The organism is Mesorhizobium sp. SEMIA396, from assembly GCF_024518615.1.
Classification (GTDB): Bacteria; Pseudomonadota; Alphaproteobacteria; order Rhizobiales; family Rhizobiaceae; genus Mesorhizobium.
Genome location: NZ_JANIFC010000003.1, coordinates 393,277 through 450,947, shown reverse-complemented (window position 1 = coordinate 450,947; position 57,671 = coordinate 393,277). Strand labels below are relative to the sequence as shown.

General features: G+C 63.8%; 48 protein-coding genes, 1 tRNA gene and 2 pseudogenes (2 of these 51 only partly in view). 31 read left to right on the top strand and 20 right to left on the bottom strand.

Going from position 1 to position 57,671, the window contains the following annotated elements:
• Both rsmI and NP503_RS11620 read left to right on the top strand, forming a co-directional pair.
• Positions 1-341 carry the 3' end of a 16S rRNA (cytidine(1402)-2'-O)-methyltransferase gene (gene rsmI / locus NP503_RS11625; protein ID WP_127269756.1) on the top strand. It extends 589 nt beyond the left edge of the window, so the window shows 341 of its 930 coding nt (coding positions 590-930); its start codon lies beyond the left edge, outside the window; the stop codon is at positions 339-341.
• Positions 334-711 (top strand): YraN family protein, encoded by a 378-nt coding sequence (locus NP503_RS11620; protein WP_127269758.1) that lies wholly within the window; start codon positions 334-336, stop codon positions 709-711. Before rsmI ends, NP503_RS11620 begins: the two co-directional genes overlap by 8 nt.
• Before the next feature lie 173 nt (positions 712-884).
• Here the strand turns inward: NP503_RS11620 and NP503_RS11615 are convergent, their stop codons facing one another.
• Complete coding sequence (locus NP503_RS11615; RefSeq protein ID WP_127269760.1) at positions 885-1,691, bottom strand: undecaprenyl-diphosphate phosphatase; 807 nt, start codon at positions 1,689-1,691, stop codon at positions 885-887.
• A gap of 160 nt (positions 1,692-1,851) precedes the next feature.
• Between NP503_RS11615 and NP503_RS11610 the strand changes: the two genes are divergently transcribed.
• The 11 genes and pseudogenes from NP503_RS11610 (at position 1,852) to NP503_RS11560 (ending at position 12,778) form a co-directional block, all read left to right on the top strand.
• On the top strand, positions 1,852-2,544 hold the full coding sequence (locus NP503_RS11610) for a glutathione S-transferase family protein (RefSeq protein WP_013528622.1): 693 nt from the start codon (positions 1,852-1,854) through the stop codon (positions 2,542-2,544).
• Positions 2,525-3,679, top strand: coding sequence for a tRNA epoxyqueuosine(34) reductase QueG (gene queG, locus NP503_RS11605; RefSeq protein WP_127269762.1), 1,155 nt, complete (start codon positions 2,525-2,527; stop codon positions 3,677-3,679). Before NP503_RS11610 ends, queG begins: the two co-directional genes overlap by 20 nt.
• The gene (locus tag NP503_RS11600; RefSeq protein ID WP_127269764.1) at positions 3,676-4,578 is read left to right on the top strand and encodes an SDR family oxidoreductase; all 903 of its coding nucleotides are present in this window, start codon (positions 3,676-3,678) and stop codon (positions 4,576-4,578) included. The genes queG and NP503_RS11600 overlap by 4 nt, the downstream gene beginning before the upstream one ends.
• Positions 4,579-4,643: 65 nt before the next feature.
• Positions 4,644-5,732, top strand: coding sequence for a penicillin-insensitive murein endopeptidase (gene mepA, locus NP503_RS11595; RefSeq protein ID WP_127269766.1), 1,089 nt, complete (start codon positions 4,644-4,646; stop codon positions 5,730-5,732).
• A 201-nt stretch (positions 5,733-5,933) separates the two neighbouring features.
• Positions 5,934-6,959 (top strand): glucokinase, encoded by a 1,026-nt coding sequence (locus NP503_RS11590; protein ID WP_127268267.1) that lies wholly within the window; start codon positions 5,934-5,936, stop codon positions 6,957-6,959.
• 137 nt (positions 6,960-7,096) lie between these two features.
• Positions 7,097-8,956 (top strand): ABC transporter ATP-binding protein, encoded by a 1,860-nt coding sequence (locus tag NP503_RS11585; protein WP_127268268.1) that lies wholly within the window; start codon positions 7,097-7,099, stop codon positions 8,954-8,956.
• Positions 8,953-9,774, top strand: coding sequence for a 4-hydroxy-tetrahydrodipicolinate reductase (dapB, locus tag NP503_RS11580; protein ID WP_127268269.1), 822 nt, complete (start codon positions 8,953-8,955; stop codon positions 9,772-9,774). Before NP503_RS11585 ends, dapB begins: the two co-directional genes overlap by 4 nt.
• A gap of 92 nt (positions 9,775-9,866) precedes the next feature.
• The gene (locus tag NP503_RS11575) at positions 9,867-10,487 is read left to right on the top strand and encodes a 2,3-bisphosphoglycerate-dependent phosphoglycerate mutase (protein ID WP_127268270.1); all 621 of its coding nucleotides are present in this window, start codon (positions 9,867-9,869) and stop codon (positions 10,485-10,487) included.
• A gap of 73 nt (positions 10,488-10,560) precedes the next feature.
• Positions 10,561-10,645 (top strand) — tRNA-Leu (locus NP503_RS11570).
• 149 nt (positions 10,646-10,794) lie between these two features.
• Positions 10,795-12,473 (top strand): annotated as a pseudogene (locus NP503_RS11565) (FAD-dependent oxidoreductase).
• Complete coding sequence (locus NP503_RS11560; protein ID WP_027040253.1) at positions 12,470-12,778, top strand: UBP-type zinc finger domain-containing protein; 309 nt, start codon at positions 12,470-12,472, stop codon at positions 12,776-12,778. Before NP503_RS11565 ends, NP503_RS11560 begins: the two are co-directional and overlap by 4 nt.
• A gap of 88 nt (positions 12,779-12,866) precedes the next feature.
• On the opposite strand, the gene NP503_RS11555 is transcribed toward NP503_RS11560, so the two are convergent.
• The 3 genes from NP503_RS11555 to NP503_RS11545 all read right to left on the bottom strand — a co-directional run bounded on the left by NP503_RS11555 (position 12,867) and on the right by NP503_RS11545 (position 15,634).
• Complete coding sequence (locus NP503_RS11555; RefSeq protein WP_127269768.1) at positions 12,867-13,241, bottom strand: YkvA family protein; 375 nt, start codon at positions 13,239-13,241, stop codon at positions 12,867-12,869.
• Positions 13,242-13,331: 90 nt separating this feature from the next.
• Positions 13,332-13,511, bottom strand: coding sequence for a hypothetical protein (locus NP503_RS11550; protein WP_023814179.1), 180 nt, complete (start codon positions 13,509-13,511; stop codon positions 13,332-13,334).
• Positions 13,512-13,639: 128 nt separating this feature from the next.
• Entirely contained in the window at positions 13,640-15,634 is a 1,995-nt protein-coding gene (locus NP503_RS11545; RefSeq protein ID WP_127269770.1) for a BTAD domain-containing putative transcriptional regulator, read from the bottom strand.
• Between the two features lie 254 nt (positions 15,635-15,888).
• Between NP503_RS11545 and cysK the strand changes: the two genes are divergently transcribed.
• The 7 genes from cysK to NP503_RS11510 all read left to right on the top strand — a co-directional run bounded on the left by cysK (position 15,889) and on the right by NP503_RS11510 (position 24,680).
• Complete coding sequence (gene cysK, locus NP503_RS11540; RefSeq protein ID WP_127268753.1) at positions 15,889-16,977, top strand: cysteine synthase A; 1,089 nt, start codon at positions 15,889-15,891, stop codon at positions 16,975-16,977.
• Between the two features lie 13 nt (positions 16,978-16,990).
• Positions 16,991-18,478, top strand: a complete 1,488-nt coding sequence (locus NP503_RS11535) for an aspartate aminotransferase family protein (protein ID WP_127268752.1) — start codon at positions 16,991-16,993, stop codon at positions 18,476-18,478.
• A 49-nt stretch (positions 18,479-18,527) separates the two neighbouring features.
• Positions 18,528-18,884 carry a hypothetical protein gene (locus NP503_RS11530; RefSeq protein ID WP_127268751.1) on the top strand — a complete coding sequence of 119 codons (357 nt, stop codon included), beginning with the start codon at positions 18,528-18,530 and terminating at the stop codon, positions 18,882-18,884.
• Positions 18,885-19,008: 124 nt separating this feature from the next.
• Positions 19,009-19,380: a hypothetical protein gene (locus tag NP503_RS11525; protein WP_027040247.1), complete on the top strand. Its 372-nt coding sequence runs from the start codon at positions 19,009-19,011 to the stop codon at positions 19,378-19,380.
• Between the two features lie 114 nt (positions 19,381-19,494).
• A complete protein-coding gene (locus NP503_RS11520; protein ID WP_127268750.1) occupies positions 19,495-20,121 on the top strand; it encodes a CDGSH iron-sulfur domain-containing protein in 627 nt (208 codons plus the stop codon).
• Between the two features lie 249 nt (positions 20,122-20,370).
• Positions 20,371-22,413, top strand: coding sequence for a hydantoinase/oxoprolinase family protein (locus NP503_RS11515; RefSeq protein WP_127269773.1), 2,043 nt, complete (start codon positions 20,371-20,373; stop codon positions 22,411-22,413).
• A gap of 98 nt (positions 22,414-22,511) precedes the next feature.
• On the top strand, positions 22,512-24,680 hold the full coding sequence (locus NP503_RS11510) for a malate synthase G (protein WP_127269223.1): 2,169 nt from the start codon (positions 22,512-22,514) through the stop codon (positions 24,678-24,680).
• A 59-nt stretch (positions 24,681-24,739) separates the two neighbouring features.
• Here NP503_RS11510 and NP503_RS11505 read toward each other — a convergent pair whose 3' ends face one another.
• The 6 genes and pseudogenes from NP503_RS11505 to gshB all read right to left on the bottom strand — a co-directional run bounded on the left by NP503_RS11505 (position 24,740) and on the right by gshB (position 32,467).
• On the bottom strand, positions 24,740-25,279 hold the full coding sequence (locus NP503_RS11505; protein WP_127269222.1) for a J domain-containing protein: 540 nt from the start codon (positions 25,277-25,279) through the stop codon (positions 24,740-24,742).
• A 270-nt stretch (positions 25,280-25,549) separates the two neighbouring features.
• On the bottom strand, positions 25,550-27,082 hold the full coding sequence (locus NP503_RS11500) for a YifB family Mg chelatase-like AAA ATPase (protein WP_127269776.1): 1,533 nt from the start codon (positions 27,080-27,082) through the stop codon (positions 25,550-25,552).
• 259 nt (positions 27,083-27,341) lie between these two features.
• Positions 27,342-27,524, bottom strand: coding sequence for a glutathione binding-like protein (locus NP503_RS11495; protein WP_127269651.1), 183 nt, complete (start codon positions 27,522-27,524; stop codon positions 27,342-27,344).
• 170 nt (positions 27,525-27,694) lie between these two features.
• Positions 27,695-30,985: an SIR2 family protein gene (locus NP503_RS11490; protein WP_127269649.1), complete on the bottom strand. Its 3,291-nt coding sequence runs from the start codon at positions 30,983-30,985 to the stop codon at positions 27,695-27,697.
• A 138-nt stretch (positions 30,986-31,123) separates the two neighbouring features.
• Positions 31,124-31,342: pseudogene (locus NP503_RS33285) on the bottom strand (ATP-binding protein); the annotation flags it as partial.
• A 183-nt stretch (positions 31,343-31,525) separates the two neighbouring features.
• Positions 31,526-32,467, bottom strand: a complete 942-nt coding sequence (gene gshB / locus NP503_RS11480) for a glutathione synthase (RefSeq protein ID WP_127266732.1) — start codon at positions 32,465-32,467, stop codon at positions 31,526-31,528.
• Positions 32,468-32,697: 230 nt separating this feature from the next.
• Here gshB and NP503_RS11475 point away from each other — a divergent pair, with 230 nt between their 5' ends.
• From NP503_RS11475 to NP503_RS11450, 6 genes are all read left to right on the top strand, one after another.
• Positions 32,698-34,047: a bifunctional diguanylate cyclase/phosphodiesterase gene (locus NP503_RS11475; protein WP_023814197.1), complete on the top strand. Its 1,350-nt coding sequence runs from the start codon at positions 32,698-32,700 to the stop codon at positions 34,045-34,047.
• 267 nt (positions 34,048-34,314) lie between these two features.
• On the top strand, positions 34,315-35,082 hold the full coding sequence (locus NP503_RS11470; protein WP_023814196.1) for an SDR family NAD(P)-dependent oxidoreductase: 768 nt from the start codon (positions 34,315-34,317) through the stop codon (positions 35,080-35,082).
• Positions 35,079-36,032 carry a 2-dehydro-3-deoxygalactonokinase gene (locus tag NP503_RS11465; protein WP_127266733.1) on the top strand — a complete coding sequence of 318 codons (954 nt, stop codon included), beginning with the start codon at positions 35,079-35,081 and terminating at the stop codon, positions 36,030-36,032. The genes NP503_RS11470 and NP503_RS11465 overlap by 4 nt, the downstream gene beginning before the upstream one ends.
• On the top strand, positions 36,029-36,670 hold the full coding sequence (locus tag NP503_RS11460) for a 2-dehydro-3-deoxy-6-phosphogalactonate aldolase (RefSeq protein ID WP_127266734.1): 642 nt from the start codon (positions 36,029-36,031) through the stop codon (positions 36,668-36,670). Before NP503_RS11465 ends, NP503_RS11460 begins: the two co-directional genes overlap by 4 nt.
• Complete coding sequence (locus NP503_RS11455) at positions 36,667-37,548, top strand: SMP-30/gluconolactonase/LRE family protein (protein WP_127266735.1); 882 nt, start codon at positions 36,667-36,669, stop codon at positions 37,546-37,548. The genes NP503_RS11460 and NP503_RS11455 overlap by 4 nt, the downstream gene beginning before the upstream one ends.
• 127 nt (positions 37,549-37,675) lie before the next feature.
• Positions 37,676-38,749, top strand: coding sequence for a D-alanine:D-lactate ligase-like protein (locus NP503_RS11450; RefSeq protein WP_127266736.1), 1,074 nt, complete (start codon positions 37,676-37,678; stop codon positions 38,747-38,749).
• 40 nt (positions 38,750-38,789) lie between these two features.
• Here NP503_RS11450 and NP503_RS11445 read toward each other — a convergent pair whose 3' ends face one another.
• The 9 genes from NP503_RS11445 to dnaK form a co-directional block, all read right to left on the bottom strand.
• Positions 38,790-39,203 carry a GFA family protein gene (locus NP503_RS11445; RefSeq protein ID WP_127266737.1) on the bottom strand — a complete coding sequence of 138 codons (414 nt, stop codon included), beginning with the start codon at positions 39,201-39,203 and terminating at the stop codon, positions 38,790-38,792.
• Between the two features lie 41 nt (positions 39,204-39,244).
• Positions 39,245-39,709: an SRPBCC family protein gene (locus NP503_RS11440; protein WP_127266738.1), complete on the bottom strand. Its 465-nt coding sequence runs from the start codon at positions 39,707-39,709 to the stop codon at positions 39,245-39,247.
• Positions 39,706-40,026, bottom strand: a complete 321-nt coding sequence (locus NP503_RS11435; RefSeq protein WP_127266739.1) for a helix-turn-helix transcriptional regulator — start codon at positions 40,024-40,026, stop codon at positions 39,706-39,708. Before NP503_RS11435 ends, NP503_RS11440 begins: the two co-directional genes overlap by 4 nt.
• A 258-nt stretch (positions 40,027-40,284) precedes the next feature.
• A complete protein-coding gene (locus NP503_RS11430) occupies positions 40,285-40,572 on the bottom strand; it encodes a DUF1330 domain-containing protein (protein ID WP_023762651.1) in 288 nt (95 codons plus the stop codon).
• A 32-nt stretch (positions 40,573-40,604) separates the two neighbouring features.
• Entirely contained in the window at positions 40,605-41,318 is a 714-nt protein-coding gene (gene pyrF, locus NP503_RS11425; RefSeq protein WP_164748777.1) for an orotidine-5'-phosphate decarboxylase, read from the bottom strand.
• Positions 41,315-41,911 (bottom strand): NADPH-dependent FMN reductase, encoded by a 597-nt coding sequence (locus tag NP503_RS11420; RefSeq protein WP_127266740.1) that lies wholly within the window; start codon positions 41,909-41,911, stop codon positions 41,315-41,317. The genes pyrF and NP503_RS11420 overlap by 4 nt, the downstream gene beginning before the upstream one ends.
• A gap of 288 nt (positions 41,912-42,199) precedes the next feature.
• Positions 42,200-42,805 (bottom strand): phospholipid N-methyltransferase PmtA, encoded by a 606-nt coding sequence (gene pmtA, locus NP503_RS11415; RefSeq protein ID WP_023810874.1) that lies wholly within the window; start codon positions 42,803-42,805, stop codon positions 42,200-42,202.
• Positions 42,806-42,972: 167 nt separating this feature from the next.
• Positions 42,973-44,103 carry a molecular chaperone DnaJ gene (dnaJ, locus tag NP503_RS11410; RefSeq protein WP_013528587.1) on the bottom strand — a complete coding sequence of 377 codons (1,131 nt, stop codon included), beginning with the start codon at positions 44,101-44,103 and terminating at the stop codon, positions 42,973-42,975.
• Positions 44,104-44,316: 213 nt separating this feature from the next.
• Entirely contained in the window at positions 44,317-46,233 is a 1,917-nt protein-coding gene (gene dnaK / locus NP503_RS11405) for a molecular chaperone DnaK (RefSeq protein WP_023810872.1), read from the bottom strand.
• A 213-nt stretch (positions 46,234-46,446) separates the two neighbouring features.
• Between dnaK and NP503_RS11400 the strand changes: the two genes are divergently transcribed.
• The 5 genes from NP503_RS11400 to NP503_RS11380 all read left to right on the top strand — a co-directional run bounded on the left by NP503_RS11400 (position 46,447) and on the right by NP503_RS11380 (position 56,288).
• The gene (locus NP503_RS11400) at positions 46,447-48,702 is read left to right on the top strand and encodes a hypothetical protein (protein ID WP_164748776.1); all 2,256 of its coding nucleotides are present in this window, start codon (positions 46,447-46,449) and stop codon (positions 48,700-48,702) included.
• 10 nt (positions 48,703-48,712) lie between these two features.
• The gene (locus tag NP503_RS11395) at positions 48,713-52,558 is read left to right on the top strand and encodes a hypothetical protein (protein ID WP_127271685.1); all 3,846 of its coding nucleotides are present in this window, start codon (positions 48,713-48,715) and stop codon (positions 52,556-52,558) included.
• A gap of 220 nt (positions 52,559-52,778) precedes the next feature.
• Positions 52,779-53,456 (top strand): ribulose-phosphate 3-epimerase, encoded by a 678-nt coding sequence (rpe, locus tag NP503_RS11390; protein WP_127271687.1) that lies wholly within the window; start codon positions 52,779-52,781, stop codon positions 53,454-53,456.
• A 401-nt stretch (positions 53,457-53,857) separates the two neighbouring features.
• Complete coding sequence (locus NP503_RS11385) at positions 53,858-54,598, top strand: GntR family transcriptional regulator (protein ID WP_127267930.1); 741 nt, start codon at positions 53,858-53,860, stop codon at positions 54,596-54,598.
• A gap of 175 nt (positions 54,599-54,773) precedes the next feature.
• Positions 54,774-56,288 carry a malonyl-CoA synthase gene (locus NP503_RS11380; protein WP_127267931.1) on the top strand — a complete coding sequence of 505 codons (1,515 nt, stop codon included), beginning with the start codon at positions 54,774-54,776 and terminating at the stop codon, positions 56,286-56,288.
• Positions 56,289-56,324: 36 nt separating this feature from the next.
• On the opposite strand, the gene NP503_RS11375 is transcribed toward NP503_RS11380, so the two are convergent.
• On the bottom strand, positions 56,325-57,671 hold the 3' portion of the coding sequence (locus NP503_RS11375) for an ABC transporter ATP-binding protein/permease (protein ID WP_127267932.1). It continues 693 nt past the right edge of the window; the window shows 1,347 of its 2,040 coding nt (coding positions 694-2,040); its start codon lies beyond the right edge, outside the window; the stop codon is at positions 56,325-56,327.

The following is a 57,671-nucleotide window of genomic DNA, read 5'->3' as shown; positions in this document are numbered from 1 at the left end:
CTGCCATGGTCGAAGCGCTCGGCGGCGAGCGCAAGGCCGCTATCGGCAGGGAATTGACCAAGACCTTCGAAGAGATGCGAACCGGCACGCTGCAGGCGCTGGTCGACCACTATGCTGCGGCCGATACGCCGAAGGGCGAAATCGTCGTCTGCGTCGGTCCGGCCGAGGCCAGGGTCGACGAGCCTGAAGACATCGACCGTCTGCTTCTGTCGCTTGCCGTCGAAATGCCGGCCTCCAAGGCGGCCGCGGAAGCCGCGAAGATGACCGGCGGCCAGAAACAGGCCCTCTATCGGCGGCTGCTTGACCTTAGGGAGACTTCTGGAGAAAGCGACAGTGGCTGAGCGCCCAAGCGTCAGCCGCCAAAAGGCCTATCGGCGCGGCCATCGCGGTGAATGGCTGGCGGCGGCAGCACTGATGATGAAGGGCTACAGAATCCTTGCGCGCCGCCACCGCACACGCTTCGGCGAGATCGACCTGATCGCGCGGCGCGGCGATCTGGTGCTGTTCGTCGAGGTCAAGGCGCGCCGCACGCTGATGGAAGCCATGGAGGCGATCGGTCACGAATCGGAACGTCGAATAGAAGGCGCGGCCGACATCTGGCTGTCGCGCCAAGCGGACTACGGCAGGCTGTCGATGCGCTTCGACATGGTCGCGGTGCTGCCCTGGCGCTGGCCGGTGCATGTCGAGAACGCGTTTTACGGGAGGAGTTGAGGGGCCACTTACGGGCGTTGCTCGCCCTTCGCTGGCTCCCTGCCCTTCGGGCGTTCAGTCCCTTCAAAAGGTCCACCGGACCTTTTGATCCGCCCGAAGGCGAACCGGGCCTTCACCGTTCGTCGTTCGGAAAGCCAAGCAATTGGCTTTCCGTCCGCTTCGCGGACCACTCCTCACCCCCAGATCATCAGCGCCATCAACCCGACACCGCCGACCACCAGCCGCCACCAGCCGAACAGCGCGTAGCCTTTGCGCGAGACATAATCGAGCAGGAAGCGTACGACGATGAGCGCCGTGACGAAGGCGGCGACGAAGCCGACGGCGATGATCGGCAGGTCGGCACTGCTCAGCACGTTGCGGTTCTTGAACAGGTCGAAGGCAAAGGCGCCGACCATGGTCGGGATCGCAAGGAAGAAGGAAAATTCAGCGGCAGCGCGCTTATCGACGCCCAAAAGCAGGGCGCCGACGATGGTCGAGCCCGAACGCGATGTACCGGGAATGAGCGACAGGCACTGGAAAAGCCCGATCTGCAGGTAAAGCCGGGTCGGGAAGCGCTCGACATCGCGGTAGACCGGCTTGAGGTTCATGCGGTCCACCGCCAGCAGCACGACGCCGCCGATGATCAGCATGATGCAGATCAGCCTCGGCGATTCGAACAGCACCGTCTTGATGAAATCATGCGCCAGCGCGCCGATGATCGCCGCCGGCAGGAAGGCGATCAGGATGCCGATGGCGAAATGCCGCGTCAGCCGGTCATGCGGCAGTTCGAGCAGCATCTTCCACAGGCGGCGGAAATAGACGCTGAGGATCGCCAGGATGGCGCCGAGCTGGATCAGGATCTCGAAGGCCTTGCCGGTCGAATGGAAGCCGAGGAAATGACCGGCAAGCAGAATATGGCCGGTCGACGACACCGGGATGAACTCGGTCAACCCCTCCAGCAGGCCGAGCAGCAGGGCTTCGACGATGGTCTGGCTTTCCATGGCTACCTCGGCATTGGCGTGACGGCTGACAGAAGGGCTTGCTTGTCATGGCGTTGAAGTCCCCCTATAGGTCGCAACACCCTGACGGCCCGCTAACCGGGCGGCCAAGACTTACCGGTGCGCCCTGCGATTCGCCAGTGCGCTTTATCATCGCGGAACCATGCTGACGCTTTTCCACCATCCCATGTTCGCCACCTGTCGCTTCGTCCGCCTCGCATTCGGCGAGTATGGCGAGGAGCTGGCTTTGATCGAGGAAAAGCCGTGGACCCGGCGCAAGGAGTTCCTGGCGCTGAACCCGGCCGGAACGCTGCCGATCCTGCTGGCCGAAGGCGACGTGCCGATCGTCGGCGCGACGGTGATTTCGGAATATCTCGATGAAACGCGCGGCGTGCTGAAGCGCGACAAGCGGCTGTTCGCCGAGGACCCGATGCAGCGCGCCGAAATCCGCCGGCTCATCGACTGGTATCTCAACAAGGCCGAAAGTGAAGTCACCCGCCATCTGGTGCGCGAGCGCGTGCTCAAGCCGGTCATGCCGGAAACGGCTGGCGGCGGCTCGCCCGATTCGGGCGCGATCCGTGCCGCGCGCGCCAACATCCGCCAGCACATGAAATACACCAACTGGCTGGCCGGCACCCGCCATTGGCTGGCCGGTTCGAGGGTCACCTATGCCGATCTCGCGGCCGCGGCGACGCTGTCGGTGCTCGACTATCTCGGCGAGATCGACTGGCGCGAGCACAGCGCTGCACGCGAATGGTACACGCGGGTCAAGTCGCGGCCCTCCTTCCGGCCGCTTTTGACCGACCGGGTGCGCGGCCTGTCACCGGTGTCGCATTATGCGGACCTCGACTTCTGACGCCGCAAAACTGCGCGCGCTGATCGACGCGGAGGCGCAGCGCGCCGGCTTCGATGCCGTTGCCGTCACCTCCCCCGATGCGATCCCGCTGGCGCCGGCGCGCCTGGCCGAATTCGTCGCCGATGGCTTTCATGGGTCGATGGACTGGATCGCCGAGACGCTTCAACGCCGCAGTGAACCAACAGCCCTCTGGCCGCAGGTGCGCTCGATCATCGTGCTGGCGATGAACTATGGCCCCGACCATGATCCGCGCGGGGTGCTGGCCAAGCGCGACTCCGGCGCGATCTCGGTCTATGCGCAAAACCGCGACTATCACGATGTGATGAAGGGGCGGCTGAAGGAGATCGCCGGCAAGATCGTGGCGCGCGCCGGGGGTGATGTGAAGGTATTCGTCGACACTGCGCCGGTGATGGAAAAGCCGCTGGCCGAGGCCGCCGGGCTCGGCTGGCAAGGCAAGCACACCAATCTGGTCAGCCGCGAGCACGGCTCCTGGCTGTTCCTCGGCACCATCTTCACCACCGCCGAACTCGTGCCCGACCGCGCCGAGATCGACCATTGCGGCTCCTGCCGCGCCTGCCTCGACGCGTGCCCGACCGATGCCTTTCCGGCGCCCTACCGGCTCGATGCGCGGCGCTGCATCTCCTATCTCACCATCGAGAACAAGGGGCCGATTCCGCACGAATTCCGCGAAAAGATCGGCAACCGCATCTATGGCTGCGACGATTGTCTTGCCGCCTGCCCGTGGAACAAATTCGCCCGGGCAGCTTCCGAAGCAAAACTCGTCGCGCGCGATGATTTGCGCGAGCCGCCGCTCGCCGACCTTTTGGGTCTCGATGACGCGGCCTTCCGCGCTTTCTTCTCCGGTTCGCCGATAAAACGCATCGGCCGCGACCGGTTCATCCGCAACGTGCTGATCGCCGCCGGCAATTCCGGCGATGCCTCTCTTGCCGACACTGTGCGCGCCTTGCTGGACGATGCCTCGCCGCTGGTCCGGGGCGCGGCAATATGGGCGCTGGCGCGGCTGGTGCCCGATGCCGAATATTCAGAACGGGCAGCCATCGGCCTGAAAACCGAAAGCGACGAAGCCGTGCGCGACGAATGGCGTCTGGCGCGGCCAACCAGGGCGAATGCATGAGCGAAAAGCAGATATTCATCTTCGGCGCCGGCTATTCCGGCGGGGCTTTTGCTCGGGCTAACAAAGGCGCCGCGACGATCTTCGGCACGACACGCTCGCCGGAAAAATTCGAGACGCTACGGCAGGCCGGTGTCGCGCCGCTTCTGTTCGACGGCGCGATGACCGGCGAAATCGGCGATGCATTGGGAAAAACAACGCATCTGCTGATTTCGGTCGCCCCGGAAGAGGCCGGCGATCCTGTGCTGAATGCCGCCCGCGCGGGAATCCTCACTCAAATGCCGGTGCTTGAATGGATCGGCTATCTCTCCACCGTCGGCGTCTACGGCAATTATGACGGCGCATGGGTCGATGAAACGGCGGAATGCCGGCCGGTGTCGAAGCGCTCGGTGATGCGGGTGGCCGCCGAACGAGACTGGCTGGAGCTGGGCCGCGAGATCGGCCGACCGGGGGCGATCCTGCGCCTGTCCGGCATTTACGGCCCCGGCCGCAACGCGCTGGTCAATCTGGAAAACGGCACTGCAAGGCGGCTGGTCAAGCCGGACCAGGTGTTCAACCGCATCCATTGCGACGACATTGCCGGCGCCCTGTGGCAGCTCATCGAAGGCAATACAGGCGGCATCTTCAACGTCACCGACGACCTGCCGGCGCCGCCGCAGGATGTCGTCGCCTATGCCGCTTCGCTAATGGGTATCGAACCGCCGCCCGAAATTCCCTTCGACGCCGCCCAACTTTCGCCCATGGCGCGGTCCTTCTATGGCGAGAACAAGCGTGTCGCCAACGCGGCGATCAAGGCGGCGGGTTATTCCCTGCGGTTTCCAGACTACCGCGCCGCCTTCGATCATATGTGGGCAAGCGGCGATTGGCGTGACGGCGAAGCGCGCAGCCCGATGAAGCGCTGACGATCGAAGCCGCGGGCGCGGCGTGCTATGATTCGGCCTTGGGATTGCGGTGGAGAACCGGGTTCATGAAGACAGCGATGAGGCTATCTCTAGGCAAAACGCCCCTGTTGGCCGCTGCGCTCGGCCTGCTTGCCGTGCTTGGCTCAGCCGTTCAGCCGGCGACCGCCGAGGAGCGGGCAAAAGACCTGTTCGGCGCCAAGAAACTGCCGGCCGCGACCGCGGCGCGGTCGATTGGCTTCTATTCCAAGGGCTGTTTTGCCGGCGGCGTCGCCATTCCCTTGGACGGTCCGACCTGGCAGGTGATGCGGCCGTCGCGCAACCGCCGCTGGGGCCATCCGGCGATGATCGCGGTAGTCGAGAAATTGTCGCGCGACGCAGCGGCCGATGGTTGGCCAGGCCTGCTGATCGGCGACATTTCGCAGCCGCGCGGCGGCCCGATGCTGACAGGACATGCCTCGCACCAGATCGGGCTCGACGCCGACATCTGGCTGACGCCGATGCCCAGCCGCCCGCTGTCGATGGCGCAGCGCGAATCGATGAGCGCCACCTTGATGGTCGATGAGAAGACCCATCTGGTGAAGGACGCGCTGTGGACGCCAGCGCACACAAGGCTTCTGAAGCGGGCGGCGAGCTACGGCCAGGTCGAGCGCATCCTGGTCAATCCGGGCATCAAGAAAAAGCTCTGCGACACCGTCAAGGGCGACCGCTTCTGGCTGCGCAAGGTCAGGCCGTTCTGGGGCCACGACTATCATTTCCACATGCGCATCGGCTGTCAGCCCGGATCGCCCGGCTGCAAGGCGCAGGAGGCGACGCCGGACGATGACGGTTGCGGCAAGCCGCTGGCCTGGTGGTTCACGCAGGAGCCCTGGCGCCCCAACAAGAACCCGGATGCGCCCAAGGCCCGCGACCTGATGACGATGGCGAACCTGCCGGGCGAATGCCGCGCGGTGCTCGACGCGCCGGGGCCGGACTCGGCCGAGGCGGCGACCTACCATGGCGGCGGCGTGCCGGTCGCGGCCGCCGCGCCCGAACCCGAAACGCCGTCATTGCCCGCCACCCCGGCCGCCGCCGGCTTGCCAAGCACGGTGAACGCCTTCACGGCGACGCCCGAGATCGGCGTGCCGCTGCCGCGACCGCGGCCGCCTGGAAACTGACGATCACGGCTTATAGCTTACAGCCTTATAGGCAGGCTCAATCGGTTCAGCGCCTCATTTTTGCGAAACCGTGGCGGTTTGGCCGCAGAGCCGGCCTCAGCGCGCCGCCGGGATCGAAAACCGTTTCCCTTTTCAAACCCATGCGCTAGTCAACGGAAGAACGGCCAGATGCCGTCGGGGGCGCCGGAGACGGACGAGAGCATGCCACGCACAGGCGACGACGACACTTTGCTGCGGTTTCCGATCCTGATCGGCGACATCGGCGGCACCAATGCGCGCTTTTCGATCGTGCTCGACGCCAATTCCGAGGCAGGCGAGCCGACCATCGTCCAGACGGCGAACTACAACACCATCGACGAGGCGATCCAGGCGGCCGTGCTCGACCGCTCGTCGGTGCGTCCCAAATCGGCGGTGCTGGCGGTGGCTGGCCCGGTCGACGGCGACGAGATCGAGCTGACCAACTGCCCCTGGATCGTCAAGCCGAGGAAAATGTTCGCCAGCCTCGGCCTGAGCGACATCGTCGTGCTCAACGATTTCGAGGCGCAGGCGCTGGCCGTCGTTGCGCTCGGCGAGGAGCACATGGAAAAGATCGGCGGCGGCACGCCGGAGCCCAATGCCGGGCGCGTCGTGCTCGGCCCCGGAACCGGGCTCGGCGTCGCCGGGCTGGTCCATGCGCTGCACCATTGGATACCGGTGCCCGGCGAGGGCGGCCATATGGACATCGGCCCGCGCACACCGCGCGATTTCGAGGTTTTTCCGCATATCGAGAAGCTCGAAGGCCGCGTTTCGGGCGAGCAGATCCTGTGCGGACGCGGTCTGGTCAATGTCTACAGGGCGGTGGCCAAGGCGGACGGCAAGCCGTCGCCCTTCACCACGCCGGCCGAGATCACTGCCGCGGCACTTGCGAAAACCGATCCGGTTGCAGTGGAAGCGCTGGAGATTTTCGTCACCTGCCTTGGGCGCACCGCAGGCGACCTTGCTCTGGTGTTCATGAGCCGCGGCGGCGTGTTCCTCACCGGTGGCATCGCGCAGAAGATCGTGCCGGCGCTGAAAGCCGGCAATTTCCGCGCCGCTTTCGAGGACAAGGCGCCGCACAGCGCGATGATGCGCACCATGCCGGTCTACGTCATCACCCACCCGCTGGCCGCACTTCTGGGCCTTGCCGCCTATGCCAGGAACCCCTTGCTGTTCGGTGTCCAGACGGAGGGCCGGCGCTGGCAGGCCTGAAAGCCAGCGAAGCGCTCGCGCCCCGCGACGAAGTTAATCAGGTGCGGGCATAGGCAATCAGGCCGCAGGGCGTTAAGAGGGGTGCCGAATTTGCAGCCCCGGTCCCACGAGGCGGAAAACCACAAAGCGCTCCCGATTTGACACTTGAAGCTCCAAACAAACAAAAAGCCCGGCCCGGCGAGGTCACAGCGGTGCTCCGCCGCATCCTCGCTGAAAACGGCAAAGAGTATCGCTGGACCTATGTCGTCGCCGTCTCTTGCCTGCTGATCGTTTCCGGCACCACCGCCTTCACGGCGTGGATCATGGCCCCGATGATCAACCAGATCTTCTACGAACGACGCGGCGATATGCTCTGGTTGATCTGCGCCGGTTTCATGGGGGCCTCCCTGCTGCGCGGCTTCGCCGGTTACGGCCAAGCAGTCGCGTTGGCCAGTATCGGCAACAATCTGGTCGCGCGCTACCAGAAGCGTAGCTTCGACCATCTGATGAAGCTCGGCGTCAACTTCTTCAACGATACGCGTTCCGGTCGGCTGGCGGCACAGGTCAGCGAGAATGTCGGCGGCGTTCGCGATCTGCTGTCGCTGACACTGACCTCCATCAGCCGCGACGCGGTCACGCTGGTCGCTCTCGTCGGCGTGATGATCTATCAGGATCCGGTGTTGTCGCTCAGCTCGCTGCTGATCGGCCCTCCACTGATCTGGGCCGTCGTCTATATCACCCGCCGACTGCGGCGTATCAACCGGGAATCCGTCCTGATCAATTCGCGGCTGAACGGGTCCGTGCAGGAAGCCACGCAAGGCATCGCCATCGTCAAGGCCTTCACCTTGGAGGCCGAGCTGGCGCGCCGCATCGGCATCATGGCGGACACGGCCGAGCAGCGTAACAACAAGATCGCCCGCGTCTCGGAGCGGCTGTCGCCGATTTCCGAGATTCTGGGCGGTCTCGCCATCACCTCCGTACTTGCCTATTCCGGCTACCGGGCGTTGTATCTTGGGCAGCCGCCGGGCGCGGTTTTCTCCTTCATCACCGCGCTGATCATGGCTTACGATCCGGCAAGACGCCTGGCGCGCACACAGGTGGGCATGGAACGTGCCCTGGTCAACGCGCGCATGATCTACGAGTTGCTCGACCTGGAGCCGAAACAGGGCGACGCACCCGATGCCGTCGAGGCGAGGATCACCACCGGCGAGGTGCGTTTCGACAATGTGACGTTCGGCTACAGCGCCGACATGCCGGTGCTTAGGGACCTGAGCTTTACCGCCGCGGCCGGCAAGGTGACGGCGATCGTCGGTGCGTCGGGCGCCGGCAAATCGACGCTGGTGGCCCTCTTGCAGCGCTTCTACGACGTCGACCGGGGCAGCATCGAGGTCGATGGCCAGGACATCTCGAAGGTAACCAAGCATTCGCTGCGGCAGTCGATCGCCTATGTGGCGCAGGCGCCCTATCTGTTCGAAGGCACGATCCGCGACAACATCCGCTACGGCCGTCTGTCGGCCACGGACGCCGAGATCGAGCAGGCGGCGAAACAGGCGGCAGCCGACGAGTTCATCCGCCAGCAGCCGCAAGGTTACGACACGCCGGTCGGCGAAGGCGGCTCGACCCTTTCCGGCGGCCAGCGCCAGCGCGTCTCGATCGCCCGCGCCATCGTGCGCCAGGCACCGATCCTGCTGCTCGACGAGGCGACATCGGCGCTCGACAACGAGGCGGAGGCGCGCGTCCAGGAAGCGCTGACCCAAGTCATGCAAGGCCGCACCACCATCGTCATAGCGCATCGGCTGTCGACGGTGGTCAATGCCGACCACATCATCGTGCTGGAAGAGGGACGGTTGGTCGAGGAAGGCACCCATGCGACGCTGATGGCCGACCCGGACAGCATCTATTCCCGCTTCCACCGCATCCAGGGCAAGAAGGGACTGGGGCTTGTCGAGGACCGCGAGCCGATCCAAACTCCGGTCCGGGCCACGCGTGCGAAGAAGACTGCTGTGAGGAGCACATGAGCGAAGCAGGCGATATGGGCCTGGTGGTGGTGGGCGCTGCCGGCCGCATGGGCCAGACGCTGATCCGCGCCATCCACACCATCCCCGGCGCGCGGGTCATCGGCGCGGTCGAGCGGGCGGGTTCGCCCTATCTGGGCAAGGACGCAGGCGAACTGGCGGGCATCGGTATCATCAACGTGCCGATCGGCGACGATCCGCTGCCGGTCTTCGCCAAGGCAGACGGCGTGCTCGACTTCACCACGCCTGCTTCGACGGTCGAATTCGCGGGCTATGCGGCGCAGGCGCGCATCGTTCACGTCATCGGCACGACCGGGTGCACGGCCGACGACAATGCGAAAATCGCGGCGGCGGCGCGCCATGCGACGATCGTCAAGTCGGGCAATATGAGCCTCGGCGTCAATCTGCTGGCGGTGCTGGTCGAGCAGGCGGCACGCGCGCTCGATGCCGACGATTTCGACATCGAGATCCTCGAAATGCACCATAAGCACAAGGTCGACGCGCCATCGGGCACAGCGCTGCTGCTGGGCGAAGCCGCCGCCGCCGGGCGTGGTATCGAGCTTTCAGGCAATGAGGTACGCGTCCGCGACGGCCACACCGGCGTGCGCAAGACAGGCTCGATCGGCTTTGCCACCCTGCGCGGCGGCTCTGTCGTCGGCGACCACAGCGTGATGCTGGCCGGCACCGGCGAGCGCATCACGCTTGCCCACCATGCCGAGGACCGCGCCATCTTCGCTCGGGGCGCCGTCAAGGCGGCGCTTTGGGCGCGCGGCAAGAAGCCGGGACTGTATTCGATGCGGGACGTGCTCGGCCTCAGCTGAGCCGGCCTGATCCATAAACCTCTTTGTCTAACGCAATTCCGGGCGGAAAACCGCGTCACACTTTTCCTGGAATTGCTCTTGAAGGAGCAAACATGTCGAGAACCCTCGTGCTCGTACGCCACGGCCAGAGCGAATGGAATTTGAAGAACCTGTTCACCGGCTGGCGCGATGTCGACCTGACCGAACAGGGCCACGCCGAGGCCAAGGCCGCCGGCCAGAAGCTCAAGGCGCGCGGCCTGAAATTCGACATCGCCTTCACCTCGGCGCTGATCCGGGCGCAAAAAACCTGCCAGCACATTCTCGACGCGGTCGGCCAGAGCGACCTGAAGACCATCCGCGACCAGGCACTCAACGAGCGCGACTATGGCGACCTTTCCGGCCTCAACAAGGACGACGCCCGCAAGAAATGGGGCGAGGAGCAGGTGCATGTCTGGCGCCGCTCCTACGACGTGCCGCCGCCCGCCGGCGAAAGCCTGAAGGACACCGGCGCCCGCGTCTGGCCCTACTATCTGCACGATTTGCAGCCGCACGTGCTGCGCGGCGGCACGGTGCTGGTCGCCGCGCACGGCAACTCGCTGCGCGCGCTGATCATGGCGCTGGACGGCAAGTCGGGCGAGGAGATCGTCAAGCTGGAACTCGGCACCGGCGTGCCGGTCATCTACCAGCTCAACGCCGATTCCACCGTCGCTTCGAAGGAAGTGCTGGACGACTGAGCCGGCGAACGGAGCACCTGCGAAAAAAGCGCGTTGACAGCAATCGCTTGCCCGCTTACATGAGCCCGCACCAGCCCAGATGGCGGAATTGGTAGACGCGCACGGTTCAGGTCCGTGTTCCGCAAGGAGTGGAGGTTCGAGTCCTCTTCTGGGCACCAAATTCCCGTTTCGAACCATTCGCCGGTTCAGAAACTTAGAGAAAAAGCCCGGCTCGTCCGGGCTTTTTCTTTGCCGCCAACCTCCCCTTCCGGCCAGTCCCCTCACAAACCGCTTCAAACTCCGCGCCCGCTTCGCTACGCTCAAAACCATGGCTCAATCCACCACCCAGATATTCGGTGCCCGCCGCGACCAGGCGTTCCCCACGCTGGCCGAGGTGGACATCGACCGCATGCGCCGGTTCGGCGAGGCCAGCGCCTATGCCGCCGGCGAGCACATCATCGAAGCAGGCGATGTGGCGCCCGGTCTGATCGTCGTGCTGTCGGGCAGCGTGGACATCACCCAGGACGGCGGGCTCGGCCGGCGCGAGACGATCGTCACCCATGGCCCCGGCAGCTTTGTCGGCGAGCTGGCGCAGCTTTCGGCCCGTCCCTCGCTGGTCAATGCGCAGGCCGCCGAACCGGTGGAGGCGTTCGTCATCGCCTCGCAGCGGCTGCGCGACCTGATGGTGCAGGAGGCCAATCTCGGCGAGCGCATCATGCGGGCGCTGATCCTGCGCCGCGTCGGGCTTTTGGAGAGCGCTACCAGCGGGCCGATCATCATCGGACCCCAGGACAATGCCGACGTGTTGCGCCTGCAGGGCTTCCTCGCCCGCAGCGGCCAGCCGCATCGCGTGCTCGATTCCGGCAGCGATCCCTGCGCCAAAACCCTGGTAGAACGCTTCGAGGTCGATCCTCACCACCTGCCGATCGTGCTCTGTCCAAACGGCAGGCTGCTGATGAACCCCGGCGAAAAGGACCTCGCCCGCTGCATCGGCCTGCTGCGGCCGATCGATGCCGATACGGTCTATGACGTGGCCATCGTCGGCGCCGGCCCGGCAGGGCTGGCGGCGGCGGTCTATGCGGCCTCCGAAGGCCTATCGACGATCGTGCTCGACTGCCGCGCCTTCGGCGGACAGGCCGGTGCATCCTCGCGCATCGAGAACTATCTTGGTTTCCCCACAGGCATTACCGGCATGGCGCTGATGGCGCGCGCTTACAACCAGGCGCAGAAATTCGGCGTCGAAATGGTCATCCCGGACGAGGCGAAGCTTTTGAGCGCCGCCTCCGACGCGTCAGGCGCCCGCTATCTGCTCGATGTCGGTGATGGCGAGACGTGCGCACGCGCAGCGTGGTGATCGCCAGCGGCGCGCGCTATCGCCGCCTCGACATCGCCAATCTGGCGCGGTTCGAGGGAACGTGCGTGCATTACTGGGCGTCGCCCATTGAAGGGCGGCTTTGCGCGGACCAGGAAGTGGCGCTGGTCGGCGCCGGCAATTCGGCCGGGCAGGCGGCTGTCTACTTGGCCAGTCATGCGCGCAAAGTGGCGCTGCTGGCGCGCGGTGGCAGCCTCGATGCCAGCATGTCGCGCTACCTGGTCGAACGCATCAAGGCGCAGCCGAACATCGAGGTGCTGACCGGGACCGAAATCGAGGCGCTGGACGGCGAAGAGGGCAATCTTGGCACGGTGCGATGGCGCAACCGCGCCAGCGGCGCGGAAACGACGCGCCCGATCCGCCATCTCTTTCTCTTCATCGGCGCCGACCCGAACACCGATTGGCTGGCGAATTGCGGTGTGGCGCTGGACGCCAGGGGGTTCGTGCGCACCGGATCGGAGCTGGGATCGGCGCAGATGGAGACCAGCCGCAGCGGCGTGTTCGCCATCGGCGACGTCCGCGCCGGTTCGGTCAAACGCGTCGCGGCGGCTGTCGGCGAAGGCGCCCAGGTGGTCGCGGCATTGCATGCATATCTCGCGCGCGCGGACGCACCTCAAACAGCAGGGAGACCATGATGGATGAATGCAGGCATACGCGCGACATCAGGAAGGTGACGCCGAGCGCGCTCGGCTGCGAGGAGTGCCTGAAGAGCGGGTCGCAATGGGTGCATTTGCGGCTCTGCCGCACCTGCGGCCATGTCGGCTGCTGCGACGACTCGCCCAACCGCCACGCCACCAGGCATTTTCACGCCACCAAGCATCCGATCATCGAGGGCTACGATCCGCCGGAAGGCTGGGCATGGTGCTATGTCGACGAGGTGTTTGTCGACCTCGGCGACGACGTGACCCCGCAGAACGGCCCGATCCCGCGCTTTGTTTGAGCGGCGCCGCATGGCGACGGAATCCCGGGAAAAGCGCGATCCGTCCGGGCTTCATTGGCGGCGGTTTCCCTGCTGAACGGCCTGGCAGTCAGTCAGCGAAATACAGATATCCCAGCCACCCGGCCAGCACGATCGAGGCAGTCCAGATACAAACAATGATCACCGCCGCGTAGCGGCTCACCGGCCTGTCGGCGGCCAGCGCGGCGGTCTTTCTGTGTTCCGCCATCACCTCGGGCGGTATCATCCTGACCACGGCAAGGACGCCCAAAGGGACAAGGATGACGTCGTCGAGATAGCCGATCACCGGAATGAAATCGGGGATCAGGTCGATTGGCGACAAGGCATAGCTTGCAACACACACGGCAAGCGCCTTGGCGTACCAGGGCGTTCGGGGATCGCGAGCGGCGAGGTAGAGCGCATGCACATCGCGCTTGATCGTTCGGGCCCACTCATTCAGTGCCATCGGATGATTTTAGCGCCAAATGAAAACCGCCGATAGCGCACGCCAGGCGCCCGCCTCCGACAGCATCTCGAAGAGCCGATGACCGCCGGTCTACCGCACGGAGCCGGTGACGGTCGGGTCGATCATGCTGGGAACGGATTTGCGTTCGTTGCCGGCAAGCGCCGCTATGATCAGCAGGCTGGCAACCACCGGGACAAACAGGATGGCAACGCGAGCTTGCACGTAGAATATGGCGCGCCATTCATTGCGCTTGTCGGGGCTGTTGCTCATCATACTCACTTTGTCGTCCCCCACGCGGTGACATAGCCGCAAACAGTTAAACAACTCCTTCCGACTTCGTTAACCCGGCGGAATTGAGGCGAAATTCCCAGGCGATCCCAGAGATGGCGAGCCAGGCTTCAGTTCAGCCCGATAAGCCTGGCGCCCTGCCGGAACAGCGCCACGGCGTCCGGCTCGAAGCGGAAGGTGCCGATGAAATCGTCGGCGCAATAGTCCGGCCTTGTCTTGCGAATGGCGGCGGCGAAGCCGCGCGCCTCGTCGAGCCGTCCGGCCAGCGCCAGGCAGTGCGCGGCGATCGCCAGTATGATGGCGTGGGCGTTGGGCCGCGCCGCCGCCTTCAGCGCCCATTCGGCCGCTTCCTCGAACTGGCCGAGCCGGACATGCGCCATGGCGCGTGCGCCCAGCATGCCGAACAGCAGCGGGTCGAACGGGCTGAGATGGCGCGAATGATCCGAAGAGCCTATCGCCGCTCGCGGGTCGCCCGACTGCGAATGCACGAAGGACAGCGCGTAGTGGCCAAGCGCGAAGTTGGGGCTGAGATCGACAGCCCGCTCGAGTTCGAGCAGCGAGCCGTCCTGCTCGCCGCGCAGCCACAGCGCCCGGCCCATCGCCCAATGCGCGGCCGGATTGTGGTCGTCGACCAGCAGGCTGTGTCCGGCGCTCTCGAAGGCCAGCGCGCTTTCGCGGTCGCGGTCGCCCCAGCGCTGGAAGGCGTTCTGCCAGTGGGTGAAGGACAGGCCGGCATAGGCGCGGGCAAAGGTCGGGTCGAGCTGCAAGGCCTGGGCAAAGAAATGCCGCGCCTGTTCGTTTTCCGCCTGGGTGAAGCGGTACATGTGCCAGAGGCCGCGATGGTAGGCTTCCCAGGCGTTGAGCGAGTTGGGCGCCTTCAGCATGGCGCGGTTGCGCTCGACGGTTTCGATCTCGGCCGAGATCGAGGAGACGATACTGTTGCCGATGTCGTCGAGCACGGAAAAGATGTCATCGGGCCTGCGCTCGAAGGTCTCGGCCCAGACGATCCTGGCGCTGCGCACCTCGATTAGTTCGACGCCGACGATGAGGCGGCCAGACGGGCTGCGCACCGTGCCGGTGGCGACATAGTCGACATTCAGCCGGCGGCCGGCATCCTCGGGCGCGATGTTCTGCTCTGCCAGCGCAAACACCGATCCGCGCGCGATGACGAAGAAATCCCTGAGCTTGGCCAGGCGGGTGATGATGTCGTGGGTGAAACCGTCGGCCAATCCGCCGCGCGTGCCGCCGCTCTCCTCGACAAACGGCATCACCGCCAGCGAAGCGTGGCTGGGCTCGACCGGGCCGGGTGCGGCGGGCATGGTGGCCACCAGTGGCGATAGCGTGGACAGGCAGGCCGCCTGTGTCCGTAGCGAGGCCCCGGGCCGTTGTTCACGGATCGCCTGCCAGGCCGCGCGAAGCGGTGCGAAATCAAGCTCCTCCGACCGGAACAATCGCTCCGCCGAAGCCAGGTGCTGCTCTGCCGCGGCGACCTCGCCGCGCCCGGCCAGATTGGACAGCAGTGCTGCATGCGCACGCGTGTCGAACGGCGCCAGTTCCACCCATGTGTCGAGATGGGCGATCGCCTCGTCACTATGCGCCGGCAGGCTCGCGACAAGCCGTTCCAGCACGGCGGCATGGCAAGCGCTGAAGCGGCGGCGCTGCGCGATCAGCCAGCTGTTGAAATGCGGGCTGCGCTCGAGCTCCAGCCCGTCGAGGAAATCGCCGGCAAACAGTTTGGCCAGCGCCCGCAAGCGGCCGACATCAAGCGTGCCGATCCCTTGCGCGGCGGCGCGGCTGACCTCCAGCGCATCGACCAGGCAATCGCTCAGATCGAGTGCTACCGTGTCGCCCTGTGTCACGACCCGGTGTCGGCCCGGCGCGTCGAGTGCGCCGCGCAGCTTGCTCAGGCACCAGCGCAGCTCGCCCCTTGGATCGTTCGGCACGTCCCACAGCAGCTCGCACAGACGGCTGCGGCTGACAGGATGCGGCGCCAGCGCCAGATAGGCCAACAGAGCGCGCAGCTTGCGTGACGACGGCAACGTAACCGGCACGTCATTGCGGGAGATCGCCAGCGGTCCGAGCAGGCGCACGGAAAGGACCGGCATGTCGCCGTCCGGCCTCGATCGGCTGGATTCCACGTGCGTTTCCACGCCTGCTCCCACGCTGGCCTGTCGGCCTCTCCTGTATCACCAAACACGACACGGCGCATCCGGCAGCGGATTTCAGCGCCGGATGCAGCCATTGCCGCTGTGCGGCATGTCAGTCCTAGCGCGGCAAGGTCACCAAACCTCGTCGCCCAACCCGCCGGTTTGTAACCGGCCCGTGAAGACAAAACGCGATGACAATCAAGGAGACCAAGATGTTGCAGCAGCAGAAGATCAGAACCACGGCCGGGCGCGGCCGCTTGTTCGACAGCATTCTCGACACCGTCGGCGACACGCCGGTGGTGCGCATCAACAATCTCGGACCGGCCCACGCGACGATCTACGTCAAGGCCGAGTACTTCAATCCCGGTGCTTCGGTGAAGGACCGGCTGGCGCTCAACATCATCGAGGAGGGCGAGCGCAGCGGTGCGCTGAAGCCGGGCCAGACAGTTGTCGAGGCGACCAGCGGCAACACCGGCATTGGCCTCGCCATGGTCTGCGCGCAGAAGGGCTATCCGCTGGTCGTCACCATGGCCGACAGTTTTTCGGTCGAGCGCCGCAAGCTGATGCGCATGCTGGGCGCCAAGGTGGTGCTGACGCCGCGCGCCGAAAAAGGTTTCGGCATGTACAAGAAGGCGGTGGAACTGGCCGAGGCCAATGGCTGGTTCCTCGCCCGCCAGTTCGAGACGGCCGCCAATGCCGCCATCCACGAGGCGACGACGGCGCGCGAGATCGTCAATGATTTCGCCGGCTCGCGGCTAGATTGCTTCGTCACCGGCTATGGCACCGGCGGCACGGTGGTAGGCGTGGCGCGCGTGCTGCGCCGCGAGCGCCCGGAAACCCGCATCGTGCTCTCCGAGCCGGCCAACGCGCAGCTCATCGGCAGCGGCAAGGTCCAGCAGCGCGGCGCCGATGGTGCCCCCGCCGCCAGCCATCCGGCCTTCGAGCCGCACCCGATCCAGGGCTGGACGCCGGACTTCATCCCCAACGTGCTGCAGGAGGCGATCGACACTAGCCTCTATGACGAGGTGATGCCGATCGCCGGGCCCGAGGGCATCAAATGGGCCAGGGAACTGGCGCGGAAAGAGGGCATCTTCACCGGCATTTCCGGCGGCGCCACCTTCGCCGTGGCACGGCAGGTCGCGGAGAAGGCGCCGGCCGGCGCGGTGATCCTGTGCATGCTGCCCGACACCGGCGAGCGCTACATGTCGACGCCGCTGTTCGATGGCATCGAGGCCGAGATGGATGCCGAGGAGGCCGCCCTGTCGCGCTCGACGCCCGGCTGCCAGTTCCCGGCGACTTGACGGGAGATCTGGTATGGACGCCATGCAAGAAAACCTCGGCCTGGTGGCCGAGGAAACGCTCGATCCCCTAGACTGGGCCGATGTGCAGGCCCTGTCGCACCGCGTCATCGACGATGCGGTCGATTATCTCCGCGATGTGCGCGACCGCCCGGTCTGGCGGGAGATGCCGGCCGATGTGAGAGAGGCCTTCTCGGCGCCGCTGCCGCGCTCGCCGGCGCCGCTTGCCGCCGTCTATGGCGAGGTCTCGCGCACGGTGATGTCCTATCCGATGGGCAACATCCATCCGCGCTTCTGGTCCTGGTACATGGGGTCGAGCAACTTCACGGGGGCGCTTGGCGATTTCCTGGCGGCCATCCAGGGCTCCAACCTCGGCGGCGGCAACCACGCGGCCGGGCTGATGGACAGCCAGGTGGTGAACTGGTGCAAGCAGATGCTGGGCTTTCCGGCTTCTGCCGGCGGCACGCTGGTCAGCGGCGGCTCGATGGCCAACATCATAGGGCTGACCGTGGCGCGCAACGTCAAGGCCGGCATCGACGTGCGCGAGCATGGCGTTGCTGCCATCGAGAAGCCGCTGCGCTTCTACGGCTCGGAGCAGATACACTCGTGCCACCGCAAGGCGATGGAGGCACTCGGCCTCGGCAACCGGGCACTGCGCCGCATCCCGACCGATAGCGGGCTGCGCATCGATATCGCTGCCTTGCGTGCGGCGATCACTGAGGACCGCGCAGCAGGGTTCAAGCCGGCCTGCGTCATCGGTACGGCCGGCACCGTCAACACCGGGGCGATCGACGATTTGCAGGCGCTTGCGAAGCTGGCACATGAGGAAGGCCTCTGGTTCCATGTCGACGGCTGCATCGGCGCGCTGATCGCCATTGCGCCTGAAAACGCGCATCGCGTCGCCGGCATCGAACGGGCGGATTCGGTCGCGCTCGATCCCCACAAATGGCTGCACGCCCCATTTGAGGTCGGCTGCGCCCTGGTCAGGGATGCCGCGGCGCATCGCCGGACCTTCGCGGTGACGCCGGAGTATCTCGAATCGACGCCGCGCGGCCTTGCTTCCGGCGAATGGCTGCATGATTACGGCCTGCAGACGTCGCGCGGTTTTCGCGCGCTGAAGGTGTGGATGGCGCTGAAGGAGCACGGCGTCGAGAAATTCGGCCGCCTGATCGACCAGAACATTGCCCAGGCCGTCTATCTTGCCGGCTTGATCGAGGCCGCGCCACAGTTGCAACTGGCGGCATCGCCGACCGTCAACATCGTCTGCTTCCGCTATCAGCCCGGTCTGACAGGCGAGGCTCTGAAGGCGCTCAACACGGAGATCATGCTGCGGCTGCAGGAACAGGGCATTGCGGCCCTTTCGGACACCACGGTGCATGGCGAGCACTGGTTGCGCGTGGCGATCACCAATCATCGCACACGGCGCGAGGATCTCGACCTTCTGGTGCATGAAACGGTGCGGCTGGGGCAAGACATCGCAACGCAGGGTTCCGCGCCTTCCTAGTTACGGGCAGGCATGCGATTCTGCCGCGATGATTCGGGAGATCCAGGTCGTGACGCTGTTTCGTATGGTTGCACTGGCGGCGCTGGTCTTCACCGCCTCGGCGCAGGCCGCAGACATGGCCTTCTTCGTGAAGAACCTGCGCAAGGAATCTGTCGCGGTCGAGCTGTTCAGCCGCGACCGTGAGACGGTCTGGCCGGGCAATGACAAGGTGTTCCTGATCGAACCCGAGTCGCAGAAATCCGTGCCGCTGTCCTGCAATCAGGGCGAACAAATCTGCTATGGCGCCTGGGCCGACGGCAACGACAGCCTCTCGGCCGGCGTCGGGCCGGACAATGACCAGCCCTGCGACACCTGCTGCTTCATCTGCGTGGAACACTCGACCGAGACGATCGATCTGGTGCCGTAGAGCGCGGAAGTTTCGTTGGACCCAAATTAAGTCAGGGATCGGCCCGTCCGGTCCACTTCCGCGATTCAGCGCTGCATGCAATGGTCGCCCCGCGGCCGGGTGGGCCGCATATTCGGGGGTTATCATGTTTCATGCCTATGCGCGCCGCATGCTGGCCGCGCTGTCCTTCGTCATGCTGGTTGCGTCGGCGGCGCAAGCCGACGATGTCACCTTCGCCATCAAGAACAGCCACCCGAACGCCATGCGCGTCGAGCTCTACAGCCAGGATCGCGACTATGTCTGGCCGGGCGAGGACAAGGACTATTTCCTCGACGACGGCGAGACCAAGCAGCTGCCGATATCCTGCAACGCGGGCGAATCGATCTGCTACGGCGCCTGGGTCGATGGCGACGAGGGCACCTATTGGGGCGTCGGTCCCGGCAACACGGAAAAATGCGAGGATTGCTGCTACACCTGTAGCGGCGGCGAGACCGAGGAGATCGAGCTGGTCCCCTGACCGGTTTGCCAGCTTGACGGTCTTCGGGCCGGAGCCATAGCCTGTGCAAATACCCAGCGCGCGCCGCCTCGAACTGTTCAGACGCGACGTGCTTCAGGCAAAAGGAGCCCAGCTATGGCCGGCATGGTCGAAAGCGACAAGATCGACGTCGGGTTTTCCGGCAAGCGCTGCATCCACTCGCGCAACTGCGTGCTCGGCGATCCGCATGTCTTCGTGCCCAACGCGCCGGGCCAATGGATCCATCCCGAAGCGGCCAGCGTCGAGAAGATCGTCGCCATCGCCGAAAGCTGCCCGTCGGGCGCCATCACCTATGTCAGGAAGGATGGCGGGCCGCAGGAGCAATCACCGGTGGTCAATACGGTGCGGCTGCGGGAAAACGGCCCGCTGGCGGTACACGCCGAGATCGTGCTCGACGGCGAGACTTCTTATCGTGCCACGCTCTGCCGCTGCGGCGCTTCGGAGAACAAGCCGTTCTGCGACGGCAGCCACAACAAATCCGGTTTTGCCGCCACCGGCGAGCCGCCGCTGAAGGACACGCTGGCGCTCGAAGCGAGGAACGGTCCGCTGAAAGTGACGCCGACCACCAATGGCCCGCTCAAGCTTGAGGGCAATCTCGAGATCGTCACCGGAACCGGCCATACGGTCGATCGTACGCAACGCGCCTTCCTCTGCCGCTGCGGCCATTCCGCCAACAAACCGTTCTGCGATGGGACGCACAAGAAGGTGGGGTTTGTGGGGTAGCTGCGATCTCCCTCCTTGAGGGGGAGATGGCCGGCAGGCCAGAGGGGGTCGTCTCGCGTAGAGCGCTGGCTTCCTCTTTCGCCTCGTATGAAGTCGCATCCAGTCTTGCCGACCCCCTCTGTCGCCTTTGGCGACATCTCCCCCTCGAGGGGGGAGATTACCCGTGGCCCAGCGCTCGCGGCTTTATCGCCCGCTCCGTATCGGCTAAGGGCAGGGACAAATAAATTGCCACCCGGACCGCCGCCAAAAATGACCGCCAAGACCAAGCCAAAGCCGCTGTTCCTCGGGATCGACACCGGCGGCACCTATACCGATGCCGTGTTGTGGTCTGAAACGGAAGGCCCGCAAGAAGGCCCGAACAAGGGCAAGGTGCTGGCCAAGGCCAAGGCGCTGACCACAAGGCATGATCTTGCCGTCGGCATTTCCGGCGCCGTCGATGCGGTGCTGCAGAAAGCCGGAACCGATCCGGCTCATATCAAGCTGGTGTCGATGTCGACGACGCTTGCCACCAACGCGCTTGTCGAGGGCCAGGGCGGCCGCGTCGCGCTGGTGATGATCGGCTTTTCCGAGGGCGACCTCGCCCGCGACGGGCTGAAGGCCGCGCTCGGCACCGATCCGGTGGTGTTTTGTCCGGGCGGCCACGACGTGCACGGCAATGCCGCCAGGCTCGATCTGTCCGGACTGGAAGCGGCGTTGCCGGAACTCGGCGCCTCGGTGTCCGGCTTTGCCGTCTGCGCCTATTTTGCCACCCGCAATCCGGCGCATGAGATCGCCGCCCGCGAGTTGATCCGCGAAAAGACAGGCCTGCCGGTCACATCGAGCCACGAGCTGTCGGCCAAGCTCGGCGGTCCGCGCCGGGCGCTGACCACTTTGCTCAACGCCAGGCTGATCTCGATGATCGACCGCCTGGTGGCGGCAACCGAAGGTTTTCTTGGAGAACGCAACATCGCGGCACCGCTGATGGTGGTGCGCGGCGATGGCGCGCTGGTTTCGGCCGCTTTTGCCCGCCAGCGGCCGATCGAGACCATCCTGTCCGGCCCGGCCGCCAGCCTGGTCGGCGCCCGCCACATGACCGGGCTCGACAATGCTGTGGTCTCCGACATCGGCGGCACCACAACCGACGTCGCCGTGCTCGACGGCGGCCGTCCCAGGCTCGACCCGGAAGGCGCCACCGTCGGCGGCTTCCGCACCATGGTCGAGGCTGTCGCCATGCGCACCTTCGGCCTCGGCGGCGATTCCGAAGTGACGCTGGAGGACGGCGTGCTCAACCCGAAGATCCTGCTCGGGCCGCGCCGCCTGGTGCCGCTGGCGCTGGCCGGCATGGCGCACGGTACAGCTGTCACCTCCGAACTCGAACGCCAGCTGCGGGCGCCCAATCCCGGCCGCATGGACGGCCGCTTCGCGGTGCGCACCGGCGTGCCGGACCGGCTCGCCGCAGGCCTGACCGGCGCCGAAGCCAAGCTCTACGAGCTGATTGGTGCCGTGCCGCTCGCCGTCGACAGGCTTTTGACCTCGAACGCGCAGAACGCGACGCTGAACCGGCTGGTGTCGCGCGGGCTGGTGCATGTCGCCGGCTTCACCCCGTCGGACGCTGCCCACGTGCTCGGCAAGCAGGCGAACTGGGATCCCATCGCCGCGCGCCTCGGCGCCGAACTGTTCGCCCGCAAGCGTGACGGCCGTGGCCAGAACATCGCAGCTTCGCCGGAAGCGATTTCGGAACGGGTGCTGGTGACGCTGACGCGCTGGTCGGCCGAGTATATCCTCGAGACCGCCTTTGCCGAGGATGGGCTCGATGGCGCGTCGACGGTGGCGCATGCCTTGGTGCAGCGCGCGGTCGACGCCCATCCCGGGATTGCCCGCCTGAGCGTTGCGCTCGACCGCCCGGTCATCGGCCTCGGCGCCTCGGCGCCGCTGCACTATGCCGGGCTGCCGCCGCTGATCGGCAATGACTGCGTGGTGCCCAGGGATACCGATGTCGCCAACGCGCTCGGCGCCGTCGTCGGCCAGGTCAGGGTTTCGGCCGAGGCGCGGGTCAGCCAGCCCATGGAAGGGCTGTTTCGTCTCGCCTCGGGCGAGACCGTGCGCGATTTCCTCGACGAGGCGACAGCGATCGCGGCGGCCGAGGCCGATGTCCGCGCCATCGTCGCGGAGCGCGCTATGGAGGCCGGCACCGACAGCGCCGAGATCGACGTCGCCACCGAATTCCGCGTCTCGACCGTCGAAGCCCAGCGCATGTTCATCGAGGCGCATGTGGTGGCGGTGGCCTCGGGAAGGCCAAGGATTGCGGTTTGAGCGGGGCGGCGAAATACGCCACCTTCACCCTAAGCTGAATTGACCCGGCAAACCTGACATGCCAAAGGCCCGCAAAGCCTTTCATCTGGAGTAGCCTGATGACCGACCGCATCGAGATCGCCGGATTGCGGATTGCCCGCGAGCTGCATGAGTTCGTGGCCAGGGAAGCGCTGCCGGGCACGGGCGTCGAAGCGGACGCCTTCTGGAACGGTTTTTCGGCCATCATCCATGATTTGGCGCCGAAGAACCGGGCGCTGCTGGCAAAGCGCGACGCCATCCAGGAACAGATAGACGGCTGGTATCGCGAGCATGGCGCGCCGGTCGACATGGAGGCCTACAAGGGCTTCCTGAAAGAAATCGGCTATCTCGTTCCCGAAGGCCCGGCCTTCAGCGTATCGACCGACAATGTCGACCCCGAAATTGCTGATGTTGCCGGACCGCAGCTGGTCGTGCCGGTGATGAATGCGCGCTATGCGCTCAACGCCGCCAATGCGCGCTGGGGTTCGCTCTACGACGCGCTCTACGGCACCGATGCCATCCCCGAAACGGATGGCGCCGAAAAGGGCAAGGGCTTCAATCCGGCGCGTGGCGCCAAGGTCGTTGCCTGGACGAAGACCTTTCTCGACGAGGCTGCCCCGCTCACCCTAGGCAAATGGGCCGGCGTCAATGGTCTGTCGCTGGCGCAAGGTGCCTTGCGGCTGAGCGCCGGCGCCGGCTCGACGACGCTGGCCGACCCCAGGCAATTCGTCGGCTACCGTGGCGACGCGGCCAATCCCGATGCGGTGCTGCTGGTGCGCAACGGCCTGCACATCGAGATCGCGATCGACCGCAACAACCAGATCGGCCGCACCGATCCGGCTGGCATCGCCGATGTCATCCTGGAATCGGCGCTGACCACCATCCAGGACTGCGAGGATTCGGTCGCGGCGGTGGATGCGCCAGACAAGGTCGTCATCTACCGCAACTGGCTCGGCCTGATGAAGGGCGATTTGGCGGAAGAGATCACCAAGGGCGGCAAGAGCTTTGTCCGCAAGCTCAATCCTGACCGCTCCTACACCGCGCCCGCCGGCGGCACGCTGACCGTGCCCGGCCGCTCGCTGATGCTGGTCAGGAATGTCGGCCACCTCATGACCAACCCGGCGATACTGGATCGCGACGGCAACGAGGTTCCGGAAGGCATCATGGATGCGGCGATGACGGCGCTGATCGCGCTGCACGATGTAGGGCCGAACGGCCGCCGCGCCAATTCCCGCGCGGGCTCGATGTATGTCGTGAAACCCAAGATGCATGGGCCCGACGAAGTCGCTTTCGCCGTCGAGATCTTCGACCGCGTCGAAGCGCTGCTCGGTATGGCCAGGAATACCATCAAGATGGGCATTATGGATGAGGAGCGGCGCACCACCGTCAACCTCAAGGAGGCGATCCGCGCCGCAAAAGCGCGCGTCGTGTTCATCAACACCGGCTTCCTCGACCGCACCGGCGACGAGATCCACACCTCGATGGAAGCCGGCCCGATGATCCGCAAGGGCGACATGAAGCAGGCCGCCTGGATTTCCGCCTACGAGGCGTGGAATGTCGACATCGGGCTGGAATGCGGCTTGGCCGGCCACGCCCAGATCGGTAAGGGCATGTGGGCGATGCCGGATTTGATGGCGGCGATGCTGGAACAGAAGATTGCCCACCCCAAGGCCGGCGCAAACACTGCCTGGGTGCCGTCGCCAACGGCGGCGACGCTGCATGCCACGCACTATCACAAGGTCGACGTCCACGCCGTGCAGGCGGCGCTGAAGAACCAGCCCAAGGCGAAGCTCGACGACATCCTGTCGGTGCCCGTGGCCGTGCGGCCGAACTGGTCGCCCGAAGACGTCCAGAAGGAACTCGACAACAACGCGCAGGGCATTCTTGGCTATGTCGTCCGCTGGATCGACCAGGGCGTCGGCTGCTCGAAAGTGCCTGACATCAACGATGTCGGCCTGATGGAAGACCGCGCCACATTGCGTATTTCCTCACAGCACATCGCCAACTGGCTGCACCACGGTGTGTGCAGCGAGGACCAGGTGATGGCGACGATGAAGCGCATGGCTGACATCGTCGACCGCCAGAACGAGGGCGACCCGCTTTACCAGCCGATGGCGGCCGATTTCGCCAAGTCGATCGCCTTCCAGGCCGCTTGTGACCTGGTCTTCAAGGGCCGCGTCCAGCCCAATGGCTACACCGAGCCGGTGCTGCACGCGCGGCGGCTGGAACTGAAGGCGCAGCAGAGCTGAATAGGCCAGTGTCGTGTATGGGCGGCGGGTTTTCGGCCTGCTTTCTCCGGGGTGAGGCGTCAGGGAGCTGTATGGTCCAGGAGCCGGATGGTGGGATCGCGACGGTGTTCGGAGTTGACCCGATCGACGCCTTCCACCGTAATCGCGATCGTCCCGTTTTCCACTCTTGCTATCCAGGCCTTCGCTTTCAGATACCAGAGATGAAATTCGAGATGCTCTCGCGGACAGCCTGATAAGCGTTCGAGCTCCACATCTCCGATCCCGGGATTGCTGACGTCGTGCCGGCGCTTCGCGTAAAGCAGCGACAGCAGCCTGGCCTGGATCACGACGTCACGCTCGATGCCTTTGGTGTTGCTGGCTTCCTCGGTCAATTCACGGCGAAGGCCGGCATGGTCCCTGTACGCGATGTCGTATTGTGCGCGTTTGACCGGATCCTTGAGCGTATTGTGGGCTTCCACGATTTCACTGAAACGGGCTTCATCGCCGGTTTCGCGATTGTCTGGATGATAGCGCATCGCAAAATAGCGAAATATGCGCTCCAGCGTTTCCGAATTGGCGTTCGGGCTAACTTCCAAAACTTCGTAGTAGTCAATGAACATAGCGGGCTCCCCGGCCACACCATATTCGCATTGTCTAAATAAGGAATGTCAATGCGGAGGCCAGGACCTTGGTCCGACGCCGATGACATCCACGCTTTCTGGAAGAGGAAGAAAATGGCCGGCGTCCGGTCGGTGGGGGCCGTTGGGTGGTGAGGACGCCGGCCAAGCGGACAATCAGGTCCGCCGCACCGTGGAGATGATCGATTCGCGGAGGCCGGGTTATGGCGTGATCGCGGAAGGCAATGTGGCGAGGTCGGCTTGTCGGCGGACCTACGCCGCCTGCGCCATCCGCTCCGAGCTCATGCGGTAGGAGATCGCTTCGGCCAGATGGATTCGGCCGACGGTTTCGCTGGCGTCGAGATCGGCGAGCGTCCGCGCCACCTTCAGCACGCGATGATAGGCCCGCGCCGAAAAGGCGAGCTTTTCGCTGGCGTCCTTGAGCAGCGACAGGCCGGCGGCGTCCGGCATGGCGATCTCGTCGATGACCGAGGGCGCGCAATGCGCGTTGGTGGTGGCGCGGGTGGCGCCGAGCCGCTCGAAACGTTCGCGTTGGATGGTGCGGGCGCGTGCCACACGCAGCGCCACATCGGCACTTTTCTCCGCCCGGTCGGGCCGGATCAGGTCGCTGGCCGAGACCGCCGGCACTTCGATCCTGAGATCGATGCGGTCGAGCAGCGGACCCGAAATGCGCGCCTGATAGTCGGTACGGCAACGCTCGCCGCGCAGGCAGCGATAGCCCGGCTCGCCGGCCATGCCGCAGCGGCACGGGTTCATCGCCGCCACCAGCTGGATACGCGCCGGATAGGTGACGCGATGATTGGCTCGCGCTATCATGCAGTCGCCGGTCTCCAACGGCTGGCGCAACGCATCAAGCGTCTGCGGCGTGAACTCGGGAAACTCATCGAGGAACAGCACGCCGTGATGGGCCAGCGACACCTCGCCCGGCCGCGCGCGGATACCGCCGCCGACCATCGCCGCCATCGAGGCCGAGTGGTGCGGCGCCCGGAACGGCCGCCGGTCGGTCAGCTTACCTTCGCCGAGCTCTCCTGCCACCGAGGCGATCATCGAGACTTCGAGCAATTCCTTCGGCGCCAGCGGCGGCAGGATCGACGGCAGCCGCTGCGCCAGCATCGATTTGCCGGATCCCGGGGGTCCGATCATGAGCAGATTATGCCCACCGGCGGCGGCCACTTCCAGCGCCCGCTTGGCGGTCTCCTGGCCCTTGATGTCGGCGAGGTCAGGCAAATCCAGAGCGGCGGCATGAATGCCGGGCTCGGGGCGCGACAGCACCTGCGTGCCGCGAAAATGATTGGCGATGGCGATCAGACTGCGCGGCGCCAGAATGTCGAATTCCCGACCAGCCCAGGCCGCTTCCGGCCCGCATGCGAACGGGCAGATCAGGCCCTTGCCCTCGGCATTGGCGGCGATCGCCGCCGGCAAGGAGCCGGCGACCGCGGCAATCGTGCCGTCGAGCGACAATTCTCCAAGCACGACATAGCCGGCCAGCATGTCGCCCGGAATGGCGCCAAGGGCAGCCATCAGGCCAAGCGCGATCGGCAGGTCGTAGTGGCTGCCTTCCTTCGGCAGGTCGGCCGGCGCCAGATTGACCGTGACTTTCTTCGACGGCATCGACAGGCCGGAAGCATGCAGTGCGGCCTGCACCCGCTCGCGGCTTTCGGCCACCGCCTTGTCGCCCAGGCCGACGATGTGCATGTTGACCTTGCCGGGCGCGATCATCACCTGCACGTCGACCGGCACGGCCTCGATGCCCTGAAAAGCGACCGTGCGAACCCGCGCCACCATTTCTATGCCCCCGGATATGCTGCGTGCCTAAGCCTACACGGCTAGGCGGCCAACGACATCGCCCAACACAAACATAGATTTCTGGGATAATCAAGAACAATACAGGAACAAAACCACCGCAGCTATAAATGCTATTCCGATCAACCTGAAACGCAGGTTGATCTCCGACCAGACATTGCGCCCTGCCACAGATTGCCACGGACTTGTCGCCCGCTGCAAAATGCACCGTCTAGCCGTCGCAGGATGGATCGACGTAACATCATGTTGTCGGAAAACTGCCGGCAGCCATGACCATGGGTATCCAAAGTACGTCCGTCATTAAGATATCGGCGGCGGAAAACTGTCCATCGACAAGCCACTCACGATGCGCCAGCGCAGCCTCGACTTGTTTCAAGCGCTGGAGCATCCAAGATTCGAGGAGGTTATTCTTGTCATTGGACATGCCAACGAACCACTATGGGCCCGTGGTCATGTCAATCGAATTGATTGCGGCAGCCACGTCCAAGGGCATTTTGGGCTGAGCTCGCCGTTGACCGATTGCTCTGAATTAAGCCTAGCCTTCTTCGCGCTCGTGGTCGGGTTCTATACAGCTCCGAACTGCCCCGAAGGCAGTCACAACGTTACGCTCGGGCGCCTCACTCTCATCGAACCTTCTCTCGACTTCCCAGCGAGGAGTGACGTCATCAGATTGGCCACGTCAGAACGATCCTTCATTTGCTCTAGCAATGACCCTAGTTTGCTATCATCGACAACGCCACGGGCGTAATAGCTCAAAACGAGCGCGCCATGCCACAAGCTGCGATCGCGACCGTCTACGCGGTCTGACTCTAGTATACCGACGATGCGCTCTTTCTGATCGGCATCAAACTGCGGCTTCCAATACGCCCGCGGAAACCCGACCACCCTTCCCAAAAAGAAGCCGGCAAGACTCGCTATAGAGCCGTCTAAGAAGTATAAGTTAGCAACAAGTTCCAAAGTACCTACCTTTGGTCTGATTGTTGTCTCACGATCGTGTAGAAGGGCTCTGGCCCAAAGCGCTGCCTCCGTATTATCGGAATCTTTGGACAAAATATATTGCTCTACCAAGGTTGCTGTGTCGTTGTCGGACCAGATATTTAGCGTCTCATGTGTCGAACTCCATATATCTCCCGAAATAGCAAGAAAATTTCTGCGGATTTCTTCGCTGTGGGTGCCTTTTTGAAGGCAATCCATCACTTCTCGATGGGCATCAGCCGCAACTGCATGCCGATTGTGTAGCCGCATAGCTGCGATAACCGCGTAAGTATTCCTCAGCCACAGCGACTCGGGTTGGAAGCCTTGTGTGTACAGTTGCCAAGCTTTCTCCTCAAACTCGATACCATACGGTCCTATTGCCAGAGTTCTCCACAGATCGGAATCATCCCGGCAACCTTTGGCGAGGAGTGCAAGAACTTCCAAACTTTTACTGAGGGTATCGGGGGACGCTTCGGCTTCTTCCGCAAGGCTCGTTAATAGTAGCTGGACTGCATTTTCTAATTTAATAGGCCCCATATCATCGTCGGAGCGAATCCTGTTGGCGATGGCCTTTTGAGCCAGTGTGTTCAATCTCACCAACAGCGGCTCTGCTTGCTTGCGAGCAAGGACTGCAGCCATAGGTACGACTTCTTTCCATTCCTCCCCTTCGAGATAGCGATTCAAAGGGGTCAGCGGTGTGTCTCTGCTCGTGTAACCCCTATAGTGGCCCTCAACTGCGGCAACTGCGGCTAGATATTCCTGGAATGTCAAATGTCGAAACTGATAAAATGGGACCGTTTTGTGCCCGTCTTTCTGAAGCCCGGCTTCAACGAGGAGACTGGACCTCAGCTCAACGCGCTTAACGAAGTCGTGCGGCGTGTCCCTTGCGTATCTCGTGATTTGGGGCACGTACTTCCGCGCGGCTTCTAATAACTTGATGAGTTCATGTTCTGTGGCCGTTTGCTTGCCCTGCTTATGTAGCTCAAACGCGACGTAGGCGAGTTGCGGAACTGCTTCCTTGACGTTGAGCGCCTCGTGACCCTTGATATTCCAAGTATCGAGGAGAACCTCCACCGCCCTGTCATACAAGCTCACTCTGTCGGGCGGGAGTCGTCCTGCTCCGTGCTTGACAACCAACAACATAGTCAGAAGCAGCGGGTTTTCCGCTAGTCTGCGCAAAGCACTGGATTGCATGATCCTAGCAGTTGTTTCGGCGGCCTCGGCCAAGGCTTCTGGTTTGTCGCCAGCCATGAGCTTGTGCCAATAATCGCAAAGTAATGCTATAGCCTCTTCGCTAAGGGGCGCCACGCGCCAGCGTTGGCAGAACCGCGCAAGCGTAGGAGCAATGAGTGCAAAGCCTGCTTCTCTGCTGGTTACGACAAGTCGGATCTTCGGATAGTCTTCTAGGAAACGCTCAAGGTGTTCGACAAAGGTAGTCCTATGGGCATCAACGTGGATTTCGTCTAAGCCATCTACCAATAATATAATATTTCCCCGACGAAGCATCGGAACAATGGCATCCCAGAAGTTGGACAAGTTCGTTTGCCCGGTGATCTGTGATAACTCGTTAAGAATTGTTGGGATTGGTTTTTGGATGTGGTCTCTCCACTCTCGACAGCGAATCATCACCGGAAAAAGCGTCACATCGGGCAGTTGGTCTCTGCTCAGCTTTCGTCGTTTCGGTTCGGCGTAAGCAACAGCCAAACGTTTCAGGAGCAGTGTCTTGCCGCCCCCTGGAAATGCCAAGAGCGCAATTCGCCTATTATCTCTGAACGCTTCACCAAACGTTTTGCCTCGCCCATCAGACTCCTGCCACTCAGATAGCTTTTGTTCTCGCTTGGGGTCGGTCAGCGGAAATTCAGGTGGAATAGGCACCACGTCCAACGGAACAAATAAGCGTTCGAGATCAAACTTCCGCTGTGCGGTGTCCATATCGGCACGCACCCCCTCTATCGTCATTTGACCGCAGTCACGAATGAGGAAGGTGCGATAGGCATCAAGGCATTGCGCTTCGTCAATTAGAGAACTTGAGGTGCGCTTGGGTTTCCTCTTTGCAGCCTGAACGTCGGCGACGATTTCCAAGAGTTTGGCTGGCAGATCGGCATGGTTAGGGTACGAGATAGGGTCGACGAACCCCTGCCAAGCTTGATCCTTCTTGCGCGGGCCGTAGTCCTTCTCTGTAACGAATGCATAGTGGAGCGGTGGGGCACCACCAATGTTCGTGCGGCACCAATTTATTAGCGCACTAAAGTTTGGGTCGGAAAAAGTGTCGCCACATCCAACAAAAAGAAGCTGACCGAATGAAGACAAAGATCGCTGGATGAGGGATCGCACTTCGCTAGTTAGTGTTGCGGTATAGTCGCGAATACCAAGAATGCAGGAACCGGGAACGTCCCATTTGCCATGAAGATGCAAAATGCCTGGATGATCTCGCTGCATCCAACTAACTACCTGCGAGGTGTCAGATAGTGTAATTCCTGGAAGGTCAGTCGCCTGTTCAAGTAACGTGTCGTAATTTAGCGTAGCCAACGGTATATTTGCGTCTCTGAGTGAGCGGATAGCTTCAGCCATCTTGCCGGTACCGCATTTCTCTCCAAAAAATAACTCTTGTAGCCAGCGTTCATACAAAAGCTTATCCGCACCTTGAAGCTTTTGAGTAACAAATTCGGCGGCTGCCAACATGTCATCGATGTCATCGGAGCCGAGGGTCCGGGCCCAACGCCGTTCTTGATCCTGGGTGATGCGGCCTCGTGCGCGTGCATATGACAAGCCCGTCTCGATCAGGCCTCGCCAACTGTGATGTGGAGCTTCAGCGGCCGCTAGGGCGCGACTGACGCCCGTACCCATGATAGCTACCAGTTTCCCTTTGTTCGCCGCCTCTTTAAGTACAGCTAACCCAGTCTTTGACATTCTTCCCCCAAATTCAGAACGGGAACACAAAAGAGGCGGCACTAGTTCTTGAGCAATACACAGGTCGCCTATGACTTGGATAGTGGCAACACTGGCGATCGCGGGGGATCAATCGCAAACCACTCGCTGTGGGCACTAGACCCTTTGACGTTTTGACGGAAGCGTACCCGACATTTGCCAAGTAGTTTTTGCATTCGGCTGCCTCGCGGCCTGCACCCGCTCGCGACTTTCGGCCACCGCCTTGTCGCCCAGGCCGACGATGTGCATGTTGACCTTGCCGGGCGCGATCATCACCTGCACGTCGACCGGCACGGCCTCGATGCCCTGGAAAGCGACCGTGCGAACCCGCGCCACCATCGTGCAACCCCAATTCAGGCTGGCCCCAGCCCCTGCGATCAGGCCAGGAATGGCCCGCCGGGAAGACAATCACACTTCCCCGGTCAAATCAAGAACATTACGGGAACGCATGACCGCTTGGGTTGCAGCGGAATTGAGCGCGGTTGCAAAAACGGAACATGGTTAAGACAAAATGAAAACGGCTTACCCGCGCTTTCCCTCGACCGCGTCCCAGAACAGGCTGGCGATGTCGGCGCCGCCGAAGCGTTTGACCTCGCGCACGCCGGTCGGCGAGGTCACGTTGATCTCGGTCATGTAGTCGCCGATCACGTCGATGCCGACCAGGATGAAGCCGCGCTCCTTCAGCGATGGGCCGATGCGGGCGCAGATCTCGCGTTCGCGCTCCGTCAGTTCGGTCTTTTCGGCGCGGCCGCCGACATGCATGTTGGAGCGGGAATCATGCTCGGCCGGCACCCGGTTGATGGCGCCAACCGGCTCGCCGTCGATCAGGATGATGCGCTTGTCGCCCTTGCGCACGTCCTTGAGATAGCGCTGTACGATGTAGGGTTCGCGGAACATCTGGCCGAACATTTCCAGCAGCGAGGCAAGGTTGCGGTCGGCCTCCAGCAGATGGAAGATGCCGGCGCCGCCATTGCCGTAGAGCGGCTTGACGATGATGTCGCCGAACTCCTTGCGGAAGGCGGCAACTTCGAGCGGATCCTTGGTGATCAGCGTGTCCGGCATCAGGTCGGCAAATTCGGTGACGAAGATCTTTTCCGGGCTGTTGCGCACCCAGGCCGGGTCGTTGACCACGAGCGTTTTCGGATGGATGCGCTCCAGGATGTGCGTGGTGGTGATGTAGTTCATGTCGAAGGGCGGATCCTGGCGCAGCAGGACCACATCCATCTCCGACAGGTCGGTACGCACCTTCTCGCCCAGCGAATAGTGGCTGCCCTTCTCGTCGCGCACCTGCATTTCCTCGATGCGGGCAAACACCTTGCCGTCGCGCAACGAGAGCCGATCCGGCGTGTAGTGGAACAGCTCATGGCCGCGCCGCTGCGCTTCCAGCGACAGCGCGAACGAGGTGTCGCCGGCGATCGACACGGTGGAGATGTGGTCCATCTGGACGGCGATTTTCAGCTTCATGGCGGGTCTCCGGCGGCTCGGATGGACGACTGTCTTGCCTGTACAGGCTCACTGCCCGTCTGCCAATCGCGACATTCCTGGGATTGGCATCCGACACCCGAATGCGCTGCTTTCATCGATCCTTCGAAACAGTCGCGGTTGCCCCTGGAAAATCGATTTCGCGATACGTTTCCTAAAGGGTTTGCTGCCAGTCTGAAAATAAATTCCGACGTCACAAAACAGGGACACCGATGCAAACTTCGTTTGGCACCGGTCAGGCAAACAGGGAGAGCACGGATCTGGCATTCACAGATCCGTTGACCGGGCTTGGCAACCATCGCCGCTTCTTCGACAAGGTCGATCGCCTGATCGCCGACCGTGCCGACGATCCCGCGCCCTTTACCGTCGGCATTCTCGACCTCGACGGCTTCAAGCCGATCAACGATCTGTTCGGCCACAAGGCCGGCGACGACATCCTGATCCAGGTGGCGATGCGGCTGCGCGCCTCGATGGACGGCCATTCCACGGTCTGCCGCATCGGTGCCGACGAATTCGCCTTTCTCTATCCCCTGGTGTTCAGCGAGGATGCAGCGGCCGAAAAGTCGCGCATGCTGATCGAGATCCTGTCGGCGCCCTATGATGTCGGCGAACGCACCGCCAGGCTTTCGGCCTCGGTCGGCTGCTCGCTGTTCTATTCGGGCGACGAGACCACGGAAATCCTCATCAATAAGGCCGAGACGGCGCTCTATCACGCCAAGCGTTCCGGCCGTGGCCGCGTCGTCGTCTACACCCGTGAGATGGAAGAGGCGGCCAAGCGCGTCACCCGCATCGAACAGGCGCTGCGCCGGGCTGTCTCGGCCGGCGAGGTGGAGCCGCATTTCCAGCCCATCGTCGACCTCAACACGCGCCGCACCATCGGCTTCGAGACGCTGGCGCGCTGGACAGATCGCGACCTCGGCTCGGTGCCGCCGACCGTCTTCATTCCCATCGCCGAGGAGCGCGGCATCATCGGCCCGTTGTCGCAGCTGGTGCTGCGCAAGGCGACCGAAGCGGCCAGAAGCTGGCCGAAGGACCTGTTCCTGTCCTTCAACCTGTCGCCATCGCAGCTCGTCGACCAGAACACCGGCCTGCACATACTGGCGATCCTCGATCGCACCGGCTTCGATCCGCGCCGGCTGGAGATCGAGATCACCGAGACCGGCCTGATGAACGACCCGGCCTCTGCCGCGCAGATCGTCGAGGATCTGCGCCGCGTCGGCATCCGCGTCTCGCTCGACGATTTCGGCACCGGCCAGTCCTCGCTCGGCCGTCTGCGCGAATTCCATTTCGACAAGCTCAAGATCGATCGCGCCTTCGTCTCCTCCATTCTCGACGACCGTCCCTCGGAGCACATCATCCGCGCCATTCTCGCAATGTGCGAGGGGCTCGGCATGGACGTCGTCGCCGAAGGCATTGAGCAGGAAGCGCAGGCCGACCGCCTCGTCCAGTTCGGCTGTGCCGGCGGGCAAGGCTATCTGTTCGGCAAGCCCGTCGATGCCGACGCCACGCTCGGCTATCTCCGTGATTCCTTCCGCGGCGCCCTGCGCGCCAAGGCGATCTGACCGGCGATCCCCGCGATCCGCAATCCCGACGGTGCCGCCATGCGCATCCGGTGCGGCGCATTGTCGTTTTGTCTGACATAAGCCCAGAAATCCGATCTTTCGCCCTTGCCCACGCGCCTTGCGTGGCTAGGATGCGCGCCGATCACGCTACAGCGCCGCGCGTCCTTTCGGACGCGCAAAGGACGCTGTAGCAATTTACATCTTGCGCATGATCCCTTTCCGAAAATCGATCCGATTTTCGGGGTCATGCGCTGGGAGACAGGAACGATGATGCCATCGGCGCATTTTGCCGACCTCGAAGGAGCCTCGGTGCTGATCACCGGCGGCGGTTCCGGAATTGGTGCTGCCCTGACCGAGGGGTTTGTGCGCCAGGGCGCCAATGTCGCCTTCATCGACATCGCCGACGGCCCAAGCACGGCCCTTGCCGACCGCATCGAGAAAGCGTTCGGCAAGCGGCCGCTCTATCTCAAGACCGACCTACGCGACGTCGAGGCCCTGCGGGCGTCCGCCGCGAAGGCCGCCGAGGCGCATGGCGATGTCACTGTGCTGGTCAACAATGCGGCCTGGGATGAACGCCACGCCGTCGAGGACGTGACGGTCGAGTTCTGGGACAACAACCAGGCTATTAATCTCAGGCCGCATTTCTTCACCGCGCAAGCGGTGGCGCCGGGCATGAAGCGGGCGGGCGGCGGCTCGATCATCAACTTCACCTCGACGTCCTATCTGATCAACCACCCCGACATGCCGTCCTACACGGCCGCCAAGGCCGGTATCCTCGGTCTGACCAAGGGGCTGGCCGGCAAGCTCGGTGTCGACGGCATCCGCGTCAATGCCATTGCGCCCGGCTGGGTGATCACCGAGCGGCAGAAGGAGCTCTGGGTGACCGAACAGGGGCTTGCCGCCCATGTCGCCAAGCAATGCATCAAGCAGGTGATGCAGCCCGACGACATCGTCGGCACCGTGCTGTTCCTGGCCTCGGACGCCTCGCGCATGCTGACAGCGCAGATGCTGGTCGTCGATGGAGGTTTCCTGTGAGCCCAGCCGGGAACGCGCCGGCGGTCGCCGCCGTCGACTGGGGCACGACCCGCATGCGGGTCTGGCTGATCGACGGGCAAGGCAAGGTGCTTGCTGAACGCCGTGGCGATGATGGCCTGATCACGGCGCAGCAGAAGGGCTTTTCGACCATCCTCGAAGGGCATCTGGCGGCGATGGGAGCACCAGCGGCGCTGCCCGTCATCATCTGCGGCATGGCCGGATCCCGCCAGGGCTGGCTGGAAGCGCCCTATGTCACCGTGCCGGCGCCGCTTAGCGCCATCCTTGCTGGTGCCGCCAGCGTGCCCGGCCAGAGCCGCGACATCCGCATCGTTCCGGGCCTTGCCCAGCGACTGACTGACGCGCCCGACGTCATGCGCGGCGAGGAAACCCAGCTTGCCGGCGCCGGCCTGCCGGCCAGGGGGCGCCAGCTGGTCTGCATGCCCGGTACCCATTCGAAATGGGTGCTGGTCGAGGACGGTACTGTCACCGGCTTCGGCACCTGGCCGACCGGCGAGCTGTTTTCGGTGCTTGCCGCGCATTCGATCCTGCGCCATTCGCTCGGCGAACATCCAAAGCCCGTCACATCGGACAATCCGTTCTTCCGCCGCTGGTGCGAAACCGCATTGAGCGATGGCGGCGATGTCACCTCGCGGCTGTTTTCCATCCGCGCCGCCGGCCTGCTGCAGGATTTGAAAGCCGACGATGCCGCAGCCTGCCTGTCCGGCCTTCTGATCGGCGGCGAGATCGCCTCCGCCAGCCGTCGGCACGGCGCCGGTGCGGAACCCGTGGTGCTGGTCGCCTCCGGTGCGCTGGGAACGCTGTACAGCGAGGCGCTCGGCCTTGCCGGACTTGAGGTCCGGGCCGTCGACGCGGACGAGGCGGTGCGTGCAGGTCTCGTCGAGGCGGCGCGCGAGAACGGCATGATCGCAAGAATTGGAGCAGCTCGATGAGCCAGACCGCACCGTTTCCAAAACTCAAGCGCGGCCTGGTTGCCATCCTTCGCGGGCTCAAGCCCACCGAGGCGATGGCCATGGGCCAGGCACTGTTCGACGCCGGCATCGAGGCGATCGAAGTGCCGCTGAACTCACCGCAACCGTTCTCGTCGATCGCCCGCATCGTCCAAGTGCTGCCGAAAACGGCGCTGGTCGGTGCCGGCACGGTGCTGACGCCGGCCGATGTCGATGGCTTGCACCAGGCCGGAGGGCGGCTGCTGGTCAGTCCCAACATCGATGCCGAAGTGATGGCGCGCGCCATGCACTACGGCATGGTGACGATGCCCGGCGTGTTCACGCCAACCGAAGCCTTCCAGGCGATCAAGCTCGGCGCCTCGGCGCTTAAATTCTTCCCGGCGAGCGTGCTGGGTGCAGGCGGCATTTCCGCGATGCGCGCGGTGTTGCCGGCGCAAACGCTGGTCGGTGCCGTCGGCGGCGTCTCCGAAAAAGATTTTGCCGGCTACAAGGCGGCCGGCGTGACCGCCTTTGGACTGGGCTCCAGCCTGTTCAAGCCGGGCATGAGCGTCGACGAGGTGGCCGCGCGTGCACATGCTGCCGTCGTGGCCTGGGATGCGGTGTTCGGAGAAGCAGGATGAGCGAAGCGATCGTTACGGTTTTTTCCGATCACGTCTGCCAGCTCGGCGAGGGGCCGAGCTACGATCCCGCCACCGATACGCTCTACTGGTTCGACATCGTCAACGGTCAGCTTCTGCAAAAGCAACTGTCCGGCGGCGCGGCCACCGTCCATGAGCTTGGCCAAATGGCGAGCGCCATCGCCGTCATCGACGACAAGCGCCAGCTTATCGCCGCCGAAACCGGCCTTTATGTCCGTGATGTCGCGACCGGCAAACTGACGCTGCACACGCCTGTCGAGGCCGACAATCCGGTCACACGCTCCAACGATTCCCGGGTCCACCCCTGCGGCGCCTTGTGGATGGGCACCATGGGCAAGGGCGAGGAAAAAGGCGCCGGTTCGATCTACTGGTTTTTCAGAGGCGAACTGCGCCGGCTGTTTTCGGACATCACCGTCTCCAATTCGATCTGTTTTACCGAGGATGGCGCAATCGCCTACTACACCGACACCTCGACCGGGCTTTTGATGCGCGTCGCCTGCGACCCGGCGACCGGCCTGCCTGCCGGTGAGCCAAAGCTGTTCGTCGATCACCGCTCGGCCAAGGGCTATATCGACGGATCCGTGCTCGACCGCGACGGCATCCTGTGGAATGCCGTCTGGGGCGGCAGCGTCATCGAAGCCTATGGACCCGACGGCAAGCTCGTCCGCACGGTCGCCATGCCGGTGACGCAGCCATCCTGCCCGGCCTTTGTCGGCGCCAAGGCTGACCGGCTGGCGGTCACCTCCGCCTGGTCGGGCAAGGATGAGAAGCAGCGTCTGCTGGATCTGCAGGGCGGCATGACCTTTCTGCTCGATATTCCCGTCAACGGCCGCTTCGAGCCGCGCGTGCTGATCGCCTGAACGAACTGGATTCTGCGGTCGGACGGTGCGTTGTCACGCAACCGCCCGCGCCGTGTCGGTTTCGCGAGAGCCTGACGCCTCGACCGTGCGATGGTAGGCAATCGCACTGCCGGGGAACGTTCATCTCATGCCGAGCCGCCAGCCAAGACTGATCCTCGTCCATGAGCCGGAGAAGGCTTGTTTCGACCGTCTGGTCGCCGACGGTCATGCACCGCAGCGCGCCGCCGAAATCGCGTCCTATCTGGCGCAGTCTACCGATCTCGCTCCTGAATTCGAGGCGCTTGAACGCGCCTGCCAGGCACGCGGCCTGTCGTTTGCGCCAGTGGCGCTGGACGACGCCGCAACGGTGCTCGCCGAGGAGCACCCCAGCACGACGCTGGTCTGGACGCTGACCGACGGCATCGCCTATTTCCGCGGCGGCGCGGCGCCCGCTCTGGCGCGATTGGGCGGTTTCAAGACGGTCGGCGCAGATGATGCGCTGTTCGCGCTCTGTCAGGACAAGTTCCGCTCCGGAGCCGTGCTCGGCGCACTCGGCATGCCGGTGCCGCAGGCCGGGCTCGCGCGCGACGGCCAATGGCTGGTCGAGCCGCCGGCCTCGCCCGCCGGCTGGTTCGTCAAGCCCAATCGGCTCGGCGCCAAGATCGGTATCTGGCCGGACTCGCGTGTGGCCGACCTCGGCCATGCGCTGGAGCTTAGCCGGCGCGTCTTTTCGGCCTATCGCGACGATGTCGTCGTCCAGCCCTATGTCGCCGGCCGCAATGTGCGCGCCAGTTTCCTCGGCCTGGTGCCTGGCGCCGGGGTCGAAGCCCTTGGCGTGGCTTTTGTCGATTCAGGCGCCGATTTCCAGACCATGGCCGACAGCCTGGCGCTCTACGGCGACACCGGGGAGGCAGCGAAAGCGGCGGGACATTACGCCGAGCCGGAACTCGTCGCGGTTGCCGACAGCCAGCCGGCCGCCGACACCAGGATTCGCGCGATCGCCGAGCGGCTGATGGGCGGGCTCGGCCTGCGCGATGTGTTTTCCATCGATCTCAGGGTCGAGGCCGACGACACCGTCCACCTCATCGAGTTCGAGGTCTGCCCCGGCCTGCCCTGCTTCGATTTCCGCGCCTATTGCCGCCAGCAATGGGGCCTCGAGCTGGCCGACGCCATGGCCAAGACAGCGGCGAGCCGGCTGATCGGCCAAGAGCATCGCGCCTGAAGGCGCGAGGGCAGATCGCGGGCCGACGGGCGGACGCGTTTCACTGCGGCATTCGCTCGACCGCCTGCAAGGACGGATCCATCTTGTCCCAGGCATGGCCGTGGCTCGTGTAGGTCACCATCTGCGGGCTGAACTGTTCCGGATCGTCGAGGCTGGCCGCGTGGACCACTATCAGCTCGGGCATGGCGACGGGTATCAGAAAGACCGGCGTTCCGCAGGTTGGACAGAAGGTGTGGATTTTTTCGTTGCCGCTGGCGCCCGCCACGCGCCAGGTGCTCACCTCCCCGGTGATGGCCATATCGGCACGCTGGCCGAAGGTCAGGTAGGATCCGTGGCCGGTGCCTGAGCGCTTCTGGCAATCGCTGCACTGGCAGTGGTTCTGGAAGATCGGCTCGTCATTGGTTTCGTAGCGGATCGCGCCGCATGCGCAGCCGCCGGTATAACGCTTGGTCATTGTCATTCTCCACGGGCCTGATTCTGCTTGAGGTCGCAACATCAGGCCGATTTCGGCTTGGCGAAAATGTCGATGCCGCTGCCGGTTTCGAGGAAGGATTTCAGGCTCGACAGCACCGCCGGCCAGCCCTGGCTGACGCCTTTCGCCATGCCGCTGCCGGCTTCGAGCTCGTCATGGCTGACGGTCAGCCGCACCATGGTGTCGTATTCCTCGATGGCGAACGTCACCCGGCTGGTTTTCGACGGATCGTCGGCCTGCGAAGCATTCGCCCAGGTGATGACAAGGCGGGTCGGCGGCGAAATCTCGACGACCTCGCCGACGAGCTCTACGGTCTGTTCGTCATTGGCGCGGATATGTTCCCATTTCGAGCCCGGCGTCCATTCGGAGACGTTCTCGTGGCCCCAGTAGCGCTTCGCGATCTCGGGCTTGATTATGGCCTCGAACACCTTCTGCGGCGTTGAGCGGATATAGGTCACGTAGACAAAGCTGGTCGTTTCCCTGGTCATCGGTCTTCTCCTTCGAGTTCTTGCTTCAGGTCGTGCAGCAGGCTGAGCCGCTGCCGTTCGAATTTCCGTACCCAGCGCTCGTAGACTTCGTGCAGCGGCACGGGATTGATGAAATGCAGCTTTTCGCGGCCGCGCTTGACCGTGCTCACCAGATTGGCCGCCTCCAGCAGGTCGAGGTGCTGGGTGGCGGATTGCCTGGCCATGTCCAGATGGTCGCAAAGCTGACTGAGCGTCTGCCCGTTCTGCTCGCACAGAAGGTCAAGCAGCCTTCTGCGTGTCGGATCGCCCAGCGCTTTGAAAATCTTGTCGGCGTCCATCTGCCTCACCTTGTTGTAGGCACAATATGCAGGTAAATACCTGCATGTCAACCGGCGATCCGACCCGCGTGAATGACCGCTCGTCGGCACGGCTCCGCACCCGGCAACTGCGCCAGGCAGATGACCGTGAAATCGCGGAGCAAAGATATGTAAAATGCGCCTGCGGGGCTTCAAACGCCGCCAGGCTTTATCCGATTTTGAGCAATGATCTCCGGCGAAAACCGGAATGACTTCTTCGGAACTATGCTTGCAAGGACATCAGGCGCCCTCGACCAGGACGATTTCGCCGTCGGCGACCTTCTGACGGATGGCGACGGCGCGCTGGTATTCCGGCGAATGGTAGCAATCATGCGCGGCGGCGAGCGATTCGAACTCTATGATGACGTTGCGTGCCCGGCCGGGGCCTTCGGCCTTTTCATGCTCGCCGCCGCGCGCCAGGAACTTCGCACCGAAGCGCTCGAAGGCAGGCTTGGCGGCGGCGACATAGTCCTTGTAGCCTTCCGCGTCGCGCACATCGACACGGGCGATCCAGTATCCCTTGGGCATTTTCTTGGTCTCCGAACTTGTTCTTGGAAATCTCAGGCCGAGCGCATCTCGTCGAGGATGGCTTCGGCCGCTTCCCGTTTGTTGTCCGCAGCAATGATCGGCCGGCCGACGACGAGGTGGCTGGCGCCGTTGCGGATCGCCTGGCCCGGCGTCACGACGCGCTTCTGGTCGCCATGGTCGCTGCCCGCCGGCCGGATGCCGGGTGTCACCACCGCCATGTCGGGTCCGACGATGCGGCGCACCGCCTCGGCCTCCGCGGCCGAGCAGACGATGCCGCCCATGCCGGCATGCAGCGCCTGTTCCGAGCGCCGCAGCACCAGCGTATGCGGGTCGTACTCGTAACCGACATCGATCATGTCCTGCTCGTCCATCGAGGTCAGCACGCTGACGGCAAGCAGGCAAAGGTCGCTGCCGCGCGCTGCTTCCACCGCCGCCGCCATCGCCTTGGGATAGGCGTGGATGGTCAGCATGGTCATGCCCATCTTGACGATGTTCTCGACGCCCTTGGCCACCGTGTGGTCGATGTCGAGCAGCTTCATGTCGAGGAAGACCTTGGTGCCGCCGCTGGTCAGTTCCCTGGCGAAATCGAGCCCGCCGGCGAAGGCAAGCTGGTAGCCGATCTTGTAGAAGGAGACGACGCCGTCGAGTTCGCGCACCGCCTGCTCGGCTTCTCTCACTGTCGGCACGTCGAGGCCGACGATCAGCCTTTCCTGCATGGATTGGGCCTGCAAGGTGCTGGCAATCATGTCTCTATCCGGGTGGACAGCATGCGCGAGGTTTCGATCAGCGTGCGGCATAGATGCTCCATCGATTTGTACAGTCTTTCGTCACGGAAATTGCCGTCCTCGTCGAAGGCGCTGCCACCCTCGGGCACCGAGCATTCCGGCGTCACCACCTCCATCTGGCAACGTACCAACACGGCGCGCAGATGGTTGATGCAGCGGATGCCGGCAAAGTGCCCGCTGGAGGACGAACAGAGGCCAACGACCTTGCCGGCAAGTGGCCTCACCGGCCGCCCGCCATCCCTGCGCACCCGGCTCACCCAGTCGATCGTGTTCTTGAGCAGCGGCGGAATGGAGCCGTTATATTCGGGCGTGGCGATCAGCAGCCCGTCATGGGCGATCACCAGACGGCCGAGTTTCTGGGCGTTTTCGGGAACGCCTTTTTCCTTTTCCAGATCCTCGTCCAGGATCGGCAAGGGATAGTCGGCAAGCGAGATGCGGGTCACCTCGGCGCCTTGCATGGCAAGTTCCTTCTGCGCCACGTCGGCCGTCCTGCCGCTATAGGCGCCGCTGCGCACCGAGCCGGCGAAGACGAGGATTTTCGGGATCACTGCCATTGGCCACCCTTGCTCCCGGACAGGTACAGCCAAGGATCGAGCAAATCAACGCCAACTTCGTCATCCCTGGGCGAAGCAGGAGCGAAGCTCCGTCGCGGAGACCCTGGGATCCATTCCGTGACCTTGACCGTAGAGTGCGGCGGAACAGAACTCTGCGCCGTGGCGTGCACTCGGAAGTCGCGGCATGGATCCTCGGGTCTGCGCTGCGTCGCTGCGCTCCTTGCTCCGCCCGTGGATGACGAAGTCATAGAGTTTGCGCGAGTCGCCGAGCGGTTCCGCTCCGAGAAACTAATGCGCTTCGCGGCGGTAGATCCACAGCTGGGTCGGCGGGATGTTGCGAAGGATGAAATCGAAATGCTTGACCGTATAATTGCCACGGCCGGCCGGGATCGGCGACATCGGGCCGTAGGTCAGCTGCACGATCGGCCGTCCGGCCGGGATGCGGTCGAGCAGGCTCTCGATATAGGCAATGCGCTGGGCGACCGGGAAGTTGAGCAGCGGCACGCCGGAAACGACGGAATCGAAGATCATCCCGCTCTTGTCGCCAAGCGTGGCGTTGAGATTGAAGGCATCGCCCTCGATGACGTTGACGCCGGGATAGAGCCGCCGCAGATGACGGACGAAATCCGCGGAATACTCGACCGCGTAGAGGTTTTCGGGCCGCACGCCCTGAGCGAGGATGGCGCGGGTGATCACGCCGGTACCGGGGCCGACCTCAAGCACCGGCAGGCCGGATTTAGGATTGACGATCGAGGCCATTTTGCGCGCGGTGACCGAACTGGTGGGCACGATCGAACCAACCGCCTTCGGCTTGTCGATCCAGCCCTTGAAGAATTTGAGTTCGTCGTCGAACTTTTCGACAAGCGCCTTCCGCAGTCCAGGGCCACGTGTCATGCAAGCTCTCCTCAGCGCTTCCCGCAAAGTTACTTAGCACCTGAGCGGTGCTAGGCAAGGCGCGGCCGGACGCATGTCGTGGATAAGATAATTTTCGTCGCGTCTCAAGGGGTGACGCGATTCAAGGATTTACGCGTTGCAAATCGGCTTAGGCTGGCCAAAGTGCATCAACGTTCGCCAAAGGACTCGAAAAAATCCTTCATGCGGGCAAAAAAGCCGCTCGATTGGGGCGAATTGTCCTGCGAGGAGAGCTGTTCGAACTCCTCCAGCAGCTCACGCTGGCGGCGGGTCAGGTTCTGCGGCGTCTCGACCGCGGTCTGGATGTAGAGGTCGCCGACATTGGGCTGACGCAGCACAGGCATGCCCTTGCCCTTGAGACGGAACTGGCGCCCGTTCTGCGTGCCCTCGGTCACCTTGACCTTTGTCTGCGTGCCGTCCAGCGTCGTCACCTCGAAGGAGCCGCCAAGGGCTGCCGTCGTCATCGAGATCGGCACCTTGCAATACAGGTCGGCGCCGTCGCGTTGGAAGAACTCGTGCGGTTTGACCGCCAGGAAAATATAGAGGTCGCCCGATGGCCCGCCGCGCAGGCCGGCTTCGCCCTCATTGGCAAGGCGGATGCGGGTGCCGTCCTCGATGCCGGCCGGGATGTTGACCGACAGCGAACGCTCCTCGGTGACGCGGCCCTGGCCGGCGCATTTCGGGCACGGATCCTTGATTGTCTGGCCGCGGCCCTGGCATTGCGGGCAGGTCCGTTCGATCGAGAAGAAACCTTGCGTGGCGCGCACCTTGCCGTGGCCGTTGCACATCGAGCAGGTGACGGGCTGGGTGCCGGGCTTGGCGCCGCTGCCCGAACATTCAGAGCAGGAGATCGACGCCGGCACCCGGATCTGCGCGGTCTTGCCGGCAAAAGCCTCTTCCAGGGTGATTTCCATGTTGTAGCGCAGGTCGGCGCCGCGTTCGCGGCCGCCCGACGAACGGCGCTGGCGCCCGCCCATCATGTCGCCGAAAATGTCCTCGAAGATATCGGCGAAACCGCCGGCGCCAAAACCTTGCGCGCCGCCATTCATGCCGCCCTGTTCGAAGGCGGCGTGGCCAAAGCGGTCGTAGGCCGCGCGCTTCTGCGGGTCTTTCAGCGTCTCGTAGGCTTCGTTGATTTCCTTGAACTTGTGCTCGCAGGAATGATCGCCGGGGTTGCGGTCGGGATGGAACTGCATGGCGAGCTTGCGGAAAGCGCTCTTGAGCTCCTTCTCGTCGGCGCCTTTTTGGACGCCCAGCGTCTCGTAGAAATCAGCTTTCATTTTTTCCCGCTGTCCGGATGCTCAACGTCTTGAAGCATTGTTGCGTCTCTTTGCCGGCACTGACGCTTCGATTTAGGTGCGATGGAAGGGGGATGCCAGTGTCGACGCGGCTTTGCCTGCATTTTTTCAGCAAGGCCCGCTGTTTTTCTGCAAGGGGTTGCAAAAAAGCCCGGCCTTCGCCGGGCTTTTCGCTTTACCTTGCCGTCAAACGGTTCAGGCCGACTTCTTCTTGTCGTCATCCTCGTCGATTTCCTCGAAATCGGCGTCGACAACGTCACTGTCCTTGGCGGCGTCCGCCTTGGCGTCGGCTTCCGCCGCTTCCTTCTGCGAAGCCTCGTACATGGCCTGGCCAAGCTTCATCGAAGCCTCGGCAAGCGCCTGGCTCTTGGCTTCGATGTCGGCCGGGTCGTCGCCTTCGGTCGCGGTCTTCAGCGCCGCGATCGCGTCGGAGATCGCCGTGCGCTCGCCTTCCGAAACCTTGTCGCCATATTCCTTCAGTGACTTCTCCGAGGAATGCAGCAGCGCTTCGGCCTGGTTGCGGGCCTCGACCAGCGCCCGCCGCTTCTTGTCGGTCTCGGCGTTGGCCTCGGCGTCCTTGACCATCTTCTCGATGTCGGCGTCCGAAAGACCGCCCGATGCCTGGATGCGGATCTGGTGTTCCTTGCCGGTGCCCTTGTCCTTGGCCGAAACGTTGACGATGCCGTTGGCGTCGATGTCGAAGGTGACCTCGATCTGCGGCACGCCGCGCGGCGCCGGCGGGATGCCGACCAGGTCGAACTGGCCGAGCGCCTTGTTGTCGGCGGCCATTTCGCGCTCACCCTGGAAGACCCGGATGGTCACGGCCGACTGTGAGTCCTCGGCCGTCGAGAACACCTGGCTCTTCTTGGTCGGGATCGTCGTGTTGCGTTCGATCAGGCGGGTGAACACGCCACCCAGCGTCTCGATGCCGAGCGACAGCGGCGTCACGTCGAGCAACAGCACGTCCTTGACGTCGCCCTGCAGCACGCCGGCCTGGATGGCGGCGCCGAGAGCAACGACTTCATCCGGATTGACGCCCTTGTGCGGCTCCTTGCCGAAGAACTGCTTCACGATCTCCTGGATCTTGGGCATGCGGGTCATGCCGCCGACCAGGACGACTTCGTCGATCTCGCCGGCCTTCAGGCCGGCATCCTTCAATGCCGCCTTGCAAGGGGCAATCGTGCGCTGGACCAGGTCGTCGACCAGCTGCTCGAACTTGGCGCGCGTCAGCTTCAGCGTCAGGTGCTTCGGCCCGGTCGCGTCGGCGGTGATGAAGGGCAGGTTGATTTCGGTCTGGGTGGTCGACGACAGCTCGATCTTGGCCTTTTCAGCCGCCTCCTTGAGGCGCTGCAGGGCAAGCTTGTCGTTCTTCAGGTCGATGCCCTGTTCCTTCTTGAACTCGGCCGCCAGATATTCGACCAGGCGCATGTCGAAATCCTCGCCGCCGAGGAAGGTGTCGCCATTGGTCGACTTGACCTCGAACACGCCGTCGCCGATTTCGAGCACCGAAATGTCGAACGTGCCGCCGCCAAGGTCATAGACGGCAATGGTCTTGCCTTCCTTCTTGTCGAGGCCATAGGCAAGCGCTGCCGCGGTCGGCTCGTTGATGATGCGCAGCACTTCAAGGCCGGCGATCTTGCCGGCATCCTTGGTCGCCTGGCGCTGGGCGTCGTTGAAATAGGCTGGAACGGTGATGACCGCTTTCTCGACCTTTTCCCCGAGATAGGCTTCCGCCGTCTCCTTCATCTTCTGCAGGATCATGGCCGAAATCTGCGAGGGCGACTGCTTCCTGCCGCCGGCTTCGACCCAGGCATCGCCATTGTCGCCCTTGACGATCTTGTAGGGGACAAGCTTCTTGTCCTTCTCCGTCACCGGATCGTCATAGCGGCGGCCGATCAGGCGCTTGACCGCGAAGATGGTGTTTTCAGGATTGGTGACCGCCTGGCGCTTGGCCGGCTGGCCGACCAGACGTTCGTCGTCGCCCGAAATGGCGACGATGGAAGGCGTCGTGCGCGCGCCTTCCGCATTCTCGATCACCTTGGGCTCCTTGCCATCCATGATGGCGATACACGAGTTGGTGGTGCCGAGATCGATACCGATTACTTTTGCCATTTTTCTAGTCTCTCCGCTAAGCAGGCTATCAGGACCCGTACAGGCGTTCCGACGAAAGCCCCTGTTCACAAGAAATCCCGTTCCGGCAACCGGCATTCCGGCGCCGAACGGCTTGGCGCGTATATAAGAACAGGCGGCATCGCGCGCAAGCATTCTGCGCAAGGCTTCCATGAACCTTTCCACCTCCGCCTGCGACTGATCTCCAGGTGCCGCATGGTGCGGCCCGGAAAGGAAGCCCCCATGACCAATAACCCAGAGACTCCCAGGTCTCCGGGAACAACAGGAGCTCGGCGCGACCACCGCCTTCGGGACGAGGTCGATGCGCTGGGCTTTCTGTTGATTCCGTTGACCCTGCGTAAGAGCAGGCGTATCGTCATCTTGAGGAAAGCAGACAATTCGATCAGGGAAGAACGAGCCGGACCGCCGCGCCTTGCCCTGATTTGCGCGGCCAGACCCGACGTTCTCCCGTCGACTACGGGGGGTAGTGTCATGTCTCGCATCCGCGGCTCGTTTGTGTCGTCTCTTGCTGGCGGCTTGCGCCGCGCTGTGCATCCAGGCGGGTTGCTGGCACTCGGCCTGTGGCTGGGCGCCGCGCAGGCGCAGGAAACCCGGATCATCTATCCCGGTTCGATGGCGGTGACCGGATTTTCCGGCACCATCATTCCCAATTTCGACCCCCCTGATTCCGAAAAAGAGGGACTGCCGCCCGGCGTCGATCCGGTCGACGAAACCTTCATCGACACCACGCGCGCCACCTTGCGCGTCTTCGACGTCTCGCAACTGGGCGGACCAGCCACCGGCCAGCTCGTCAACACGCCACCGCCCTTCGAGGTGACGGCGGAGCAGGTCGGCCAGGTGTTCGGCGTCACCTACGATGACGGCGTGCGCGACGGCGTTCCGACGGGCATTCCCAATCTCTATGCCGGCGCCACCTCGCTGCACGGCATCCGTATCGTCACCCCGGACGCCGACGATGACGGCCGCCCCGAGCGGCAGCGCCGCGGCGCTGCCGGCGCCATCTTCATGGATGGCCAGTTCGGCACCGAAAACGGCGGCGGGCCGGGCACCGTCTGGAAGATCGACGGCATCACCGGCCAGGTCTCCAAATTCGCCGACATCGACACCAACAGCGGTCCCGGCATCGGCAATCTCACATTCGACGCCACTCATCGCGAGTTCTTCGCGTCCGATCTCGATACCGGCCTGATCCATCGCATCGATGCCGAAGGCAGGCTGATCGACAGCTTCGATCACGGCGTTGCCGGCCGTCCCGCGCATGGGCTTGCTCCAGTCGCCGACGACGGTTCGGTGATGGACATAAAGGGAGCGACCTTCGACAGCGAAGACCCCGACAGCTGGGGCTACACGCAGGACGAGCGCCGCGTCTGGGGCGTCTCCTACCATGGCGGCCGGCTCTACTACTCGGTCGGCGAAAAGTCGGAAATCTGGTCGGTGGGCATCGCCCGCGACGGCAGTTTTGTCGGCGACCCGCGCTGGGAACTGACGGTCAAGGCCGACAAGGACTACGCCGTCACCGACATCGCCTTCGACAATAGCGGCTTCATGTACCTGGCCCAGCGCGGCCCAGTCGAGAACCGCTACGATTACAGCCAATTCGCCGATTCCGGCAAAGGCGAGGTCATCCGCTACTTCCGAGAGAACCCGGACGATCCGGAGACGGAATCGGTCTGGGTCGAAGTGCCGCAGGAATATGCGGTCGGTTTCCCGCAGGGCAACCGGCAGGCCGCCGGCGGTCTCGACCTGCAATATGGTTATGATTCCGACGGCAATCTCGACACATCGGTCTGCACGCAGACGCTGGTCAAGTCAGGCGACAAGCTGCGCGACAATCCTTCACTCGCCGAACAGCTCGCCGCCGGCGGGCCGCTGGCCGTGCATGGCGTCCAGATCACGCCGAAAGAGCTGGTCAAGCCGGCCAACGTGCCGCCCTTCGGCTCCTGGTTCGTCGACTTCGACGGTTATTTCGAAGATCCGGAGGTCGAGGGCCATGTCGGCGACGTTGCCGTCTGGCATCCTTGCGAGGGCCGCGCCGGCTATTACGAGGAAATCCCGGGCGGCTACCTGCCCCCCTTCTACCCGCCGGATTTCCCACCACCCGGCAACCTGCCTCCGTGCATCGATGTCGAGGATATCAGGTATTACTGTACGCCTCGCGGCCTCCAGGCCGATCTCTATCTCCATGACCACGCCGGCTTCGGCGGCGATTCGATCAAGGCCCAACCTTCGAATGAGACAAAGTCCAGGACGCCAGGCGTCGGGGTGACATCATCCCAGTCGCATGCGCCCGGCAAGCCTTACACGGTCGACATCACCGGCCACTATCCGGGCGACAGAGTGGATGTTGGACTTTGCTTCTACAGGAAGTCCGACAAGGACAAGGGTGGCTACTACCCTTGCTGCAAGATGATCTTGCCGCTCCGAACCCCAGCCGTCAGCTGCGAACGTTGAGGAGGGGAAGATGAAAAATCTCGCACTCTCCCCGCTCACGACGAGCTCGCAATCCACAGTCATGGAGACGATCATGAAACCCCTGTCATACGCCAGGCGCGGCGCGCGCTGGCTGATGGCGGCCGGTATCGCGGTCGCCATGTTCACCCCTGTGGCAAGCCACGCGGAAGACGCCGCCCCGATCACCCCGGAACTGAGGCTCGATCTCGACAATTCGAAGATCGTCAATCCGAGGCCGGAGCGGGCGGTGCCCTTCTTCACCAAGAAAGGCACCCAGCGGAGCTGCGACTATGTCGTCTACTCCCTGAGCTTTGGCCTGCGCGGCGATGCGCAAGCCTTCGCCGACCTGACAGCCTTGCTGAAAACGCTCAAGATCGAGTTCAAGGACCAGCTTCCACACGGCCTTTCGATCGTCAGCGCGAATGTGTCGGGCGACGGCACGGACGCTTCGGGCGGACCATTGCCCGGCGTTTCGATCAGCACCTCGGCCGGTCCGAACGACACGGCAACGGTGTCCAATTTCCGGCTCTCCGCCGCTGATCTCGACGGCGCCGGTGCCGCCAATGAACGCGTCATCAACTTCCAGATCACGGCCAAGATCGACCATGCGGCGTTTCCTTCGCCGACCGTGATCGACAACCAGGGTGTGATCAAGGTCAGCAACGGAGCCGGCCCCGGGACCATCATCCCGTCGCAGGATCCGGGCAAGCCCGACGATGGCAACTACAAGACCGGGGCCAAGACCTCGATCAAGATCGACCTCACCAACTGTGATAAGCGGCCACCGCCTCCCGACCGGGAATGCTTCAAGGTGGAACGCGGCACGGTGGACTGCGTGCCCGGCGGCGGCGCCTTCATCTACCACATGCCGGTCGGCCCGGAGATGGGCGGCAAGTGGGTGCAGGTGTCGACGACCACATCAGGCGTCACCATCATCCCCGACACCCAGTTGGTGCCGGCGGGCGGCGGTGTGCTCAACTGGAAGATCGTCGGCGCATCGCCCGGCGACGTCATCCACCTCATCGTCACCGGCATCGAAACCTATGCCGGTCCGAAGGAAGGCTGGGGCCTTTGCTGCACGCAGACGATCGACATCGTCATCCCGCGTGACCAGAGGTGCCCGCCCAAGGACAAGGAGCCGGACCTCAAGGTCGAGAAACGCGCCGACGTGACGCGTTGCACGATGGGTGGCGGCTGCGACTTCACCATCAGGGTCACCAATGTCGGCACCGGTGCCTACCACGGCAAGATCGTGCTCGACGAGGTGACGCTGCCGGCCGGATCGACGCTCGATTCAGGACCCAATCCGCCCTGGGTCTGCATACCCGGCGCCACCCCGATGATTTGCACCTACCCAGTAACCACGCTCAATCCGGGGGCCTCCGTCAACCTCAAGCTCGGCTTCAAGCCGGCCGGAGGCTGGCAAGGCAGCGTCTTGCGTAACTGCGCCACCTATAATTACGGCGCCAGCGGCAAGCCGCTGTTCGGCAGCCAGTCGAACGATCGCGGCTGCGCCTCGATCCCGATCTGCCGGCGTGGCGATCGTGACCGCGACTGCCGGCCGCCGGTCGAGAAGAAGGTCGACCTGATCCTGAAGAAGCGTGCCCGCGTCCCGGTCTGCACGGCCGACGGCATCTGCCACTTCGTGATCGACATCATCAACAACGGCACATCGACTTATAACGGGCCGCTGACGGTGATCGACAGCTACCCGGCCGGCGCGCCGGCCTCCTCGACCTTCGGCCCAAGCCCGCCATGGACCTGCGTACCGACAGGTCCCGGCCTGTTCCGCTGCGACCATGCGGGGATCTCGCTGCCTCCGGGCGGCTCGACGCCGATCGTCGTCAAGGCGGTCATGCCGGCCGGCTATCAGTCGGACATTGTCGAGAATTGCGCGACGGTGAAGCCCATCCCCGGCGAAAACGACCTCACCAACAACAAGGCCTGCGCCAAGGAACGCTTCCGCCATCCCAATGGCGGCAAGCCGACCCTGCGCATCACCAAGGTCTGCAACGGCTCGCTCGCCGGTGCCGCGCTGATCTCTTGCCGCATCACCGTCATCAGCCTTGGCACCGCTGCCCCCACCGGTCCGGTGCGGGTCAACGATGCCGCCACGCTGGTGGCCGGCGGCGCGCCTGTCCAGATCCAGACCGTCACCCCTGACGGTGCGGAATGGGCGTGCGGACCGGTTCCGGCCAACGCGCTGTCGTGCCAGATTCCCGGTGCCGTCATGACACCTGGAACCAGCCGCCACTTCGACGTGACGGTTTCGGCCAATGGCGCGTTCGAAAACTGCGCGCGCGGCTCCTATGGGCCGGCGCCGGGCGACGACGTCGTCTATCCCTTTGGCCAGGCCTGCGCCAAGGGAGGCGGCGCCTCGACCATCCGTGTCGAAAAGACCGGCGACCGCGAATGCAGGCTCGGCCAACCCTGCTCGTTCGAGATCACCGTCACCAATGACGGAGCGACCGCCTTCTCCGGGCCGGTCCGCATTGGCGATGCGATCGGCGTGGAGGGTCTCGGCAGGCTGGAAGGCGTTGAGATCACGTCGATCGATCCGCCCTTCGGCTGCTCGCCGGAACCGGCAACCTTGCCTGCGTCCTGCATTGCCAATTTGTCGCTCGGCGCCGGCGAAAGCCGGGTGCATCATGTCACCGTGGTCATTCCCGACGACGGTCGTCTGGCCAATCTGCAGGGCAATGTCAGCGGCCAGAACTGCGTCGGCGTGCTCTCTCCCGACACACGGGTGCAAGGCGGTGGCGACGTGCTTGGCGGCGATCAGGCCAATGTGCAGGGCGATCGCGGCAAGGCCTATGCCTGCCATCCCTTCACCATCAGCCAGGAGACGAAGAAGGAATGCTCGCAAGGCTTCGTCATGAACGATGCCGGCCGCTGCGTTTGCCCGGAAGGCACCACCTATCGCAACGGCCAGTGCTCGCCGGGCGGCGGTATCGTGCCGAAGCCGGAGCAACCGAAGCGCTGCGTGCTGCTCGAAGGCCAGATCCGCACCGAGGACGGACGTTGCGTCTGCCCACGCGGAACCGGGCTTGAGAACGGCAGATGTGTCAGGACCGACAAGCCCGAACAGTGCACCGTCCGTGGCCAGGTCCACAATGCCGATGGCGATTGTGTCTGCCCCAGGGGGACCGAAATCCGGGGCAATGCCTGCCGCCCGATCCAGCCGAAGCCTGAGCAGTGCACCATCCGTGGCCAGGTCCACGATGCCGATGGCGATTGTGTCTGCCCGAGAGGGACCGAGGTGCGCAATGGCGCCTGCCGTCCGATGCGGCCAAAGCCCGAGCAGTGCACGATCCGTGGTCAGGTTCACGACGCCGACGGCGATTGTGTCTGCCCAAGGGGTACCGAGGTCAGAAACGGAGCCTGCCGCCCGATTCGGCCGAAGCCTGAGCAATGCACGATCCGTGGCCAGGTCCATGACGCAAAGGGCAATTGTGTCTGCCCGAGGGGTACCGAGGTGCGGGGCAATGCGTGCCGGCGCAAGCAACCGACGCAGGAGCAATGCGACATACGCGGCCAGGTCCACAACAAGCGTGGCGAGTGTGTCTGTCCGCGTGGGACGCAGGTGATCAACGGCGCATGCCGCAAGCCCAGGCAAGAGGTGGAATGCGCACCGGGCTCGCAGATGATCAACGGCCAGTGCCAGCCGATCATCAGGCGGCGCTGCCCGGAAGGTACGATCGGACGCTATCCGAACTGCCGGCCGCTCCGCGGGCAACCGTCGCTGGAGCTCAACCCCGGCCTGCTGCTGCAGCAGGTACTGCCACGGCGCAGGCCGCAGGTCGAACAGCAGCAGGATCCGGTTCCAGACAGAATCCTGAAACTCCAGCAGCAATAACGATCTGCTCGACGCCAGACCAGAAACCCGCCGGAGCAATCCGGCGGGTTTTCTTATGGCTCCGAGGCAAGCGGAAATTGGCTGCGACAGGATCGCGGACGCCGCAACGCCACCTCCGGCCGTGCAGCCGCCGCGCCCGTGCCCTCGACAAGTCGGCCGGAGCGCATTAGGCAGTCGATAGAGTGGCCGAACGTGAAGGGCACTCGGAAAGGCCGCATCCATGAGCAGAAAGACCCTGATTGCACCGTCGGTGCTGGCGTCGGATTTTTCCAAACTCGGCGATGAGGTCGAAGCGGTGGCGGCGGCCGGCGCCGACTGGATCCATCTCGATGTGATGGACGGGCATTTCGTGCCCAACATCACCTTTGGCCCGCCGGTGATCAAGGCGATCCGCAACCGCACCGAGGCCTTCTTCGACTGCCATCTGATGATTGCCCCGGCCGACCCCTATCTGGCCGCTTTCGCCGAGGCCGGCTGCGACGGTTTGACCGTCCATGCCGAAGCCGGCCCGCATCTTGACCGCTCGCTGCAGACCATCAGGAACCTCGGCAAGAAGGCCGGTGTGTCGCTCAATCCGGCGACGCCGGAAAGCGTGGTCGAATATGTGCTCGACCGGCTCGACCTGATCCTGATCATGACCGTCAATCCGGGCTTCGGCGGCCAGGCCTTCATCCCGGCGATCGTCGACAAGGTGAAGCGGGTCAAGGCCCTCATCGGCGGCCGGCCGATCCGCATCGAGATCGACGGCGGTGTTTCAGCCGAAACCGCGCCGCTGGTCACCGCTGCCGGCGCCGACGTGCTGGTGGCGGGCGCCGCCATCTTCAAAGGCGGCAGCGTCGAGGCTTACCGTCAGAATATCCAGGCGATCAGGACGGCAGCCGACCACGCAGCCGGCTAACCAGCGCTTTTCCCGCGTTCAGCCCGGCATGCCGGCTAAGGTTCTGGTACCGGCCGAGGCTTGTGATGGTCTGATGCGCAACGGTATCGGATCTGGAGCGGCTGCCTGATTCGGCCTCAAGGGTCCTCACAGCAGACAGTTGATCCCGCGCGCATACAAAAGAACAGAAAGAACAGATTCTCTTGCGTGCATACAAAACATGTTAAGTTCCCGCAGGTTGTGAAAATGCGCGGAATTACAGCATTGAGCTCCAGATGCCGCATATTCCTTCGTGCTAAAGTACAATAACGTGATCTTGTGCTTGAGCAGGCGAATGCTCGCACTGTATGGTACAAGTACGAGAAGGCGAATGCTTTCGGACTCGAATCGCCCAGGACAAGTCTTGGGGACAAGGAGTCGCTATGACATACGGAGCTGCCAATCTGAACGACGACGCTGCGGGACCGAAGAGTACGCTTGCCAGTACGGTCTATCAGCAATTGCGGGACGATCTTCTCGGGGGTGTTCTTGAGGCCGAGAGCAAGCTGCGGGTGGAATGGGTGGTCTCCAAATATGGAGCCGGCGCCTCGCCTGTCCGCGAAGCTCTCAATCGCCTCGCCTCGGAAGGACTTCTCGGCCGGCACGACCAGCGCGGCTTCTTCATCATGCCGGTCAGTGCGTCGGAACTCGAGGAGCTGACGCGCACCCGCTGCTGGCTCGAGGAGCGGGCGCTTCGCGAATCCATCGCCCACCGCACCGCCGAATGGGAAGAACAGCTCGTGCTGGCGCTGCATCGCCTGGGACGCGCGTCACGTCTGTCTCCGCAGGCTCTCTTTTCGCTCAATCCCGATTGGGAGAGGCTGCATCGTATCTTCCACAGGGTGTTGATTTCGGCCTGCCGGTCGCAATGGCTGGTGGGGTTTTGCGACCAGCTCTCCGATCACGCCTATCGCTACCGGCAAATGGCCAATGATGGCGAGGGCGTCCAGCGCGACGATTTCGGCGAGCATCGCCTGATCGCCGAATGTGCCCTGGACGGCAATGCCGACGGTGCCGTCGAGGCACTGCTCAACCATTACCAGTTGACTGCCGCCATGTGCATGAAGCGCTTCGAGCAGGACGACGAAACGAAGGAACTCGCCGGCAAACGCGCTCGGCGATAACAGCCGATTCCCGGCGGGCTCTTGCGCTCGTTTCTTGCTCGCACTCTGCGTCGGCGAGGCTGGCGTGAACCGCTGTCGGCGGGCTTGACGGCGCGGCCAAGAACCGCGAACCCTCGCCGCCGAGGCATGCCGCGACAGGCGCATGCTCAGCGCCGCCGCACCCAGGGATGTCTTCATGAGCAATCATCTGTTCGATGCGTTCCGGTCCCGGATGCCGGCGCCAGCGCGCTTGCTGATGGAAACCGATGATGGGCGCTCGCTCACCTATGGCGATATGCTGGCCCGCTCGGCGCAGCTTGCGCATGCGCTCCTGCAACTCGATGTCGAACCCGGTGACCGCGTTGCCGTGCAGGTCGAGAAGAGCCCGGAAGCGGTCCTGCTCTATCTCGCCTGCCTGCGAGCCGGCGCCGTCTTCCTGCCGCTCAACACCGCCTACACATTGGCCGAGCTGGAGTATTTCTTCGGCGACGCAGAGCCACGCCTGGTCGTCTGCGATCCGGCAAGAGCGGCCGACGTCGGCGCGCTGGCGAAAAAGTCGGGCGCCGTCACCGTCACGCTCGGCCGCGACGGCCGGGGATCGCTGCCCGATCGAGCCTCGCGGCTGCCGATGGATTTTCATGACGTAGCGCGTGGGCCGGATGACCTCGCGGCGATCCTCTACACGTCGGGAACCACCGGCCGTTCGAAAGGCGCCATGCTCAGCCACGAGAACCTTGCTTCGAACGCGCGCGTGCTGGTCGAGCACTGGCGTTTCACTGGAGACGACGTGCTGATCCACGCATTGCCGATCTTCCACACGCACGGCCTGTTCGTCGCCACCAATGTCGTCCTGATGGCCGGCGCCTCGATGCTGTTCGAGCAGAAGTTCGATCCGGCCCGCATCGTCTCGCTGCTGCCGCGCGCCACCGCCCTGATGGGGGTGCCGACCTTCTACGTGCGCCTGCTGCAGCAGGATGGGCTGGACCATGAGGCGGCAAAAAACATCCGTGTGTTCATTTCCGGGTCGGCGCCGCTGCTGGCCGAGACGCATAAGGCCTGGCGCGAGCGCACCGGCCACGCGATCCTCGAACGCTACGGCATGACCGAGACCAACATGAACACCTCGAACCCCTATGAGGGCGAGCGGCGCGCCGGTACCGTCGGTTTCCCCTTGCCCGGGGTCACGCTCCGCATCGCCGATCCCGACAGCGGCGCAGCGCTTGCGCAGGGTGAGGTCGGCATGATCGAGGTCAAAGGCCCCAACGTCTTCGGCGGCTATTGGCGCATGCCGGAGAAGACCAAGGCGGAATTCCGCGCCGACGGTTTTTTCATCACCGGCGATCTCGGCATGATCGACGCCGACGGCTACGTCCACATTGTCGGCCGCGGCAAGGACCTGATCATATCGGGCGGCTACAACATCTATCCGAAGGAACTTGAAAGCGAGATCGACGCGCTCGACGGGGTTAGCGAAAGCGCCGTCATCGGCGTTGCCCATCCGGATTTCGGCGAAGGCGTCACCGCTGTCGTCGTGCGGGCGCCGTCATCGCGGATCACCGATGCCGAAATTCTCGCCGCTATCGCCGGGCGGGTGGCGAAATACAAGCATCCGAAGCGGGTGATCTTCGTCGATGAACTGCCGCGCAACACCATGGGCAAGGTACAGAAGAACCTGCTGCGCGACACCTACAAGGACATATACGCATCATAGTTGTGCGGCGCCTGGGGCAGGGGCGCCTTACTCGCCTTACTCCTTGCGCGACCTTTCGGCCCGACTGCCGGAGCCCCACAAGGCGCGCTTCAGCAGGTTGCGCTTTCGTGGGACGAGGTTGATGTCGCTGACAAGCTTGGCGCCGCCCTCGCGCCGTTCCAAGGTGATCTTGCGGCTATGGAAGGCTTCCAGCTCGGCCCGGTGCGCCACGCTGATGATGGTGACATCAGGCAATTCACGGATCACCGTCGCCATCATGGTGTCCTGGCTCTTCTCGTCGAGCGCCGAGGTTGCTTCATCCAGCACGACGATATCGGGGCGGTGCAACAGCAGGCGCGCGAAGGCGAGACGCTGCTTTTCGCCGCCCGACAGCGTCTGGTCCCATGGCGCTTCTTCCTTGATCCTTTCGGCAAGGTAGGCGAGGCCGACCTTGTCGAGGGCGGCCTTGATCTGCTTGATCGTCCACTTATCCGCCGCCGCGGGATAGGCGACCGCGCGGCGAAGCGTGCCCGAGGGGATGTAGGGGCGTTGCGGCAGCATGAACAGTCGCCTGTCGGCGTGGAAATTGACGCTGCCGCCGCCCCACGGCCACAGGCCCGCGACGGCCCGCACCAGCGTCGACTTGCCCGAGCCGGATTCGCCGGCCACCAGCACCCGCTCACCGGGTTCGATCGCAACCTCGGTCTCCTTGACCACGGCGGTGCCGTCGTCGAGCGTCACGGAGAGATCGTCGAGGCTGAGCATGGCACCGTCATCGGTTTCGCCGTGCTGGATGCGCCCAAGCGCGTCGCTCTGCTCCGCACGCTCGAGCCCGTCGAGCGACATCATCAGCGATGCTATGCGCCGCGCGGAGGCGTTCCAGTCGGCAAGACGCGGGTAGTTGTCGACCAGCCATCCGAACGCGCCTTGCACGATGCCAAAGGCGGACGCTGCCTGCATCACCTCGCCAAGCGTCATTGAGCCTTCGAGGAATTTTGGCGCGCACAGCAGGATCGGCACGACCGGCGCAAACAGGCTCGATCCCTGCGACACCGCCGCCGTGCGCATGTGCTGGCCCGTCAGCAGCGCCCATTGCCTCAGCACATGGCCGAAATTCCTGTCGATGCCGCTGCGCTCCTCTTCCTCGCCGCCCAGCAAGGCGATGCTCTCGCCGTTTTCGCGCACGCGCGTCAGCGTGTAGCGCAGTTCGGCCTCCGCCTGGTTCTTCCGCTCGGAGAGCTGGACGAAATTGCGGCCGATGACCACCATCGCGGTCGAGGTGATGGCGGCATAGATCATCGCGGTGATGACCAGGAAGCCGGGGATGGTGATGCTCTCGCCGCCGATCGGCAAAGTGAGCGCGCCGCCGATGGTCCACAGCACGACGATGAAGGTCGAGGCAGA

What these genes read in the sequence shown, in the direction of transcription:
- NP503_RS11430 (WP_023762651.1), bottom strand. Translation starts at nt 40,572, where the DNA reads ATGCCCAAGGGATACTGGATCGCCCGTGTCGATGTGCGCGACGCGGAA.
- NP503_RS11455 (WP_127266735.1), top strand. Translation starts at nt 36,667, where the DNA reads ATGAGCGAAGCGATCGTTACGGTTTTTTCCGATCACGTCTGCCAGCTC.
- NP503_RS11610 (WP_013528622.1), top strand. Translation starts at nt 1,852, where the DNA reads ATGCTGACGCTTTTCCACCATCCCATGTTCGCCACCTGTCGCTTCGTC.
- NP503_RS11550 (WP_023814179.1), bottom strand. Translation starts at nt 13,511, where the DNA reads ATGAGCAACAGCCCCGACAAGCGCAATGAATGGCGCGCCATATTCTAC.
- cysK (WP_127268753.1), top strand. Translation starts at nt 15,889, where the DNA reads ATGTTGCAGCAGCAGAAGATCAGAACCACGGCCGGGCGCGGCCGCTTG.
- NP503_RS11445 (WP_127266737.1), bottom strand. Translation starts at nt 39,203, where the DNA reads ATGACCAAGCGTTATACCGGCGGCTGCGCATGCGGCGCGATCCGCTAC.
- pmtA (WP_023810874.1), bottom strand. Translation starts at nt 42,805, where the DNA reads ATGACACGTGGCCCTGGACTGCGGAAGGCGCTTGTCGAAAAGTTCGAC.
- NP503_RS11515 (WP_127269773.1), top strand. Translation starts at nt 20,371, where the DNA reads ATGACCGCCAAGACCAAGCCAAAGCCGCTGTTCCTCGGGATCGACACC.
- NP503_RS11380 (WP_127267931.1), top strand. Translation starts at nt 54,774, where the DNA reads ATGAGCAATCATCTGTTCGATGCGTTCCGGTCCCGGATGCCGGCGCCA.
- mepA (WP_127269766.1), top strand. Translation starts at nt 4,644, where the DNA reads ATGAAGACAGCGATGAGGCTATCTCTAGGCAAAACGCCCCTGTTGGCC.
- NP503_RS11475 (WP_023814197.1), top strand. Translation starts at nt 32,698, where the DNA reads ATGCAAACTTCGTTTGGCACCGGTCAGGCAAACAGGGAGAGCACGGAT.
- NP503_RS11450 (WP_127266736.1), top strand. Translation starts at nt 37,676, where the DNA reads ATGCCGAGCCGCCAGCCAAGACTGATCCTCGTCCATGAGCCGGAGAAG.
- NP503_RS11385 (WP_127267930.1), top strand. Translation starts at nt 53,858, where the DNA reads ATGACATACGGAGCTGCCAATCTGAACGACGACGCTGCGGGACCGAAG.
- NP503_RS11460 (WP_127266734.1), top strand. Translation starts at nt 36,029, where the DNA reads ATGAGCCAGACCGCACCGTTTCCAAAACTCAAGCGCGGCCTGGTTGCC.
- NP503_RS11420 (WP_127266740.1), bottom strand. Translation starts at nt 41,911, where the DNA reads ATGGCAGTGATCCCGAAAATCCTCGTCTTCGCCGGCTCGGTGCGCAGC.
- NP503_RS11600 (WP_127269764.1), top strand. Translation starts at nt 3,676, where the DNA reads ATGAGCGAAAAGCAGATATTCATCTTCGGCGCCGGCTATTCCGGCGGG.
- NP503_RS11495 (WP_127269651.1), bottom strand. Translation starts at nt 27,524, where the DNA reads ATGTCCAATGACAAGAATAACCTCCTCGAATCTTGGATGCTCCAGCGC.
- NP503_RS11470 (WP_023814196.1), top strand. Translation starts at nt 34,315, where the DNA reads ATGATGCCATCGGCGCATTTTGCCGACCTCGAAGGAGCCTCGGTGCTG.
- NP503_RS11545 (WP_127269770.1), bottom strand. Translation starts at nt 15,634, where the DNA reads ATGCCGGTCCTTTCCGTGCGCCTGCTCGGACCGCTGGCGATCTCCCGC.
- NP503_RS11560 (WP_027040253.1), top strand. Translation starts at nt 12,470, where the DNA reads ATGATGGATGAATGCAGGCATACGCGCGACATCAGGAAGGTGACGCCG.
- NP503_RS11525 (WP_027040247.1), top strand. Translation starts at nt 19,009, where the DNA reads ATGTTTCATGCCTATGCGCGCCGCATGCTGGCCGCGCTGTCCTTCGTC.
- NP503_RS11500 (WP_127269776.1), bottom strand. Translation starts at nt 27,082, where the DNA reads ATGGTGGCGCGGGTTCGCACGGTCGCTTTTCAGGGCATCGAGGCCGTG.
- NP503_RS11395 (WP_127271685.1), top strand. Translation starts at nt 48,713, where the DNA reads ATGAAAAATCTCGCACTCTCCCCGCTCACGACGAGCTCGCAATCCACA.
- NP503_RS11400 (WP_164748776.1), top strand. Translation starts at nt 46,447, where the DNA reads ATGGTGCGGCCCGGAAAGGAAGCCCCCATGACCAATAACCCAGAGACT.
- NP503_RS11615 (WP_127269760.1), bottom strand. Translation starts at nt 1,691, where the DNA reads ATGGAAAGCCAGACCATCGTCGAAGCCCTGCTGCTCGGCCTGCTGGAG.
- NP503_RS11435 (WP_127266739.1), bottom strand. Translation starts at nt 40,026, where the DNA reads ATGGACGCCGACAAGATTTTCAAAGCGCTGGGCGATCCGACACGCAGA.
- NP503_RS11490 (WP_127269649.1), bottom strand. Translation starts at nt 30,985, where the DNA reads ATGTCAAAGACTGGGTTAGCTGTACTTAAAGAGGCGGCGAACAAAGGG.
- NP503_RS11590 (WP_127268267.1), top strand. Translation starts at nt 5,934, where the DNA reads ATGCCACGCACAGGCGACGACGACACTTTGCTGCGGTTTCCGATCCTG.
- gshB (WP_127266732.1), bottom strand. Translation starts at nt 32,467, where the DNA reads ATGAAGCTGAAAATCGCCGTCCAGATGGACCACATCTCCACCGTGTCG.
- queG (WP_127269762.1), top strand. Translation starts at nt 2,525, where the DNA reads ATGCGGACCTCGACTTCTGACGCCGCAAAACTGCGCGCGCTGATCGAC.
- NP503_RS11575 (WP_127268270.1), top strand. Translation starts at nt 9,867, where the DNA reads ATGTCGAGAACCCTCGTGCTCGTACGCCACGGCCAGAGCGAATGGAAT.
- rpe (WP_127271687.1), top strand. Translation starts at nt 52,779, where the DNA reads ATGAGCAGAAAGACCCTGATTGCACCGTCGGTGCTGGCGTCGGATTTT.
- dapB (WP_127268269.1), top strand. Translation starts at nt 8,953, where the DNA reads ATGAGCGAAGCAGGCGATATGGGCCTGGTGGTGGTGGGCGCTGCCGGC.
- dnaJ (WP_013528587.1), bottom strand. Translation starts at nt 44,103, where the DNA reads ATGAAAGCTGATTTCTACGAGACGCTGGGCGTCCAAAAAGGCGCCGAC.
- NP503_RS11440 (WP_127266738.1), bottom strand. Translation starts at nt 39,709, where the DNA reads ATGACCAGGGAAACGACCAGCTTTGTCTACGTGACCTATATCCGCTCA.
- NP503_RS11510 (WP_127269223.1), top strand. Translation starts at nt 22,512, where the DNA reads ATGACCGACCGCATCGAGATCGCCGGATTGCGGATTGCCCGCGAGCTG.
- NP503_RS11555 (WP_127269768.1), bottom strand. Translation starts at nt 13,241, where the DNA reads ATGGCACTGAATGAGTGGGCCCGAACGATCAAGCGCGATGTGCATGCG.
- NP503_RS11520 (WP_127268750.1), top strand. Translation starts at nt 19,495, where the DNA reads ATGGCCGGCATGGTCGAAAGCGACAAGATCGACGTCGGGTTTTCCGGC.
- dnaK (WP_023810872.1), bottom strand. Translation starts at nt 46,233, where the DNA reads ATGGCAAAAGTAATCGGTATCGATCTCGGCACCACCAACTCGTGTATC.
- pyrF (WP_164748777.1), bottom strand. Translation starts at nt 41,318, where the DNA reads ATGATTGCCAGCACCTTGCAGGCCCAATCCATGCAGGAAAGGCTGATC.
- NP503_RS11505 (WP_127269222.1), bottom strand. Translation starts at nt 25,279, where the DNA reads ATGTTCATTGACTACTACGAAGTTTTGGAAGTTAGCCCGAACGCCAAT.
- NP503_RS11535 (WP_127268752.1), top strand. Translation starts at nt 16,991, where the DNA reads ATGGACGCCATGCAAGAAAACCTCGGCCTGGTGGCCGAGGAAACGCTC.